Origin of the sequence: Flavobacterium sp. (assembly GCF_027490375.1) — a bacterium.
In the GTDB taxonomy this organism is placed as follows: Bacteria; Bacteroidota; Bacteroidia; order Flavobacteriales; family Flavobacteriaceae; genus Flavobacterium.
Map to the genome: position 1 here is coordinate 1 of NZ_JAIXYH010000083.1, position 57671 is coordinate 57671.

The window sequence follows — 57671 nt, forward strand, 5'->3', positions numbered from 1 at the left end:
AGCCATCTCCGTAATCGCAGCAAATTCCGTCTCCAAATGAATCAGTAATTGTAAATGTATAGCAAGTGTTTGCAGGAACGTTGATAGTCTGGCTAATCAAAGCAGGTAAAGAGTTAGTGTCATTATAATTTCCACCCGATGCAAGGGTTTGTCCTGCTGCATTTACGAACGACCATGCTGTTTCAGAGCCAAATTCATCTCTTTGAATCTTGATGGTAACAGCGGTAGTATTGTAAAATGTTTCAAGGGTAAAACTACTCGACTTATTGTCGTTATTACTGTTTTGGTCGGCAACTTGATTGATGCTGCTGATGTTAAATGTAATAGCGTGTGTACCCGATGTAAAAGTTGTAGTTGGTAACTGGATTTGCGCAGTTTGTGTTGTAGTAAGGTTTCCGTTATAAGTAACGTTAGGTTGCGCAACACCATCTACAGCATATTCGATTACCGCTGAATTTATGGTTTGTGTTCCTTTGTTTTGAAGCGTTAGACTTAATGTAGGTGTAGATGTACACGTATCTGTCGGAGCATTGAAGTTCAAGGATCCATCGATTTCAAAGCCTTGTGGCGCTTGACAAACAGTTGAGGTTCGCAAGCTTGAACGACGGGGAGAGTTTTCAAGTACTACGAGCATGCGCTCTTTTTGGTCTTGTGTGAAGATATTCATGCAACCATCGTCGGTATAATCCATGTAGTTTTCGATCATGTCGTTTCCGGGAGCATTTGGACAGGAATTTTTACCCGTTGGGCAGCCGCTTGTTGCTGTTGAAGCAGCCGGGGTATCAGGGCAATAATCTTTTAGCGAATCGGTTGCGTTGACGGTACAACTTGAAGTATCTCCCCAAATATGACGCAAGCCAAAACAGTGGCCAATTTCGTGGGTTGTAGTTCTTCCGTTAAAGAATTCACTGTCATAAGTTCCGTCTGGATAAATGGCTTGAGATCCAAAATATTGATAACCGATCACAACGCCATCGGTATCGGCTTCACCACCAATGGTATCTAATCCACCTAAGGTTGAATTGTCGGGAAATTGTGCGTAACCCAAAACTCCAAATAAGTCGCCACCAAAACGACAAACCCAAATGTTGAAATACAAATCAGGATTCCACTGTGTTTGAGGTTTCATAGTTGTTTCAATGGCGGTTTCACCCCATGAAGCCGTTCCCAAATTAACTCGGTGAATACCTGTTGTTTCGTTTCCATCCGGATCGGTTTGAGCTAAACAGAATTCAATCTCAGTATCAGCGCCAACCGCGTTCGTGTTGTATCCTGGTGTGTTTAGCATTCTTCTAAAATCCTGATTTAGAACTTGAATTTGAGAAAGTACTTGCTCGTCGGTAATGTTTTCGCCCGTTCCGTAAGCATCGCCGTTATGAATCACATGTACTACAACCGGAATGGTGTAAACAGTATTCGTGCTCTGAGCAGAGCGGTTTCCTGTAGCTTGACGTTCGCGAATTTTTGCGCTCATCCAGTTTTCAAAGGCTTCCTCGGTGGCGCGAGTGCTGTGTTTTTGCTGTAACGATGTTTCGTATTCGGTTGATGCGCAACGAATTTTTCCAGTTGCGGTAGGTGTGTTGGTCGGATTAATGTCGACACCAAAAAGTTTATTGGTCGCTTTTGGCGTTTGTGCCCATGCTCCAACGGTAACTAGGGCGAAAAAGTAGAGTAGTTTTTTCATGATGTGATATTTTGGAGGTTGGGAGGCACTCCTTGACTTTGAATTAGGCGGCGAAACTATACTTTTTGTAAATATGTTACAAATTTTAGAGGCGAAATAATTGATTTTATCGGAGTATAATTGTTTTTTCGTTGCGTAATTGACAAGAGATTTCCTTAAAATTTTAGAATTTGTTTAGTTTTTGAAATATCTGTTCAATAAAGAAAAACAGCTAGTCATTCTAATTCAATAACTAAAATCAGAAAGCAGATCCGTAGCGAAGTGAATAAGGTCATTCATCGTTACGGATCAGCTATTTTCGATTTCTAACTGAAATTAGGATCGATCTGAGTAGCTAATTTTTACTAGCTTTTTATGTATTGCGAAAAAATCGAGTTAATTTCCGCCGTGGTCGATTGTGGTTTTAATTCAAATAAAGGCATAAACATCGGCTGCTTGTTTACGGTTTTCTCAATGTGTAAATCTTTCTTGCGATTGTAAACTTCATTCCATTTCTTGTTGATTTGTGCCCATAATTGTTTGTTGGCTTTCCACCAGTTTTGTGCAGCTAGACATTTACTGTCGTCCACTTTTTTGTAGAAATCAAGTCCTTTTTCGCGCGCTAATAAAACATCGGTTCCTTTTTCGTCGCGAATTAATTTTTCATTGTCTTGTTCGTGTAACCAACCGTAGTTCGTAATCTCGTGAACATTTGTTCGTTTAAGTACGTTGTAATCGGTACGAATGGTGAATTCTCGGCGCGGCAGCGGAGCATCTGTGGTGTTTTTCCAATACGACTTCCCGTCGATATGCACCCAAGTGGCCGTGCCGGAGTAACGCGGACTGTCATCGACCTGATACACATTTTGCGTCCACTTTCCAGCGACATCCGATTTTTTCAATTGACTAAATTTCCATGTATTGTCTTTGAAAAACTGATACGAATCTGTGTTTTCAAACAACCAATCCTGGCGCCAATGTTTCACAATCGTAGTGTCGCTCACAATAAGCAAATGCTGCATAACCACTTTCCCTGGTTTGTCTTCAAGTAACTCAACCCACTCTAAGCCATAGTCGTATTTTGTTTTTGAAGGCTTGTACAACGAGTCTTTACTGTAACTGAATGTTTCCGCAAAATTGAATGTCACTTCGTAACAGCCACACATTTTCTTAATCGCAGCTTGGTCTTTTTCTTTTTTCGACTGTCCGAAACCAACAGCAAATACAAGTACTAGAATCGCAGTAATCAGATTTTGTTTTCTCATAAGGTGTAGAATTAATTTTTGCCAAAAATACTATTTCTATTTAGAATAAATAAAAATAAAGATATATTTGCTGAAAATTATTTAGAACGAATCTAGACAATGAAGTATTTTGGATTGTTTTTGTTTTGGACAGCAGCCAGTGTTTTCGCGCAAAGCGACACCACAGCCGTACCCATGGAAGAGGTAATTGTAACCGGACAATTCTCGCCGCGAAGCATCCGAAAGTCGGTTTTCAATGTCAAAACAATTAGTCGCGAACAAATCGATGCGCTGGCAGCAGTTACCCTCGCCGATGTGCTCAATCAGTATTTAAATATCACCGTGACGCCTTCCAACACTAGCGGTCGTTCAACAGTGTCGTTATTTGGTTTAGACGGACAGTATTTTAAAATTCTCGTCGATAATGTTCCGCTGGTTTCGGAGAATGGTCTGGGCAATAACATCGATCTAACGCAAATCAATCTCGATTTAATTGAGCGTATCGAAATTGTTGAAGGCTCCATGGGCGTCACGCATGGTGCAAATGCTGTGAGCGGAATTCTCAATCTAATCACTAAAAAATCAATTAAATCCGGAACAACAGCCGAACTCAGTTTACAGGAAGAAACTGTTGGCAAAGAATATGCGTGGATGCACAGAGGCCGACGCGTACAGCGATTCGCACTTAATCACACTTTTAACGATCGGTGGTCGGCTGCTGCGGCGCTCAATCGAAATATCTTCACTGGTTTTTTGAATCGTTTTCAAGGAAAAAACTATACAACTAACGATGGTTTACGCGGCTACGAATGGTTGCCAAAAGCCCAATACAACGCAAATTCGTATCTGAATTATTCGTTTAATCAACTGAAATTAACGTACAAACTAGATTATCTATGGGAATCGCTCGATGTGTATAATCGCGTTGTATTTGCAGTGAACAATCCGCCGTTTGAACCTACCTTGTTTTCAGCCGACAGTCGGTATAAAACACAGAGGCAATCCCATGTTTTTCAGATAGATAGCAAGATTTCTCAAACGTATCCGCTTGCCGTATCGTTTTCATACCAAAATCAACGACGCGACCGCACAAATTATCAATACAATCACAATACCGACAGCGAACAGTCGGCCAATACACGCAAAGATCAAGGATCCGATTTGTGGTACAGCTCCGGAACGCTCAGCAAGATTCGTACAGGAAAGCGTATCGAGCATCAATTCGGTTACGAAGCCGTTCGAAATCTCGGATTTTCGCTCGTAAGTGCCGAAAACAATTTGGAACAAGTTGTGGAAAAATCAATTTCAAACGCCGATTTGTTCTGGTCTGCCGAATCCGATCTTACTCCAAAACTCCAAATCCGAACCGGTTTTCGCTATTCGTTTCAAGATCGTTTCGACAATCAAATAGCCACTTCGGCACAATTTAAAGTGCGTTTACATTCGCGTAGTGAGCTGCGTTTCGGCTACGGACGATCGTACCGAACACCAAATTTCGAAGAACTCTATTCTCAAATAATCTTCTCCGGACATTTTTTCGTCGGCAATCAAAATCTGCTTCCAGAAACCAGTCATGCAGCCGATTTGGGATATCAAACGCGTTACAAACTCGGAAATGTATCCATCCAATCGGGTATTCAAACGCAATTCCTCTTTGTGAACGATCGCATTAGTATGGCGTTGGTAGAAACCGCGCCGATGGTGAAGTCGCAGTACATCAACATCAGCAAATATCAGATGCAGAATTTCTCCATTACAAATTCCATACAATGGCAAGATGTACAAATGCTAGCCGGACTTTCCCTCATCGGTATTTCCCAAGAATTGCAAAACGGCGAGGCAATTTCGTCGGATAAATTTCTGTATTCTCTGCTTGCTAATTTTTCGGCGACGTATCAATTCAAGAAAATCAACAGCACGTTTGCCGTTTTTTATAAGTACACCGGACGCCAGCAGCAATTTCAAGCCACAACGAACGAGGCCGGCGAAGCAACCTATGATCTGGCAACGCTATCCGATTTTGGTTGGTTGGACGCCACATTTACCAAAAATTTTAAGTCGGGGCTTTCCATTGGCTTCGGCGCTCGAAACCTGCTTGATGTAGGCAGTATCAATCAGTCGAATCCGAATGCGGGCGGTGTTCACAGTTCCGGCAACGGCGTGCTGCTAGGTTACGGAAGATCTTATTTTTTAAAATTATCCTATCTCTTTAATATATAATTATTTGATTATGAAACATGTATTTAGTTTTCTAACACTTTTTCTACTGCTTTTTACCTCTTGTGATAAAGACAGTGATACGGCCAATCAAAACACCGTAGGTTTTGCAAATGCGCAACTTAACTTGGTGGAAAGCAGCACCGATATTGTACTGAATTTTGAAACGGCCGCAGCCAAATCGGGCGTACTCGAACTAACTTTTACGGGTACAAACGCCGTTTTAGGCACCGATTTTAATTTATCGATCGCGCCAACAGCAGCAAATAAGCTCGAAATTCCCTACGAAAAGGAGGCAACAACCGTCAGTTTTCAAATCACGCGACTAACGCAGGCTATTGAAGGTCAGGCAAAATCGGTTGCATTTCAGTTGACGGGAAGTTCCGATGTAAACCTTACTGTGGCTCCTGAAGCGGCTTCGCTAGTGGCTAATTTCAACGAAGTTCCCGTAACGCAACTTACCAAAGCACCGGCTGTTGGCGGACCCAACGTTCCGAACATCGTATATGTAGATTTAAGTTCAGGTGCCGACTTGCAAGTGCCGCGCGCTTCATTTGATCTTGGGTTTTACAGCGGATCGGAGTTTCGCGTCGTCTTAAACGGTGCATTGAAAATGGCAGCGAAACAATTGGCAGTAAACGATATAACGATTCCACAGGAGATTGACGCGTCGGTGGCAGTAGGCGAGGGTGGTGGAACCGGAGTTGTAAATGGAAATCCGGCGTATGTTGACGATCCGAGCGGAAATTTAGCCCAAACCGCTATCGCTGAGGTCGCTGCAAACGATGCCGACAACAAAGTATATCTCATTAACCGCGGTTTTGATGTAGCAACGGCTGCGCCAGGTGTGGGTAGTGTGAATGCGTACGGAAATTCGCGCGGCTGGTTAAAAATTCGTGTGCTTAGAAACGCAAACGGATACAAAATTCAATATGCAGCGCCAGAAGCAACAACATTTAGCGAAATTTTGGTGGCTAAAAACTCCGCATATCATTTTACATACGTGAATTTAACTACAGGAAATACGGTGGTTGCACAGCCAGAAAAAAACAAATGGGATTTACAGTTTACGCCGTTTACCAACTTCACCAATTTTGGAACCGGAACGGTATCGTATGCGTTTCAAGATTTTATTGTGAGCAATGCCTTGGGCGGAACACGCATTTATCAAGTATTGAACAGCGAAGGCGTGTTGTACGCGAATTACAGTTTAGCGAATGTAAACACAGCGAATTTTGAGACAACAGCAGCAGCCGACCCGCGTGCTATTGGATCCTCGTGGAGAAACGGCGGCGGACCTACAAGTTTGCCAAGCGCGCGAGACGACCGTTTTTATATTCTTAAAGACACGGCCGGTAACATTTATAAACTGCGTTTTATTTCGTTAGTGAATGCACAAGGCGAGCGTGGAAATCCGAGTTTCGAATATCAAAAATTAAACTAACTTAACTTAAACGCAACTATATGAAACGCTATTTATTTATTGCTTTGAATCTGATTTTAGGAGGCATGATGTTTTACGGCGGCATCAAGAAATTTGAAAAACCAACGCCGCCGCCGACAGAAATTATCGACACGGTAAAATCGGGAGAGGAAGTGGCGCCAACGGTTGAAATACTGAAGATTAAAAACTACATTTTTGGCATGCGCCAGTCTGGGTTTTTCTGGGAGTTCTTGGGCATAGCCGAATTATTGGCCGGAATTTTACTGATTTCGCAAGTGTTTGCACGCGTTGGTGCTTTTGTTGCGCTGCCGTTAACGATTAACATCTTTTTATTTCACAACTTTTTAGAACCAGATGAACTGGGAGAATTATTGCAAACACTTGGTTTATTGCTGATTAATCTGATTTTAATCGCCGAAAGTTACCGCATCTGGAAACCCTTGTTGTGGAATCCGCGTATATATAAAAGTCATTAAATTGGTTTGTTTGTTTTGTTTGTCGAAAGAGATCGGGTTGCGTCCGGTCTCTTTTGTTTTCTAGCAATAGCGTTTGCGAGCTATTTTCACTACCTTTAAAATAAAAAACATGTCAGCTAAAACATTGGTTTTGGGTGCCAGTACCAATCCGGATCGGTATGCGTATTTGGCGGTTCAGCAGTTGCGAAAGAACAATATAGAGGTGGTTGCGGTAGGTCAGAAGCCCGGACTTGTTGACGACGTTCCGATACACACCACCGCCGAAGTTTTCGACGATATTGATACGGTAACCTTATATTTGAATCCCGAGCGCCAAAAAGCGTATTACGACTACATTTTGAGTTTGCACCCGCGTCGTGTTATTTTCAATCCCGGCACCGAAAATCCGGAGTTTTACAACATTTTATCCGAATCCCAGATCAGCAGCGAGGTAGCTTGTACATTGGTATTGCTGAGCACGAGGCAGTTTTAGGTTTTCAGTGATTAGCTGTCAGCTGTTAGCTTTTAGCTGTTAGCTTTTAGCATTCAGCGGTTAGCTGTCAGCTGTTAGCTGTCAGCTTTTAGCTTTTAGCATTCAGCGATTAGCTTTTAGCTTTTAGCTTTCGGCTGTTTGTTGTTCGCTGTAAGCTGTTCGCTGTAAGCTGTCTGCTGTAAGCTGTTCGCTGTTTATTGTTCGCTGTTTGTTGTTTGCTGTAAGCTGTCTGCTATTCGCTATTCGCTGTTCGCTGTTCGCTGTTTGCTATAAGCTGTTTGCTGTTTGCTGTCTGCTGTCTGCTGTCTGCTGTCTGCTATTCGCTGTTCGCTGTTTGCTATAAGCTGTTTGCTATAAGCTGTTTGCTATAAGCTGTTTGCTGTAAGCGGGTTCGGGCAGGAAAAACGAAACGTTAAGTGGTGAACGTTGCTATCGCGATTCCTATCGGGTCTAACTTCTAAAAAAAATTGGCCTTCGACAAGCTCAGGCACCGACGATACGTGGGTTAGGAAGGAAAAATGATACGTTAAATGGTGAAATCATCGATGTCTAGCCTCTAGCCTCTAGCTTCTAACTTCTAGCTTCTAACTTCTAACTTCTAATATCTCCCTAAAGCAGCTATTCCCGTCTTCCGCTATAGTCCTCAAAAAATACGCAGTTTTCACGCGCACTGCGGCGGGCTTCTGGCGTCGCCGCCACAGTTGCGGTTCAAACAAGCGTCTTTTTCTCCGGGCTGCCGCTGCAACCGGGGCTGAGAAATACGTTATCAGCGTTTAGTGGAAATGTGTATATTCGTGGGCGAGAGTTAACAAAACTAGCGCTTCACTTTATACAGTAAATTTATATAGATTTTTCAGCTAAATATCTGTAAATAAGGACGTTTATATTCTCGAAAAGCATTGCAAAAACTAATACTTAAAAATTTCATTTAAAAAAAGATCAATAAAACGGAGCTAGCGGCATTGATAAACAACGCACAAGAAAATGAATTTACAGCTTATTAAAACCGACTTACTTCCTGACTTTCTAAAAGCCATTCCCAAAGATTTGCAGCAAAAATTTGACAATTTAAAAGATGCTGAAATTTCGACGAATACTTTCAGTTTTTATACCTCAGTTGCTTCGGTTTTTTCAAGTAAAATAGAAGGCGAAAACATTGAATTGGATAGTTACATCAAACACAAAAAATTTGGTATTGAGTTCTTACCCGACTACACCAAAAAAATAGACGACTTATACAGCGCTTACACTTTCGCAAAAATGAACGAACTGAACAAAGCGCATATCAGCGAAGCACACAAACTTTTGAGCCAGCATCTTGTAGCCAAACACCAACAAGGTAAATTGCGAAGACAGCAAATGTACGTAAGCACACCCGATGGTAGAATTGAGTACGTAGCCGCATCGCCATTTGATTTGGCAACTGAAATGGAAAAATTATATACGGATATAGCTTTCCTTTTAAAACAAGAACTCACTTTAGCAGAAGTATTTTTTTATGCAGCGATGATTCATTTAGTTTTTGTGAAAATTCACCCGTGGAATGACGGCAACGGAAGAAGTTGTCGTTTGTTAGAAAAATGGTTTTTAGGACAAAGACTTGGCGAAAAAGCCTGGTTTGTTGCAAGCGAACAACATTATTACGAGCAGCACCAAACGTATTACAACAACCTACGACTTTTAGGTTTAGAATACGAACAGTTAGACTACTCAAAAGCACTTCCTTTTTTACTAATGTTGCCTAACAGTTTAAAATAAATACAACGGCAGAACAGGATTTTATAAAACTCGATAGCTCGCATTTACTTCGTCTGTTCTGCTTGAGCCTCGGGTGCAATTCGTGCTCTGCTGCGCAATCGTTCCCCATTTTACGCCCGTTCTTCACGTACACTCATTTCCCAATAATCACGAATGTTCTTGCGCACTTTCCGCCGCTCAGCTAAGGGCTTGCTTTTTTGTTTACCGCTGATAAAGAAAGTTGCGAAAAATCCTACTAACGTTTGGTGGGAAAAGTGTATAATCGTAAGAGGCAAACGTCGAAACGAGTGTTCAATTTAATATTTTCAAAATACGCAAAACTTATTCAGTTCAAAGCGTTAGTAATCAATGGTTTATTTTTTTAGGAATTTAGGGAGGTGCGGGAGTTTTGCTAATTGTTGAGTTGACGGTAAGGGTTCCCCTAATTTCAAATCAAAAATTCAAGACTGTTGCAATATTTACTCAATGCAAATTTTAGTCTTTTGCGATCAATATGTTGATTTTTTAGCATTTTTAGTGATTTTGCAATCAACGGGACATCTCTGCAAGTGAAACAGATTGTTTACATTTGTGTTGATGTCGAACGAACTTAAGACAAAACTATATGATGTCCTTTCAGGAAAGAGCGAAGTTAGGAATGGAGAAGCTATCCAAGCAATCGCCAATTACCTTAGAAAAAGCCAAGAAACAAGCACAGCTATTAAAGGAACAAAGCTCTTCAAAGAACAAGAAAAGCAGAAGTTAGAACACTACATTAATCTCAACGATCTTTGGATTGAAGATATTGATTTCACAAAGTATGTTAGCGAAGGAGCAGAACAGAAGGTCTATTTAAAAGATTCTATTTCTGTGTTAAAACTCAATGACTCCATTTATTATGAATGCTGGTTAGATTATTTCTACAACTTACTTCTACATAATTTCTTTTTTGAAGACACAGCATATAAGTTAATCGGATTCACAAAAGAAAAGAGTCAACTATTTGCAGTTGTAGAACAAAAATTCGTTGAAATAACTCAGGCAACGGATTTAAAACTTGTGAAAGAATTTCTGCTTGCCAATGGTTTTGAAACAATCAAAAACAATGATTATGTAAACAATAATATAGGCATTATCATCGAAGATCTGCATGATGAAAATGTTCTTACTAAAGACGGTTTGCTCTACTTCATTGATACGGTCTTTTTTATTAAAGATTTTTTCTGGAAACAATAAAAAAACCACCGCTAACCACCATTCCTGTTGCACAGCTTTACCTCAATTCGCAATTTCTCAACCTAATTTTAAAAACCATATCGCGGAGACTTCCTTTGTCTGTTCTGCTGGAGCCTCTGGAGTAATCTGTGCTCTGCCTAGTAATCGTTCCATAACATCGCTCTGGCTCTGGCTTGCTTTTTGTTTACCGTTGAGGTAGAAAGTTGCGAAAAAGATTACTAGCGTTTGCTGGGAAAAGTGTAAATCCGTTTTAACGATTAGGAGAAATGAGTTTATGATTTGCATAAGCAAATACTAGTAAAAAGCTTCGCTATTAAATTGATAACGAGCTCTATTTTGGTATACATTTTCGTTTTTTAGCAGCAACTTTCAAGCGTTGTTTATTTAGTTTAGATAGCTATGAAAAGTAGATTTATATTAGTATTTGACAATTTTGCAGCAGCATCAAAAAAAAGACCAGTAAAAATTCAAGCAGTTTATATGTTGAAAAGTACGATAGATATATTTTGTAAGCTATTTTTGAGGACACTTTTCAAAATAACATGAATAGGATATAGAAAGTGTTAGAAGAAAAAGGATACAAACAAATTTGGCTGGCATACTAGCGAAGTAAAAGTTGTAGAATCGTGGTAAATGGTCATGTTCAAAATCGACAAAAGCCAAAACTTGAAGTGCTTTTTGAAATTGCTAGAATATTAGGTGTTAAACCACAAGAGTTAATAAAAGAGAAAAAATGACAAGTACTTCACAGCAACAGGAATTAAGGAACAAGATTTGGAAAATAGCAAATGAAGTTCGAGGCTCTGTAGATGGCTGGGACTTTAAACAGTTCGTATTAGGAACGCTGTTCTATCGATTCATTAGTGAAAACTTCACCAATTACATTGAAGGTGGCGATGAAAGCATTGACTATTCAAAACTTTCTGATGACGTAATCACACCCGAAATAAAAGACGATGCGATAAAAACAAAAGGTTACTTCATTTATCCAAGTCAACTTTTTGTGAATGTAGCTAAAACAGCCAATACAAACCCGAATTTAAATACAGACTTAAAAGCGATCTTTGATGCCATTGAAAGTTCTGCGAACGGTTATCCTTCTGAACAAGACATAAAAGGATTATTCGCCGATTTTGATACTACAAGTACAAGATTGGGAAATACAGTAGAGGGTAAAAATTCGCGTCTGGCGGCGGTTTTAAAGGGAGTGGAAGAACTCAATTTCGGTAATTTTGAAGAAAGTCAAATTGATCTTTTTGGAGATGCCTACGAATATCTCATAAATAACTATGCAGCTAACGCTGGTAAGTCTGGAGGAGAATTTTTTACGCCACAGCATGTATCAAAATTGATTGCACAGTTAGCAATGCATAAGCAAGAAAAAGTTAACAAAATTTATGATCCTGCAGCAGGTTCTGGGTCTTTGTTATTACAAGCTAAAAAGCATTTCGACAATCATATTATCGAAGACGGCTTTTATGGGCAGGAAGTGAACCACACAACTTACAACCTTGCTCGTATGAATATGTTTTTACACAACATAAACTACGACAAGTTTAACATTGCTTTGGGCAACACCTTGACGGATCCGCACTTTGGAGATGAAAAACCATTTGATGCAATCGTTTCTAATCCTCCTTACTCTATTAATTGGATAGGCGATGGCGACCCCACGCTAATTAATGACGACCGTTTTGCACCTGCTGGTGTGTTGGCTCCAAAATCAAAAGCAGACTTTGCTTTTGTACTTCATGCCCTAAGTTATCTATCCAGTAAAGGAAGAGCAGCAATTGTTTGTTTCCCTGGTATCTTTTACCGCAGCGGTGCAGAGCAGAAAATCAGAAAGTATTTAGTGGATAACAACTTTGTAGAAACCATTATCTCTCTTGCTCCGAACCTTTTCTATGGAACTCCTATTGCGGTAACAATTCTTGTGCTTTCAAAACACAAAACCGAAAATAAAACTCAGTTTATAGATGCCAGTGGCGAAGATTTCTTTAAAAAAGTAACCAACAACAATGTGTTAACTGATAAACACATTGAAACGATAATGGAACTGTTCGACAACAAAGAAGATGTTGAGTATGTGGCGAAGACTATCGACAACTCCAAAATAGCACAAAACGATTATAACCTTTCGGTAAGTTCATACATAGAAGCAAAAGACAAACGGGAACAGGTTGATATTAAAAAGCTGAATGCTGAGATTTCAGTAACAGTAGAAAAGATAAATTCACTCCGTTCAGATATTGATAAAATTATAAAAGAAATAGAGGCATGAGTTATTTAGATAAGTTATTACAAAACGTTGAAGTGGAGTGGATAGCCTTAGGCGAGGTAGCTGATTACGAACAGCCTACTAAGTATTTAGTAAAATCAGATAACTATAGAGATAATTACCCAACCCCGGTTTTAACTGCCGGTAAAACTTTTATTTTAGGATATACTGCTGAAACCGAAGGAATTTATCAAGCATCTGAAACGCCTGTTATAATTTTCGATGATTTTACAACAGCTAATAAATGGGTTGATTTTGATTTTAAAGCGAAATCATCAGCAATGAAAATGATTACTTCAAAAGATGAATCTAAAGCGTTATTAAAATACATTTATTATTGGCTAAATACATTACCCAGTGGATTAGTTGAAGGTGACCACAAACGACAATGGATTAGCAATTATGCAATCAAAGAAATCCCCATCCCACCTCTCGAAGTTCAAAAAGAAATTGTTCGTATTCTGGATAAGTTCACGGAGCTTACAGCGGAGCTTACAGCGGAGCTTACAGCGGAGCTTACAGCTCGTAAAAAGCAGTATGAATATTATCGCAATAAGCTATTGAATTTCAATGGCTTAAATATTGAAGGGGGGGGGTATAAGTGGTTAAGAATCAAAGAGATAGGGATTATGATAAGAGGTAACGGATTACAGAAAAAAGACTTTACTGAAAGTGGTGTTGGCTGTATTCACTATGGTCAGATTTACACCTACTATGGCATGTTTACGGATAAAACAAAATCGTTTGTTTCTAAAGAAGCAGCAAAGAAATTCCGAAAAGCACAAAGAGGCGACCTTATCATTGCAACCACAAGCGAGAATATAGATGATGTGTGCAAAACAGTTGTATGGCTTGGGCAGGAAGAAATTTGTGTAAGTGGTGAAACTTATATTTTCAAACACAATCAAAATCCGAAGTATTTGGCTTATTACTTACAAACGCCAATGTTTTATGATTATAAAAAGCAGCACGTAACTGGTACAAAGGTTATTCGTGTTCACGGCAGTAAATTGGAGAATTTCCAAATCCCTATTCCTTCACCTGCAGAGCAAGAACGCATTGTTACCATCCTTGACAAATTCGATATACTTACTACTTCAATCAGCGAAGGTTTGCCAAAAGAAATTGAATTGCGGAAAAAGCAGTATGAGTATTACCGTGACTTATTACTAACCTTTCCAAAAAATAATATAGAATCATAAAATGGGACAGACGTTAATACAAATTTCTGAAACACTTAGAGATGCTGCTGATAAAGCTCAGTTAATCTATGCTTTTAATGGCGTTGGTAAAACAAGGTTATCACGAGAGTTCAGATTGTTGGTTGCTCCAAAGGATACAGAAGATGAAGATGAAACAGGAATAAAAGTCCTCTATTACAACGCATTTACTGAAGACCTTTTTTATTGGGACAATGATTTGGACGCCGATGTAAATAGAAAACTACTTATTCGCCCTAACGGATTTACAAATATGGTTCTTGAGTTCTTAAAAGACCAAGGACTTGACGGAAACATCATTTCAAATTTTCAGCATTTCACAAACGATAAAGTAACGCCACGTTTTAATGAAGAATACACAACCAAAGATGAGAATGACAGAGTCCTCACTGTAAAGGCATACTCTGAAATTACTTTCTCAGTTGAAGGTGGTAATCAGGAAAGCATACCGAATATAAAAATTTCAAAAGCAGAAGAAAGCAATTTTATTTGGTGTGTTTTTTATAGTTTGCTTGAACAAGTTGTTGAGCAATTAAATAATCCCGAACCTGAGAACCGTTCAACAGACAAGTTCAATGATTTAAAATATGTTTTTATTGACGACCCCGTAAGTTCATTAGACGACAATCATTTGATTGAACTGGCAGTTAACTTGGCACTAATCATTAAGAAATCTATTGGATTAAAATTTATCATTTCAACACATAGCCCGCTTTTCTACAATGTTCTTTATAATGAATTAGGATTAAAGGCAGGGTACATTCTTAATAAACTCAATGACGGAACATTTGACCTAAAGGAAAAGAAAGGTGATTCAAATAAAAGTTTTTCATACCACCTTTTTCTAAAGCAAACCATTCAAGAAGCTATAGACAGTAATGCAATTCAAAAGTATCACTTTACACTTCTCAGAAATCTCTATGAAAAGACCGCAAATTTCTTAGGTTACCCAAGATGGTCAGAATTATTACCCGATGATAAGCAAACATATTACAACCGTGTAATTCAGTTTACAAGTCATTCTACCTTATCAAATGAGGTAGTCGCAGAACCAACAGAACCCGAAAAACAAACGGTAGCTTTATTGTTAAAGCATCTGACAGACAATTTTAATTATTGGAAAGAAGTATAAAATGACAACATATAACACTATAGCAGAATCAAATAACTTTATTGTACTAAATAACTATACTAAAAGTTCGGTCATCAGTGAGCCGCCAATAGTCTATCAAACAGAAGCAGCACTAGAGACTGAATTTATTCAAGATTTAGTAAATCAAGGTTACGAAAGAATTCGCGGATTGAATTCAACAGCTGATATGTTAGCCAATATTAAGCATCAGCTTCAAGATCTAAATGATGTATTGTTTTCAGATTCCGAATGGTTGCGCTTTGTAGATGAATACCTTGATAAACCAAGTGATAACTTAATAGAAAAGACAAGAAAAATTCATGAAAATTATATCTATGATTTTGTTTTTGATGATGGACGTATCAAGAATATATATCTGCTTGACAAAAAGAATATTACACGAAATAAAATCCAAGTAATTTCACAATTTGAACAGAAAGGAATACACGCCAATCGTTATGATGTAACTATATTGGTAAATGGATTACCCTTGGTACAAGTTGAATTAAAAAAACGAGGCGTGGCTATTCGTGAAGCATTTAATCAAGTTCATAGATATTCAAAGGAAAGTTTTAACAGTAAAAACTCGTTGTTTAAGTACATTCAGATTTTTGTCATTTCAAACGGTACCGACAGCCGGTATTTTGCCAATACTGTTGAGCGTGATAAAAATAGTTTTGACTTTACCATGAATTGGGCAAAAGCTGACAATAATTTGATCAAAGACCTTAAAGATTTTACGGCTACTTTTTTCCAAAAGAAGACACTTTTGGAAGTTCTATTAAAATATTCCGTTTTTGATACAAGCGACAATTTACTTGTTATGAGACCTTATCAAATTGCAGCAACGGAAAGGATGTTGTGGAAAATAAAAAGTTCATTTGAAACAAAGAGATGGTCAACTACGGAAAGCGGTGGTTATATTTGGCACACCACAGGTTCAGGAAAAACATTAACCAGTTTTAAAGCTGCGAGATTAGCCACACAACTAGACTTTATCGATAAAGTATTCTTTGTGGTTGACCGTAAAGACCTAGATTTTCAGACTATGAAAGAGTATCAACGTTTTTCACCTGATAGTGTTAATGGCTCTGATAGTACGGCAGGATTAAAAAGAAATATCGAAAAAAACGACAATAAAATTATTGTAACGACTATACAGAAGCTAAACAATCTGATGAAAACGGAGGGTGATTTGGAAATTTACCATAAACAAGTCGTTTTTATTTTTGATGAAGCACACCGTTCACAATTTGGGGAAGCACAAAGAAATCTAAAAAAGAAGTTTAAAAAGTTTTATCAATTTGGTTTTACAGGCACACCTATTTTCCCGCAAAATGCTTTAGGTGCAGAAACAACTGCCAATGTATTTGGACGGGAGTTGCATTCTTATGTAATTACTGATGCTATCAGGGATGAAAAAGTTCTGAAATTCAAAGTTGATTATAATGATGTTCGACCTCAGTTTAAAAGCATAGAAACTGAAATAGACGAAAAAAAATTAAGTGCAGCAGAAAACAAAAAAGCTCTTCTTCATCCGGAACGCATCAAAGAAATATCGCAATACATTTTAAACAATTTCAGAATAAAAACACACCGTAATCAAGGAAGCAACAAAGGTTTTAATGCCATGTTTGCAGTGAGCAGTGTTGATGCTGCGAAATGTTATTATGAAGAATTAAACAACCTGCAAAAAGATAGTGACAAGCCTCTAAAAATTGCGACAATCTTCTCTTTTGCAGCAAACGAAGAGCAAAGTGCCATAGGTGAAATAGTTGATGAGACTTTCGAGCCTTCAGCTATGGATGTTACTGCTAAAGAGTTTTTAACCAAAGTTATCAATGATTATAACGCCATGTTCAGAACCAGTTATGGTCTTGACAGCAAAGAGTTTCAGAATTATTACCGCGACCTTGCCAAACGTGTTAAGAGTAAAGAGATTGATTTAATAATTGTTGTTGGAATGTTCCTAACAGGCTTTGATGCGCCAACATTGAACACATTGTTTGTTGACAAAAATTTGCGTTATCATGGATTGATTCAAGCCTTTTCACGGACAAATAGAATTTATGATGCTACAAAGACCTTTGGCAACATTGTAACATTCCGCGATTTAGAAAAAGCAACCATTGATGCAATTACGCTTTTTGGCGACAGCAATACTAAAAATGTGGTTCTTGAAAAGAGCTACAAAGAATATCTGGAAGGTTTTACAGACATTGTTACAGGTGAAGCTCGAAGAGGTTATGTTGAAGTGGTAAAAGAACTGAATGAGAAATTTCCGCATCCTGATGAAATTGTAAGGGAGAGAGACAAAAAGGAATTTGCTAAACTTTTCGGAGAGTATTTAAGAGTTGAGAATATTCTTCAAAATTATGATGAATTCACTCACTTGAAAGCTTTTCAAGTCCTAGACCAAAACGATCCTTTAGCTCTTGAAGAGTTCAAAAAAGAATATTTTGTCACAGATCAAGAGATTGCATCAATGAAAGAAATTGCTTTGCTAAGTGAAAGAACAGTCCAGGATTACCGTTCCACATATAATGACATACGAGATTGGTTGCGCCGAGAAAAAAACAGTAAGGAAACAGCAGAATCTACAATTGATTGGGATGATGTAGTATTCGAAATCGATTTATTAAAATCGCAAGAAATAAATCTTGATTATATCCTTGAATTAATTTTTGAGCATAATAAGAAGATAAAAGACAAGGAAGCTCTTATTATGGAAATACGAAGAGTTATTCGTGCAAGCGTTGGAAACAGAGCAAAGGAAAGTTTGGTTGTTGATTTCATCAATGAGACTGACCTTGATAAACTGCAGGATAAAGCGAATGTAATTGATTCATTCTTCCAATATGCCCAAAGCAAACAAAAAGAAGAAGCTTTAGAACTAATCAATGAAGAAGGACTTAATATTGAAGAAGCGAAGCGTTATATAACTACTTCTTTAAAAAGGGAGTATGCCAGTGAAAATGGAACGGAACTCAACGCAATTTTACCTAAAATGAGTCCTTTAAATCCGCAGTATCTGACAAAAAAGCAAATTGTTTTTAATAGGCTAGTTGCGTTCGTTGAAAAATTTAAAGGAGTTGGGGGGCAATTTTGATGCTCTGATGAATGTAGGCATGGACATAGCTAATTAGTAGCTTGCAAGTATTTAATGCTCGCACCTCCCCTCTGTACTGGATAGCGCGGATTTTCTTTGTCTGTTCGGCCGGAACTTCAGATGTAGTCCGTACTCCAACGAGCTCAGGACTATAAGACATCGAAAAAATTCTACATATTACTTCTGTTACGTTTTCCGAACATTTTTTTAATTTTAGGATAAACTTTTAAAACATTGTAATATGTCCAATTTAACAAACAATCGATTGAGCGTTACTGCAACCGCAGCGCAGCTTACCGCTGTTAAAAACGCATTACAAACTATTAATAGCAACTTGCCTTTTTTGGTGGGTTTAACATCGGAAGAGCGGGCGAGTTTGCCAACGATCGATGTTAACAACAAAACCTTTACCGAAGATGCGATTAACGCAGGTATCAATAATGCGAGTTTATTGCCCGGCTATGTTTCGGTTGCTAACATGCAAAGCGATATGACGCTGTTTTCGCAACTCGACGAGATCATTCAGCTTACCCAACAGCTGCTCGAAAAACTCGAAGACACCCAAATGCTTGCCGGCAGCGAGGCCTACACCTCGGCACTCACACTCTACAAACTCTTTGGCTCAGCCGCCGATGCAGGCGTTCCGGGCACCGATGCCATATACAACCAACTCCGCACACGCTTTGCCGGGCAAGGAGGTAGGCTGGCACCCGCTACAAATCCAAACGCCTAACAGCTAAGGCAGCAACTTTAACCGTAAAACCGCTCCGAGTACGAAGCGGTTTTTTTTATGCTCTTTTTTAACTGCGGGAGCATACGGCAAAGCACGGCTGCTGTATCATTTGGTAACAGTACGTAATAAACTTTGTGGACTACTAAGTTAGGTTAGCTTTTAAACAAATATAACAGGTTGGATCATTTAGTTTATAGGTTTAAAATAGTATTAAACATATATGTTTACCATGCAAATAGGGTAAACAACTATGTAAGCTAATATAACTAATATGCAAACATTGTAAACAACCAAAAATGAAGGGTAGATCATTAATATAAGTAGGTAAACAACCAGTATAACTAGGTAGGCTACTAAGTTTATTAGGCTATAATACCTTATTTTTTAGTTTTTGAATTTGTAGATAAATCGGCAGTATTTTATATTTGACACTAAAACAGTTAGTTATGACAACCAGAATGAATAAATACCTCCAGCGTAAGGACAGCGATGCGCCGCATTTGGGAAACTTCATCCAATGGCACATCGAACAGAATCATGTTAAAAAAACCAACGTTTCCGAAGCCTTGCAGGTACTTCCGAGTACGGTGAACCAGTATTTCCGACAAAGTTCCTTTCAATTCACCATTCTTTGGCGCATATCGCAAGCGGTACAGCACAACTTTTTGATGGAACTTGGCGAGAAATGGCTCAAGATTCCGTACCAAACCCAAAAAGAAACCGACCTCCAAAACCAACTCGACCAAAAAAACACCGAAATCGAACTGCTCAAAGCCCAATTACAAATTTTCAGAGAAATCCACGGGGTGAAGTAGGGCAGGAGAGCTCGGGGTATGTAGCCCGGTTGCTGCTTTAACGCTGCTGGGTGGTGGGGTTGCTTTTTTGTTTGCTAGTGAGAAAGAAAGTTGCAAAAATGACTACTAACGTTTGGTGGGAAAAGTGTATATTCGTGGGAGGCAACAGGCGAGAAGGGTGTTCAATTTAATAGATCAAGGATATGCAAACCTGTTTTTAGTGCAAAGTACAGTGAATAAATGGTTTGTCGTTGTTTTTGAAAATTGAAGGTGCTGTGTGGCTTTTGCTAAGTGGCGAGTTGATGGTAATGTTAGGTCGATCCTCTATAAACTACAAAACTTACAATGCTTTTTTAACATTAGGTAAATAGCTATAAAGACAATGAACTTAAATTCGCTGACTTAAGAAATAGAGAAATGCAACAGCTTTTAGACTTATTATTGCAATACAGTCCATTGACAATACAACAAGTTGAACTCATACGCTCAAAAACTGAAATAAGAAAATTAAAAGCAGGAGCTTATTTTTCGGAAGCAGGAAAAACAGCAGATGAAGTTGGTTTTGTTGCGGAAGGTATCTTTAGAATTTGTTATTACAGCAAAGACGGAAATGAAGTAACTCGTTATTTCATTGACGAGAATAATTTTCTGGTTGATCTCAATAGCTACACTTATCAAATTCCTTCAAGCGAATATATACAGGCTATTACAGACGTTGAATTAGTTGTTTTCAAACGGAAAGACCTTACAGATATAGCTAATACTATTGTTGGCTGGGACAAAATAACAAACCAAATAACAACCAAAGCATTTTTAGATAAAGTAAACCGCATAAGCCCTATGCTTGCTGAAGATGCAACTACTCGATACAAAAACTTTCTTGACCAGTTTCCTAAACTAGCTTTAAGAATACCTCTTTCCTACTTAGCTTCTTATCTTGGTATTACTCAACAATCTTTGAGTAGAATTAGAAAAAATTTAAGCTGATTACACTTTTTACCATTTGGTAAATCCTTCGCAAAAATCATTGTGCAATTTTGTATCAATAAAATAAACAAAATTTACAATGACAACATTTTGGATAACATTACTTACGACTATATTATTTGTTGGTGTAGCAAATGGACAGAGTAGGAAAAAATATCCACAGACCGAAGCGACAATAATAATTAATACAACTGTTAATACAGCCTTTAACTATATTGTACCCATTGACTTGTCTCACATTTTTAAAAAATACAAACGATTTCCTGCTATCATTAAGACAGATGAAAAGGAACTATGGATAAAACCAGGATTAACTCGTACTGTCTATTTTGAAGATGGAACAACTGCCAAAGAAAGTTTGCTTACAGTCGTTGAAGGTGATTCATTTTCATACCAAATAGTAGGCTTTACATCACAATTAAGATTTCTTGCGAAAAAAGTTGAAGGAAGTTGGAAATTTACAGAATTAGAAAATCGACAAACCAAAATTGAATGGACGTATAGAATTATTCCTAAAAATTTTGTAGCTCGTTTTATCATTAAATCATTCATCCTTAAAGACATCAACGGTTTATTAAATAATGCCTTGTTCATCATTAAAAAAGATTTGGAAAATGGTAAATAAAGCAATACTAATTACAGGGGCTTCTTCTGGAATGGGCGAAGCAACTGCTATTCTATTAGCAAAATCGGGATATACTGTTTTCGCAGGAATAAGAAGCCAATTAGCTATTAATAAGTTAAATGAACTATGTTTAGACAAACTTTACCCAATAATTTTAGATGTAACCAAAATTGAGCACATAAACAATACTTTTGAGTTCGTGAAAAAAACCGTTGGTGAAAATGGCATATATGCAATTATCAATAATGCGGGTAATAACTATTCAGTTCCAACAGAATATTTTGATGAACAAAAAGCACGCTTTCTAGTAGAGACACATTTTTGGGGAATGGCTAATTTAACTAAAATCTTTTTGCCTTTATTAAGGCTTTATAGCAGCAAAAATAAAAATCAAGCAAGAATTATTAATGTTGGCTCTGTTGGCAGTATCTCAGCATTTCCATTTATCCAATTTTATAATGCCGCCAAGTTTGCAATTTTAGGATTTACGGAATCATTGCGTTTTGAATTAGCACCTTACGGAATAAAAGCAATTGTTATAGTTCCGGGTTCTGTAAAAACATCAATTTGGAGAAGAACAGATGAAGCGGTTCAAGATAGTCTTTTAAAATTAGGCAATGAAGGAAAGGAACTTTATCAGTACAATTTGTTTCAGTCGAGCAAACTCGCTGCTTCAATGGAAAAAAGAGGTGTTGCAGTAGAAAAAGCTGCAAAAGTTTTCAGGAAAGCATTAGAATCTTCTAATCCATCGTTTAAATACTTTATTGGTAATGATGCCAATGTTGTTAACTTCATGGTAAAATATTTACCCGACAGTTTAAGACAATCTTTCCTAAAAATGAAACTTAGATTCAAATCAATTCAAATAAATAAATGGAAAAGCGAATAATCTTGATAACTGGTGCCACAAGTGGTGTTGGTAAAGCCACTGCAATTGAATTAGCAAAACCAGAAAATCAATTATTTCTTATAGCAAGAAACAAACAAAAAGGAGAAGACCTTAAAAAAGAAATTTTAAGTAGTAACCTTGGGGCAAATATTGAAATGCTTTACGCTGACCTTTCTTTGCAAAATGAGATTAAAAATCTTGTAAATAATTTCAAAAAGAAACACAATAAATTAGACGTTCTCATCAATTGTGCTGGTTTGGTTTCAAGTGAAAGGGTTGAAACTAAAGAAGGAATTGAGCAAACTTTGGCTGTCAATTATCTTTCGCATTATTTGCTTTCCCATCTTCTTTTAGAAGAACTAAAAAGCTCAAAACAGGGTAGAATTATAAATGTGGCTTCACTCATTCCGCCTATTGCAAAAATTAATTTTAAGGATGTAAACAACAAGAAAAATTATAGCGGTGTAAGGGCATATTTACAGTCAAAGGTGGCTGATGTAATGTTTACTTACGACTTAGCGGAACAATTAAAAAGTACAAGTGTAACTGTAAATGCTGTTCATCCTGGTGTCGTAAAAACAAACTTGGGAGTAGAAACTTCAAAAGGTCTTTTACAGGGTTTTGTTAGATTTTGTATGTCATTTATTGCAATTACACCCGAAAAATCCGCCGAAAGAGTTTTGTATTTGATTAATTCCAATGACTTATCAAAAATAACTGGTAAGTATTTTAAAGGCGGACAAATTCCTGTAAAGACAAATTCATTTTCGTACAATCTTGATAACCGAAATAAACTATCTGAATTAACTAAATCACTGATCGGAGAACAGTGATATACTCACTAAATAACGACAAACGCACATACAGTTTTCGCGTCCTCCGCTGCTCAAATTCCCCCAACTTCAAGCCCACTTTTCCCTTCCACTAATTCTCTAATAATCACGAATATTTTGTGCACTTTGCCCGCGCGACTGATTGCAGCGGCAGCCCGCAGTGAGGAGGGCGATTCCGATAGCTATCGGAATGAGGACTACAGCGGAAAGCAGGACGGCAAAAGCCTACCTTATTTCCACAAAATACTTTTGCCGGCGCGCCCAAATAAAAAAGAGGATTTAGTTTACCTCACTTTTTCTTGGTTTACTTACCGCAAGTAAGCCCAAAAGTGTGAGCAAGCCGTTAACGATTATGAGTTCTTCGGCAAATTCGTAGGCGCCAAATAAACGCGCACTGTTTGCCGAAATTACATACGTAGCCACAACCGCTAAAACGCAAACTACCGGCGTGAGCTTATCGGTTACCACACGGTTTTTTACGAAAAGTCCGAAGCTGTAAAGTCCTAATAACGGGCCGTAAGTAAAGGCCGCGATTTTGAAAATAAGGCTCACTACCGAATCGTCGTTATAGCTGTAAATGAATAAGATAACGACAAACATGAGCAATGAAAATCCGATGTGTACGCCGTGTCGGGTAGCCACATTGTTTTTTCCGGCAGCCGTTTTATCCATGTTTAAAAAGTCGATGCAAAATGAGGTGGTAAGTGCTGTTAAAGCCGAATCGGTTGTGGCAAAGGTGGCGGCGGTGAGTCCGAGTAAAAACACAATTGCCGGAACTATACTCAAATGGTTAAAAGCAATTTCGGGGAAAAGTAGGTCGGTGCGCGGTTTTCCAGAAGCTAAATCGACCGGTATGCTCACGCCATTTTTCTCGGCATACAGGTATAAAAGTGCGCCAACACTAAGGAAAAACAAGTTGATACAAACGAAAATCGCCGTAAAGGTGAACATGTTTTTTTGTGCTTCGCCGATGTTCTTACACGATAAATTCTTTTGCATTAAATCTTGATCGAGCCCAACCATGGCAAGTGTTACAAAGATTCCGCCGATAATTTGCTTGAGGAAGAACGTTGATTTGAGCCAATCTTCAAAAAAGAAGATTTTAGAATAGCTGCTGTTTTTAACGGTTTCGAAGGCTTCGGTTGCCGACAAGTTTAAACTTTGACAAATAAAAATGATTGTTAAAATAACAGAGGAAACCAAGAATACGGTTTGCAACGTGTCGGTTAGGATAATGGTTTTTAAACCTCCGCGGTAGGTGTAGGCAAAAATGAGCAAAAGCGAACCCAATACGGTTGCGGCAAACGGAATTCCAAAGGCATCGAACACATAGCGTTGCAAGACCAAAACCACCAAATACAGGCGCGCTGCCGAACCAATTGTACGACTGATGAGAAAAAATAAAGCTGCTGTTTTGTAAGAAACCGTTCCGAGCTGTTGTTCGATGTAACTGTAAATTGAAACCACGCGCAAACGATAGTACAAGGGCAGCAACAGTTTTGCGATGATGATAAAACCGATGGCGTTTCCTAAAACAAATTGAAAATATTTGAATTGAATATCGGGGTTTCCTACTTGGCCCGGAACGCTGATAAAGGTAACACCAGAAAGCGCGGTGCCAATCATTCCGAAAGCTACCAAATACCATTTTGAGTTGCGGTTGGCGGTAAAGAAACTGTCGTTGCTTTGGTCGTTTTTGCTCACAAAGTACGAAATGGCAAATAGGAGTCCGAAGTAAACGGTTATTAGAAGTAAAATGGTGGTTGGTGTCATGACTTTCTCTAAAATAGTTACAAGTATCGGTTTTTTTGTGGAAATACGGGCTGCTAAAAATGTAGTTTATTGGCTTATTTTTGCGCTATGGAATTTTCTTCGAAGTTGTTGGAGCAGGCCGTTAACGAAATGGCGGGTTTACCTGGAATTGGCAAACGTACCGCACTGCGGCTGGTGTTGCATTTATTGCGCAGACCCGAAGAAGAAACCACTGCTCTTACCGCAGCATTGCAGCGTTTGCGCACGGAAGTTAAGTTGTGCGAAAGTTGTCATAACATTTCCGATCAGCTGTTGTGTGAGATTTGTGCAAACCCGAAGCGCAACCACGAATTGATTTGCGTTGTAGAAGACATACGCGACGTAATGGCGATTGAAAATACGGGTCAGTTTCAAGGAATTTACCACGTTTTAGGTGGGAAAATTTCTCCGATGGATGGTGTGGGGCCGAGCCAGCTTAAAATTTCGACTTTAGTGGAAAAAGTGCGATCAGGAGCGGTATCTGAGCTCATTTTTGCCTTGAGTGCCACGATGGAAGGCGATACTACGAATTTCTACATTTACAATCAGGTTAAAAATTTCAATTTGAAAACCTCGACGATCGCTCGTGGGATTTCGGTAGGCGACCAGCTCGAATTTGCCGATGAGGTAACCTTAGGGCGCAGTATTTTACACCGCGTGCCGTTTGAAGATAGTTTGCGCAGCTAATTTTCGAGAAGAAAACCTATTTTGAATTTTATTCGTATCCTACGTAAAAGCTTCGGAGGGAATAATTTTTAATCTGTCTTATTCCTTTTATATTTGTTCGCTAAAGACTCATTCATGCGCATTTTCATAGTTTTTGTTCTGATGTTGTGTTTGCAATCGTGTATTTCTGTAAAGGATATGGTTTATCTGCAGAAGACCGACAATTCGATTGTAAACCCTGTTAATCAAATTAACGACAAGGCTTATAGGCTGCAGAGCAACGACATATTGATGATTAACATCAAGGCGGTAAATCCGGAATTGGTTGCTATTTTTCAACAAAACGATGGTAGTTCGGGCGTTGCCACGCAAAGTGAACAAGGCGTTTACTTTAATGGTTTTCCGGTAGATCAGCAGGGAAATATCCGGATACCCATAGTGGGAAATGTGAATGTTATTGGTTTGACTTTAGACGAAGCGCGTTTAAAGATTGAAAAAGAATTATTAGACAAGTATTTCACCGAGCGAGCGAATATCTTCGTGACTGTAAAGTTAGCGGGTTTACGAATTACCGTGAATGGCGAAGTGGGTTCGCCGGGAACTGTGGTGCTTTTTCAGGAAAAGGCAAATATTTTAGAAGCTTTAGCTAATGCAGGAGATATTGCTACTACCGGTGATCGCAAAAATGTTATCGTTATGCGCCAGTATCCTACAGGTATGGAGTTGCATACGATCGATTTAACAGACATCAATGCGCTGCAATCGCCGTATTTTTATTTGCAGCCTAACGATTATATTTATGTAAAGCCCTTACCTCAGAAATCGTGGGGAACTGGAAAAACAGGTATAGAATCCTTAACATCGATTTTTACTGTCTTAACGTTGTTAACAACGGTATTTATTTTAGCGCGAAATTAAAATGATAGATCAGTCCGATTTTAACTCCTCTGAATCGCAAATCAGTTTCGATTTTAAGGGATTCCTTATTAAAACGCTCAGCTACTGGAAGTGGTTTTTGCTTAGCTGGGCGATTGCTTTTACGTGGGCTTACCAAGTCAATATCCGAAAGGAGAAAATCTATGCGGTCGACACTACTATTTCTGTGAAAGAAGAAAGTAATCCTTTTTTTACGGCCAACACCAGTTTGGTTTTTAACTGGGGAGGAACTAGCGATCAGGTGCAAACCATTATTTCATTATTAAAATCGCGTTCGCACAACGAATTGGTTGTAGATGAGTTGGAATTCTACATTCAATACCTCGAGCAGGGTAAATACAATAAAATTGACGTATACGGCAGTGCACCTTTTAAAGTGAACATCGATAAAGACAAACCGCAATTAGCCGATAGAGAAATCAAGATTAAGTTTGTTGATGCTAGTTCATACGTACTAACAATACCGTTTGAAGCCAATACGGCAGGAGCATATTTGTACAGCAACAAATCTCGAACAGATGTGGCGGTGCCTCAAGGAACTTTTGTAAGGCGCTATCGCGTGGGCAGCAAAGTAGTTTTGCCCTTTTTGTCTTGGACGCTCGATATTACCGACATGTCTGGAAAGCAGGTAGGAAAGGAGTACTTTGTAAGCTTTTCGAATTTTGATGGCGTTGTGGGAAGCTATCAAGGCATTAGTGCCGAGCCGGATGCTAAAGGAGGATCAATTTTAAAATTGAGTTTGCAAGGTCACAATAAAGCGCGAATGGTAGATTATTTAAATACGACTGTTCGGATTTTAAAGGAAACACAATTAGCTGCAAAAAATCAGTTTGCAACGAATACCATTAACTTTATTGATAGTACGATGCGTGCTATGGAAGAATCGTTGCGCAAAACAACCGATGAATTAAAGAGTTTTAGTCGAGATAAAAACGTAAGCGCTTTAGAACAAGGCGGAGAAGCAATCAGCACCAAACTCACCGAATTGGATGGTGAGAAAGATCGCATTCAGCGAAAAATCGCTTATTTGAATAATTTGGCTTCTTATCTAAAAAAGAGCGTCGATTATTCGAAACTACCTTCGCCATCGGTTGTAGGCATTGAAGACCCGAATATCTTAGTAAATGTTTCGAAGCTAATAACGCTATCGACGCGGCGAGCTCAAATGCAGTTTTCCGTAAAGAGCGAGAAGTTATACAGCGATTTTGACGTGGAAATCTCGGCAATTAAAAGTGTTTTGTTAGAGAATATTATGACGGCGCGTTCGGGTTTAAATTACGATTTGAATTTGGTAAATGCGAAGTTAAATGCAGCCGAATCCGAACTAAAGCAAATACCAGAAGACAAGCAAGATTACCTAAAAATTCAGCGCAAGTTTGATTTAGGGAATGAAATTTACACCACTTTTTTGCAAAAACGAACCGAAGCCAATATTGTTAAAGCGGCAAACGTCTCGGATATTCGATTCATAGATAATGCTAAAGATGTTGGAGGCGGTTTGATTGGTCCAAAAACCAGCGTAAACTACATTCTTGCACTGTTTTTAGGTTTTATCATTCCGCTTCTTGGAGTTTTCGGATTGTTTTTCGTGAATAATTCCATTCAGAACACTGATGATGTAGCTAAACTTACGTCGATTCCCTTAATTGGTGTCATCGGAAAAAAGAAAACAGAGAGTAATTTGAGCGTATTTGAACGGCCGAAGTCGGCATTGTCGGAATCGTTCCGTGCGATACGTTCATCCTTACAATTCCTTTACAAGCGTCAGAATTTAGCAGGAGCAAAAACGCTGATGATAACTTCTTCCATAAGTGGAGAGGGAAAAACGTTTTGCTCGATAAATATTGCTACTGTTTTCGCATTGAGTGAGAAGAAAACTCTAATTGTTGGTTTGGATTTACGCAAACCTAAACTCTTTAACGATTTTAAAGTTTCGAACGACGTTGGTGCTGTTGATTACCTCGTTGGCTTAAAGTCTTTAGATGAGGTGATTCAAAAAACAAGTATTGCGCACTTGGATGTAATTCCGTCGGGGCCCAATCCGCCAAATCCGGCAGAATTAATCATGAGCGATGCGATGACCACGATGCTTGTGGAGTTGAAGTCGCGTTACGACTATATAATTTTGGATACACCTCCTGTTGGTTTAGTGTCTGATGCTTTAGAACTTTCGCCTTTAGCTGATGTTACCCTGTATGTAGTGCGCCAGAATTTCACAAAAAAAGACATGATTACGTTGCTTAACAACCGTCAGAAACGCGGAGAATTGTCGAATGTAAGTATCGTTCTCAACGGATTTGAAAGCAAAGCCAAGTACGGCTATGGTTACGGCTATAACTACGGTTATGGTTATGGTTACGGAAATTACTCGAGTGGTTACCATGAAGATGATAAGCCGGAAGGTGTTTTTGCTTGGATTCAGAACGTCATAAAGCTAATAAAATCAAAAATCAAGAAATAAGTTAAAACCTTCTTAATTTTAATAGATTATATTTGCGCTGAAAAAAAATTAAAATCCGAAATTTATGTCTACTAACCTACCAAAAATTTTGGTTACGGGTGGAGCTGGTTTTATAGGCTCCAATTTATGCGAATATTTTTTGTCTAAAGGATATTCTGTGGTTTGCCTCGATAATTTGGCAACGGGACACAAAAAAAATCTTGATGGATTTATAGAAAATCCAAATTTTGAATTTATCGAAGGCGACATAAGAAACCTCGAAGAGTGCCGAAAAGCAGTTTTAGGTTGCGAATTTGTATTGCATCAAGCCGCTCTTGGCTCGGTTCCGCGTTCAATAAACGATCCAATTACAAGTAATGATGTTAATGTAGGTGGCTTTGTAAACATGCTAGTTGCTTCGCGCGACGCCGGTGTTAAGCGATTTGTTTACGCGGCGAGCTCGTCGACTTACGGTGATTCGGAAGCGCTACCTAAAGTTGAAGATAAAATAGGTAAGCCGCTTTCTCCGTATGCAATAACTAAGTATGTAAATGAGCTTTATGCCGATATTTTTAGTAGAACTTATGGAATTGAAACCGTTGGTTTGCGGTATTTCAATGTGTTTGGTCGCCGACAAGATCCGAATGGAGCTTATGCTGCGGTGATTCCAAAGTTTGTTATGCAGTTTATGAAGCACGAAAGTCCAGTAATTAACGGCGATGGTAATTTTAGTCGCGATTTTACTTACGTAGACAATGTGGTTCAGATGAATGAATTAGCTATAACTACAAATAACCCTGAGGCTGTAAACACGGTGTATAACACAGCTTTTGGCGATAGAACAACACTCAACGATTTAGTACGTTACCTCAAGGAGGCTTTAGCAAAAAAAGACGTTAAAATAGGAAACGTTGAAGTGATTCATGGACCAAATCGGGCGGGTGATATACCTCATTCCCTCGCTAGTATCGATAAAGCAAAACAATTATTAAACTACAACCCCAAGTATTCGCTGCAACAAGGACTTGAGATCGCCGTGGATTGGTATTGGGAAAACTTAAAGTAATATGAAAATAGCAGTAATCGGATTGGGCTATGTGGGTTTACCATTAGCCAGACTTTTTGCCACGAAGTACAACGTCGTAGGATTCGACATCAATAAAGCTCGAATAGCAGAGTTAAACTCGGGAGTAGATAAAACTTTAGAAGTGGAGTCGGATTTGCTAAAGGCGGTATTAGTACCAAAGAGCCACCAAGGTCAAGGTCTTTATTGTTCGGCAGATTTAGACGATATAAAAGATTGCACCATTTTCGTAGTTACAGTTCCAACGCCCGTTGATAAAAACAATCGTCCAGACTTAACGCCGCTTTATAAATCATCTGAAACAGTAGGTAAAGTTCTGAAAAAAGGCGATATCGTAATTTACGAATCGACCGTTTATCCAGGAGTTACCGAAGACGAATGTGTTCCGGTTTTGGAACGCGTAAGTGGATTGAAATTTAATTCCGATTTTTACGCGGGTTACAGTCCGGAGCGCATAAATCCAGGTGATAAAGAGCACACGGTTGAGAAAATTCTAAAAGTTACCGCTGGCTCTACGCCAGAAGTAGGAACTATAGTCGATAATCTATACAAAAGTGTTATTGTAGCTGGAACACATTTAGCACCGACAATCAAAGTTGCCGAAGCTGCGAAAGTTATCGAGAATTCGCAACGAGATATCAATATTGCTTTTGTGAATGAATTGTCTAAGATTTTTAACTTAATGGGTATTAATACTCATGATGTTTTGGCTGCCGCTGGAACAAAATGGAACTTCCTTCCTTTTAAGCCAGGTTTGGTAGGTGGTCACTGTATCGGTGTAGATCCATACTATCTGGCTCAAAAAGCACAAGAGCTAGGATATCACCCTGAGATCATACTTGCTGGTCGTCGTTTAAACGATAGTATGGGCGAGTACGTAGCTTCTCAAGCAGTTAAGCTTATGATAAAGAATGGGATTACCGTCAATTTAGCAAAAGTGCTGATGTTGGGAGTAACCTTCAAAGAAAACTGCCCAGATGTTAGAAATACAAAAATCGTTGACGTTATCGCTGCCTTGGAAGATTACGGAATCACGGTCGACATATACGATCCGTGGGCATCGCCAGCTGAAGTAGCGCATGAGTATAATTATTCAGTTACCAACGAATTACCAAAAGGGAAATATGATGCCGTGATTTTAGGTGTTGCCCATAAAGAATTTGCTAATCTCGACCTTGAGTTATTTAAAACAGAAAAGGGCATCATTTACGATGTTAAAGGAATTCTAGGCGCTAAAGCCGACGGTTGTTTGTAATATGACTAAAATTAAAAATATCTGTTGTATCGGTGCTGGCTACGTTGGCGGTCCTACTATGGCTGTCATCGCTGCTAAATGTCCGGATATAACAGTTACGGTTGTTGATATGAATCCTGATCGAATCCAAGCTTGGAACGATCCGGACTTGTCGAAACTTCCAGTATATGAACCCGGGTTAGCTGAAATAGTTGGTGTTGCTCGAGGCAGAAATCTGTTTTTCTCTACAAGTGTAGATCAAGCCATTGATCAGGCAGAAATGATTTTCATTTCGGTAAATACACCTACAAAAACATATGGTTCTGGAAAAGGTCAGGCTGCCGATTTGAAATATATCGAGCTTTGTGCACGACAGATTGCCTCAGTTAGCAAAACAAACAAAATAGTTGTCGAGAAGTCGACGCTTCCGGTACGAACTGCCGAGGCCATAAAGAGTATTCTCGACAATACGGGAAATGGAGCGAAATTTCAAGTTTTGTCTAATCCTGAATTTCTTGCTGAAGGAACGGCGGTTACCGATTTATTGCAACCCGATCGTGTTTTGATAGGAGGAGAACAAACGCTTGAAGGAAATGCTGCTATTCAGTCATTAGTAAAGATCTATTCAAGTTGGGTGCCTGAAGATAAGATCCTCACTACCAATTTGTGGTCTTCCGAGCTTTCAAAGTTAACAGCTAATGCATTCCTAGCTCAAAGAGTTTCTTCGATAAACTCCATATCTGAGTTGTGTGAAAAAACAGGCGCTGATGTGGCCGAGGTAGCTCGCGCCATCGGTATGGATTCCCGTATCGGACCAAAATTTTTAAATGCTTCGGTCGGATTCGGTGGATCTTGTTTCCAAAAAGATATTCTAAATTTAGTCTACATCGCTCGTTCATACGGATTAACAGAAGTAGCCGATTACTGGGAACAAGTAATCATAATGAACGACCACCAAAAAAGTCGGTTTGCTCAAAAAATTGTTCGTGAATTGTACAATACCATCTCTGGTAAAAAAATTGTTTTTCTGGGATGGGCCTTTAAAAAGGACACAAATGATACTCGAGAATCGGCAGCTATTTATGTAGCAAATTTATTGCTTCAAGAACAAGCCGAGTTAGCCATATACGATCCGCAAGTATCGAAAAAACAGATTGTATCGGATTTGACTTTGTACACGGATCTAAGTGCAGAAGTAATTCAGAAGCGTGTTGAGGTTCATTCGAACACTGATACTCTATTTGATGCGGCACATGCCATCGCTGTTTTAACAGAATGGGACGAATTTAAATCGTACGAATGGAATAAAATTTATAAACAAGTGACCAAACCTGCATTTGTTTTTGACGGCAGAAATATCCTTCCAAAACAAGAATTAATCAATTTTGGTTTTAAATATTATGGAATTGGAAGCTAAGAAAAGGAACATACTAATTACCGGAGGATGCGGCTTTATCGGTTCGCATGTGGTTCGATTATTCGTGACGAAATATCCCAATTACAACATTTATAACCTAGATGCATTAACCTACGCGGGTAATCCGGCAAACTTAGCGGATATCGAAACAGCACCAAATTACAAACTAGTAGTTGCAGATATCCGAGATGCGGCAGTTTTGGAAGACTTATTTGCCGAGTTTAATTTCGATTCGGTAATCCACTTGGCAGCCGAATCGCACGTAGACCGGTCAATTACGGATCCACTGGCTTTCGTTACAACAAACGTTGTAGGTACAGTAAATCTTTTGCATACAGCGAAAAAACATTGGATTTCCGATTTTAAGGATAAGTTATTTTATCACATCAGTACTGATGAGGTTTATGGTACTTTAGGAGAAGAAGGTTTTTTTACGGAAGAAACTGCTTACGACCCAAACTCACCATATTCGGCGTCGAAGGCCAGCTCAGACCATTTTGTAAGAGCTTACGGAGAAACGTACAAGCTGCCGTTTGTAATTTCAAACTGTTCCAACAATTACGGACCAAATCAATTTCCTGAAAAGCTAATTCCACTTTTCATCCAAAATTGTCTCGACAAAAAAAGTTTACCTGTTTACGGCGACGGCAATTATACTCGTGATTGGCTTTTTGTTATAGATCATGCTGCAGCCATCGATACAATTTTTCATAAAGGGAAAGTAGGAGAAACCTATAATATAGGCGGATTTAATGAATGGAAAAACATTGATTTAGTACGCGTATTGTGCCAACAAATAGATCAAAAATTGGGCAATCCTGAAGGTACATCAGCAGAATTAATCGCTTTTGTTACAGATCGTCCCGGACATGATTTTCGTTACGCCATCGATGCTTCCAAAATAAACAAAGAATTAGGGTGGAAGCCGTCGGTAACATTTGAAGAAGGATTAAGCAAAACAATAGACTGGTATTTACAAAATAAAGAATGGTTAGAGCAGCTAAGCGCTAAGAACTGATAGATAATATCGAATCAAAATGCAAAAAATAAAAGCTATACTGGCAAAAAACTTTGAGAGCTTCGCCTATTTCTACCGCTACTTGAGGTATAGAATTTTTATTTCGATTACTCTAAGTATCGTTGTTGGTTTTCTTGATGGTTTGGGCTTGTCGATGTTTTTACCTTTATTTCAGGTGCTTGATCCAAGTGCTCCAAAAACCGAAAATGCCCTAACAGGCCCTGTGGCTTTTCTTCCTAAGTTATTAGATTATTTTTCGATTAATTTCGATATCTACTCTGTCTTAGTAATTCTTTGTGTATTCTTTTGTTTAAAAGGTGTGGCGCAATACATAAGAACTTCATACCAAGTAGTTTTACAACAAAGCTTCATCAAACAAATCAGATTAACATTAATTGCCTGCTTAAATAAGATCGGTTATAAGTATTTTGTTGGATCCGATGTTGGAAGAATTCAGAATACATTAAGCGCTGAGGTTGATAGAGTTGCAAGAGCTTATCAAACCTATTTCACCGCATTGCAGTTTAGTGTTTTTGTTTTAGTATACATGGGATTTGCATTTTTTGTAGATTTTAAGTTTGCCTTAGTAGTATCTGTTGGAGGATTACTAACAAACCTGATATACAAAAAGCTATATGCAAAAACCAAGGGCGCAAGTAGAGAGCTAACGCTGAGTAATCATTTGTTTCAAAGTCTAATCATTCAACGTGTAGCCAATTTCAAGTATTTAAAAGCAACAGGTTCCGACGAACGGTTTTCCAAGAAATTGATCAATACAACAATTGACATAGAAAAGGATAATCGCAAAATTGGAATTCTCTCAAGTATTTTAACGGCTACTCGAGAACCATTGTTGATTTTTGTGGTTGTGCTGGTTATTTTTATACAGGTAGCTGTTTTAAAAGGCGGGTTGTCTACGATTATTGTAAGCTTGATTTTTTTCTATAAAGCATTAAATGCCTTGATGTTTGTTCAAACACAAACGAATTTATTTCTTGCTGTATCGGGTTCATTGAATAATATGAGTGAATTCACAGACGAGCTCCAGTCCAATGAAGAAAAAGATGGTACAATAGTTACAACAGGAATTAATACGGGAATTCGATTTGAAAATGTATCATTTGCATACAATAACGAACGAATCATTTTAGGAAATATAAATCTAACTTTCCCTAAAAATCAAACCATCGCTTTAGTAGGAGAAAGCGGAAGTGGTAAAACAACGCTGGTAAATTTGCTTGTAGGATTAATTCAGCCCACTTCAGGAAAAATCCTTTTGGACGAACTTTCGCTTTCTGAAATTAACAAACACGCCTTTCAACAAAAAGTTGGTTACATAACACAAGACCCCGTAATTTTTAACGATACTATTTTCAATAACGTCACATTTTGGGATCCGCCAACAGAACAAAATAAAGAACGATTTTATAGAGCACTTGAACAATCTTCAGCAGCCGATTTCGTAGCGTCTTTGCCTGGAAAAGAAAATGAAATGCTCGGAAATGCAGGTATCAATCTCAGTGGCGGACAAAAACAGCGATTAAGCATTGCTAGAGAACTGTATAAAGATATCAATTTGTTGGTTTTAGATGAAGCTACATCGGCTCTCGACTCTGAAACAGAACAAAATATACAAAAAAATATTGATGCATTGAAAGGTAAATATACCGTAGTAATCATTGCACATCGCTTGTCAACAGTTCGTTCAGCAGATATCGTGTGCTTTCTAAAGAATGGAAAAATTGAAGCAACAGGCAGTTTTGAAGAGCTAACAAATACCAACGCTGATTTTCAGCGAATGGTTAAAATGCAGGAAATATAATGTCACAGCTTCGTAAACATCTAAAATTTACTTGGCGCAACAAATGGCGATATTTCAGAGCCAGCCAAAAGTTAGCCTTTTTAGGCAAGAACGTACACATTGACAAGTCTGTCGAATTTATGCGCTTTCCTCATAATATCTCCATTGGCGACGATGTGGTTATTAAAGAAGGTGCCCGAATTTGCAGCTGTAACCAATCTGCAATGATCAAAATTGGAAACCGAACCACTATCGGTTATCATAATTTCATATTCTCTTCCGAGAACATTGAAATTGGAGCAGATTGTTTGATAGCGCCATTTGTTTACATAGTAGATAGTAATCACAGTGCAGCGCGCGATCTACTGATTAATCAGCAGCCTAATGTTACCGCACCCATACAAATTGGCAATGGTGTCTGGATTGCAAGTAATGTTACAATTTTAAAAGGGGTAACAATAGGAGATGGCGCTGTGATCGCAGCAAATTCAGTAGTAAATAAAGATGTTCCTCCTTTTGAAATATGGGCAGGAACACCGGCTAAAAAAATAAGTACTCGTGAATAAATTTGGTGCAATCGTACTTTCGAGATATAACTCGTCTCGCTTGCCGGGTAAGGCTTTAATGACCATACACGGGAAAGAGGTGTTGCAAATTATTATAGAACGTTTATCAATAGTGATACCACTTGAGCGTATAGTTATTGCAACTTCTTCCGAGGCAAGTGATGATCCGATTGCAGAATTTGCAAAAGTTCGTGGTTATAATTGTTTTCGCGGAAGCTTGGACAATGTTGCACTACGTTTTTACGAAGCAGCGAAGCACTACAATTTTGAATATGCCGCCCGCATTAATGGTGATAATGTTTTTGTCGACACACTTGTTCTGAAATCGATGATTAAGCAAATTTCTCACAGCTACGATTTCATTACAAACGTTCATAAACGAACCTATCCGAAGGGGATGAGTATTGAAATTGTGAAGTTAAGTTCGTACAGAAATGCGCTAAGTGAAATTTCAACAGATAAAAAGTACTTCGAACATGTAACTTCGTACTGGTATGAACACCTTCCCGAGAACGTTTTTTTTCAGTACAATACGGAATTACCAGAAGCTGCAGGTTTGCAATTCGCATTAGACACACCGGAAGATTTTGAAAACATAAGTAGCATCTTCGATGCGTTTACAGAATCGCACATCAAGTATAATCTTGAGAGAATTTTACCTTTATATACTCAAAAATGAAACAATTAGAGCCTCGAAATAATGTTTTTGTTTTAGCGACAGAGTATCAGATTATGTTGGCATTATCGGTGATAGAAGAATTTTTTTCCGATGGTAGTTATAACAATCAGTTGGTACTGTGCGACCACCGAGGTGGAGGGGTAAATATTGCAATGCTTCCACCAAATGTTAACGCGATTCGATTAGGTTTTTCGGATCAGAATTTTAAGGAAAGAGTAAAGAACGAGATTTTTAATAAACCACTTGTCAATTTATTTACCTCGCACGCATACAGGCCTTTCGAGACTTATGTTCTTTCTCAAGTTAAAAAAGAAACAACTATACATCAAATCCAGGACGGTGCTTTGTTTTATCACAAACAAGAAGTATCATTATGGAAAGGTAGAATAAAAGAAACTTTTAATATCTACTATAAACTTTATAAGAGAGGGATTATTTTAAGAGATTTTATTTGGTTTGGTCGACACATGCACCGAAGTGGTTACATAAAAAAATTGTGGATGACTCATCCCGATTTATTTATCGATAAAGCCTGTGGAAAGACCATTCAAAAAATTAATCTTTTTCCTACCTCTAATAGCGTACGAGTTGCAAATAATTGCTTTGTAAGTGGCGATAATAGGGATTTCACAAAATTAGAAAATTGTTTGATTTACCTTGCTCCAATCATTTTAAATGAAAAATTGTTCGCTTCTGAGATTGAAGAGATTGCAAAGATTTTACATGTTCTAAAAAAAGAAAAGGTGCTCATTAAAATACACCCAGCATATCCGCAACCCGAGCGCCGAAAAATGATGGAAGCTGCCTTTGGTGATGTAGTGGTACAAAATTATGTTCCAGCTGAATTATACATCGCCAATTCGGTGAACTCATGTGTTGTTTCGACTGCTTCGACTGCGCTTTTTTATGAGCAATCTCATTGTCCGAGATTTGCCTTAAAGCATTATTATCAGCGAATTGGATTGTATGCCAAATGGAAAAATGTAAATTTACCAAAAGCGGTAAAACTCATTGACGAGATTGAAGATTTTACAAAATAAAAATTATGGGAAATTTTATCGGAAAATACGGGCCGCTTTTGATAGCAGAAATAGGAGGTAATCATGAAGGTGATTTTGAATACGCCAAACGATTGGCCAAACTAGCTATAGACAGTGGTGTTGATTATGTCAAATTTCAAGTTTATACCGGCGACACCTTAGTTTCTCAAGTTGAAAGTCCAGATAGAAATAAGCACTTTAAGAAATTTGAGCTGTCGCAAGAACAACATATAGAGCTGGCAGAAATGGTTTTGGCGGCAGGGGTCAAATATACCTCGTCTGTATGGGATTTAGATGCCATGGTTTGGCTCGACAAGTATATTTCTTTATATAAAATAGGTAGTGGCGATCTAACCGCTTACCCAGTTTTAAGAAAAACGGCGGAACTAGGCAAGCCTATAATAATCTCAACCGGATTGTCAACCGAAGCAGAAGTGCTAGAGGCTGTTTCTTTTATTCAAAGTGTGAATGACATTTACAGAGATCCAAACTACTTGGCGGTACTTCAATGTACAAGTATGTATCCGATACCCAACGCAGATGCTAACTTAAGCGTAATGTCTCGATTGAAAGAACTTACAGGTCTTACCATAGGCTACTCGGATCATACCGAAGGTTCAAAAGCTTTGATGTATAGTGTTGCTATGGGAGCTGAAGTTTTAGAATTCCACTTTACCGATTCTAGAGAAGGAAAGGTGTTTAGAGACCACAAAGTTTCTTTGACAAATCCAGAAATCAAGGAGTTAATTGCCGAAATTCAAGAAATTAATAGCTTGAAGGGCTCATGCACTAAACAGCCTGTAGCTATTGAAATCGAAAACGGACACGTACAGAGCTTCAGACGAGCCGTTTATCCCGCTAGAGATATTGAGGCAGGAGAAATATTTACTACAGAGAATTTAACAGTACTCCGTCCGAACGCGGGTATAGATGCTAGAGATTATGAAAAGCTGCTCGGAAAATCTAGTGCTACTTCACTTAAAAAACATCAAAAATTAGATTGGAATCTGATCTCTTAATACGGGCAAAAGTAAATCAGGAAAGGTCTAACAAAGGCTTGAAACTGATTTTTCTAATCTGGCCATTTTTAGCCGGCTGTGTAGCTGTGCGAAATTTCGGCTTGAAAAGTAGCCGGAAAATTTTACTCTTTGTTTTTACGTATTTTGGATACACCATTAATTTTGCAAGAGAATCAATGGACGGATTTGCTCATAAAGAGAAATTCGAGCTCTTTGCAAAATTAGATTCGAGTAGCTTTTTTGCTTTAATTCAAACCATTTTACTACGAAAATCTAATTCGGGCGAACTCGACCTTTATTCGGTTGTGGTAAACTTTTTAGTATCCCGCTTTACGGATTCCTACCAGGTCATGTTTATGGTTCATTCCTTTGTCTTTTCTTACTTTATGTTGAAAGTAATTGAAGTCATTTTTGATGATGTTGAAGGAATCAAATCGTTTAACGTTAAAGTTTTTTTTATTCTCTTGTGGTTCTTGATTCCAATCAATAACGTTCAAGCCATCCGTTTTCCAATTGCATCCTGGATTTATATCTATGGCGTTATCATGTATTTAAAATCAGAGAATAAACGATTTTTACTCTTTTGCTTCTTGTCATGTCTTGTTCATTTTAGCTTCGCTTTAGCAACAGTAATTGTTTTAGCTTACAGTTTTTTAGGGAATCGCAATCTTGTGTACTTATCTTTCTTAGCACTTTCTTTTATCTTGCCAAATTTATTCTACAGTTTTTTGAGTAATTTCGATAGTTCCCAGTTAGGTGAAGGAGTAGAAGATAAAATTCAAGGTTATTCTAGAGAAGATTATATCAAAATGAGAAATCAGAATCTAGAAAATCGAAATTGGTATTCCAGATTAAGAATACCATTTCTTCAATATGGATTTTATGCCGCGCTGGTCTACAACGTCTTTTTTAAAAGATACAGCGTGAAGTCGGATAAGTTTCAAGACAATCTGGTTTCTTTTATGATTTTATTTTTGGCCTTTATCCAATTCGGATTCGCATTCGACTCGCTAGGCAGGAGGTTTCTTATTATATGGTTTGTATTTGCTGCGATTTATTTTATAAGAAGTTATAGTATAAACGAGAGTAAAGAATTAAAGTTGCCTACAGCAATTTTACTGTTTCCAGTAACTCTCTGGGTAATTGTACAATTTCGAGTATCTCTAGATGTAAGCACCTGGATGTTTTACCTTGGAAATCCCATTGTTGCAACGTTTGTTAAACTTGAAACTATTTTAAATTAAAAGGTATGCTTCCAAATAAAAATCCCTTAATCACGGTTTATGTTACTAATTACAATTACGGACGTTTTATTGTTGCCTGTATTGAGAGTTTGTTACACCAAACCTGTCAGGATTTTGAAGTTATAATCATTGACGATGGATCAACTGATAATTCTAAAGAAATCATTGAATCTTACAGACATGTTGAGAAAGTCTCCATCATCTACCAACAGAATAAAGGTCTGAACATTACCAATAATATCGCCATGCGCGCCGCTCAAGGAAAATACATAATGCGCTTAGATGCCGACGATTTTCTGGAGCCCAACGCACTGGAACTCATGTCGTCGAAATTGGAACAAGATGATAAATTAGGATTAGTTTTTCCTGACTATTATTACGTGGATCGAGATGGAAATAGAATAGGAGAAGAAAAGCGACACAATTTCGATGAGAATGTGTCACTTTACGATCAACCAGCCCATGGCGCTTGCACGATGATCCGATTGGAATATTTACGCAAGCTGGGCGGTTACAACGAATCGTTTACCTGCCAAGATGGCTACGATTTGTGGATAAAATTCATTACACATTATCCTGTTTCTAATATTCGAATTCCACTCTTTTCCTATCGTCAGCATGGAAATAATCTGACTTCTAACGAATTGAGAATCCTTTCAACTAGACAAAAAATCAAGGATTTACATATTGAAACTTTTGGTGTGGAATTACCAACAACAATAGCAATTATTCCCCTCCGCCGTACTTTAATTGCAGGTGTAGATTGGTTGCTTTTTTCAATAAATAAAGATGAAACTGTTTTAAGTAGGCTTTTACAAACAGTCGCCGCATCCAAAAAAGTAGAAAAGTTTATCGTAACAACATCCGATATTGAATTGATACAATATTGTAGAAAGTTCGAAACGGTTTTTTCAAATTTACTTGTGGTGGAGCGGCCTTCAGCTTTTGAAGAATTACACGAAACACTTTCTAAAACGATACACCTAGTTTTAAACCAGCAAGAAATTATCGATTTAAATCCGACAGCTATCTTAACAATAGCAGCCGACTTTCCCTTTCTAACTACTGAAATTATTGATGATGCAATAAATACATTGTCGATTTTTCAAGCTGATTCGCTTTTAAGTGTTCGTCCAGATAATAGAATGTACTACCAACACACGGGTCACGGAATGCAACCGCTTTTAGATCAGTATAAATTTACAAAACTAGAACGTGAAGCACTTTATTCGGGTATGGGAGGAATTGTAGCCGCGACCGTTGATAGCTTTAAAAAGAGCGATCGAATGGTTGCAGGTAAAGTCGGACATATCGTTGTCGATCAAAAAGCAGCTCTTGGCGTTTTTTCTCCTTTTGACCTAGAAGTTTTTAAAGCCTTAATTCAGTAATTATGTGTGGAATTTACGCAACAAATAAAATAATAAGTAAAGAAGACGCACTCGAAAAATTAGAGACTATTCGATTTCGAGGTCCAGATAACTTATCTGTTGAGAAGTCTAAAGAAGTGACTTTTGGGCATTTAAGATTATCAATTATTGATACCGACGAAAGATCTAATCAGCCCTTCAACTACGAAAATTATACAATTGTTTTTAATGGTGAAATCTATAATTTCGAAGATATTCGAAAAGAACTACTAGAACTAGGATATACTTTTAAAACTTCATCAGACACTGAAGTTCTGATAATTGGATATGCACATTGGGGGCATTTAGTACTACAAAAACTCAACGGAATGTTTGCTTTTGTTGTTTATGATTCCAACAAGAATGAACTTTTTGGCGCACGAGATCGATTGGGAGTCAAGCCTTTTTTCTATTCGTGGGACGGGCAGTTCTTTGAAATCTGTAGCCAATTGAGACCAATGCTCACCCAAGATAGCAAGATTTCAAATAGTGCCGTGTCGGCTTACTTACAAGCAGGATACGTTCCCACCCCAATGTCGATTATAGAAGGTATCAAAAAGCTGGAAGCCGGCTCATATTTTATCCTAAACTTAAATTCTAAAAAGTTCGAGATTGAAAAATACTGGGATTTAACAAAGGTTCAAGAAAGAAATATTTCGTACGATCAGGCACTCAATGAACTTGAAACCCTCTTGGAAGATGCTGTTCGTATTAGGCTACGTTCAGACGTTCCCATCGGAACATTTCTCTCTGGCGGTATAGATTCTGCCCTTGTTACTGCCCTCGCATCGAAAATTTCAGACGACCCCATTTCAACTTTTACAATCGGATTTACAGATGGCAAGTTTGATGAAAGTAAAGTAGCTGAACAATACGCAGCTATTCTTAAAACCAATCATACCACCACGATCATTTCCCCAGACAGTGTTTTTGATCAAATCGAAAAACTGATTTATGTCTACGATGAGCCTTTTAACGACAGCTCTGCCATACCTAGTTTATTACTTAATAAAGTAACCAAACAATACGTAACCGTTGCTTTGTCGGGCGATGGAGGAGATGAGAGCTTTTTAGGCTATCGACATTTTGATCTAGTAAATCGATTCCAAAAAATAAGCGTTATTCCTAGTTTTATCCGTAGAATCATTGCAAGTATTTTACCTTGGCACAAGATATTTAAAACACGACCCGAAACCATGCGCTTTGTAATCGGGGCAAACACTACTAATGCACTTGCTGAAGGCATTTTCCTAGGCTACGAATCACTTCAGAAGAAAAACGATAACAGCTGGCTTGATCATTACAGAAAGTACTTTTTACTCGCTAAAAATCCATTCCAACGAGTAGCCGATTTTGGCATTAAACTTTGGTTAGAAAATGATAGTAATGTAAAAGTAGATCGCGCAAGTATGGCATATTCAGTTGAAGTTAGAAGCCCATTCTTAGATTACCGCGTAATCGAATTTGCACGAAAACTTCCCGTTAGTTACCGCTACTCAAAACAAGTGAAGAAAAAGATGTTGCGAGATCTATTGAAAAAACACATTCCAGAAGAAGTTTTTAATCAACCCAAAAAGGGTTTCTCAATGCCTATCGGCAAATTTCTCAGAGGTCCTTTCAAAGATGAAATTTATAGTACACTTACCGATGAATACTTAAATTCTGTCCACAACCTAAACGTGTCAAGATTTAAATGGGAGTTAGAACAGCACATGAAGGGAACTTACGACTTCTCTTATAATATTTGGAAACTTTATTTGTTGGCGAGGTGGCAAAAACAATTTAACCTTAATTTTTAGTGAAAGACCTATTAAAATCATACTACTTTAACCTACAGGGCTGGAAAACATCTAGGAAAATTCTAGTGATTGAATCAGACGATTGGGGAGCTGAACGTTTAGCAAGCAAACAGATTTCCGAGGAGCTAATTCGAAACAAATGGGTATCTAACACCAATTATAATTGCCTAGACACGCTCGAATCAGCTCAGGACTACTACGCGATGATAGAGGTTCTTAGCTCAGTGAAGGATGTTCATTCTAATCATGCTGTTTTAACGGCTAATTATGTTGTTTCGAATCCCGACTACGATAAGATTGCAAGAAACAAATCCACTACATATTACTATTTGCCATTTACTGAATGTTACGAAAAAGTAAAAGGCTCAGAAAATACGCAAACAGCTATGCAGCAAGCAATAGATAATAAGCTGTTTGTCCCTCAATTTCACGGACGCGAACATTTGCAAACATACCTTTGGATTAAGAATTTAGGACAATCCAAAGTCCTACAAGCAGGTTTCGAAAGAAATTTCTTTTCCTTTAGTAGGGGCGAAGCCGGACCTTTGAGTTATTTGTCGGCTTTTGACTATGAAACTGAAGAACAACGTGTTGATCTACTTCAACGAATTCAGGATGGTTGTAGGTTGTTCCAAAGTACATTTGGCTTTTTCCCTGAAACGATTATTGCTCCAGAAAACACGTATAACTCAAGCTTGTTGTTTGATTTTGAGAAGATGGGATTCAAAGGGATTCAAGGTTCGAGAATGCAAAAGCAAACTCAAATCTCCAATCAAAATTTACCAAATCTACCGCGTAAACTGGGTGCGTATTCACAACAAAATCTTGTTAGCTTGGTTCGGAATGTAACTTTTGAACCCTCTGCTAGTAACAAAGATTTTGTTTCTAAAGCGTTGGGAGAAATTGCAGTTGCATTTATGTTTAATAAGCCTGCTGTCATTTGCTCACACCGAGTTAATTACGTGGGTGGCATCTCCGAAATAAATAGAAATAACAGTTTGACTCAACTTCGTGAATTATTAAAGCAAGTTGTTAAGAAGTGGCCAACTGTTGAGTTCATGAGCTCCGCACAATTATCTCGTTGTATTGAAGAGAATTAGGTAAAGATGAACGCGATTAATATAACAATAAACACGTGTTCTATTAACAAATAACAGCGGCTTTAAGTAGAAGGCCGATAGGAAATTAATAGTTTTACGATTATTTAGGATCATGGAGAAAATTTTCGTCACCGGTGCAGCCGGTTTCATAGGATACCACCTTTGCAAGACACTTCTCGATAGAGGTTTTCATGTGGTTGGATTGGATAATTGTAACGATTATTATACACCGAAATTGAAATACAGTCGACTTGAGGAGCTAGGTATTTTAAATGCCGAGCACGTAAAGTTCGATCAAGCGCAACCTTCTACCAAATTCCCTGAATTCGAATTTTACAAAAGTGATATTACCAATCAAAAGATACTTTACGACATATTCGAAAAATATCGGTTTAAAAAAGTTATTCACCTTGCTGCGCAAGCTGGTGTTCGGTATTCAATCGATAATCCATCCGCATATTATCAGTCAAATATCATCGGTTTTGGGAACATATTAGAAGTTTCAGCCCGATTTGGAGTTGAAAAGTTAATTTATGCTTCTAGCTCTTCAATCTACGGAAATCAGAAAAAGGTACCTTTTGCAGAATCAGATGCCGTTGATAAGCCCATAAGCGTTTATGCGGCAACAAAGAAAAGCAATGAGTTAATGGCCCATGTATACTCGAATTTGTACAGAATGGAAACCATAGGACTTCGTTTTTTTACAGTTTATGGCCCTTGGGGCAGACCCGACATGGCTCCTTATCTCTTTACGGATGCCATACTCCACAATAAGCCGATACAGGTTTTTAATAACGGAGATCTAAAGCGCGATTTTACTTACATCGATGATATTGTGTCGGGAATAATTTCTGTAAGCTTATCTAATTATAAATCAGGAAATTACGAAATTTTAAATATTGGAAACAATCAACCCGAACAGTTACTCGATTTTATTTCCTATTTAGAAAGCGCTATTGGGAAAAAAGCAATAAAAGATTTTCTTCCCATGCAGCCTGGCGATGTTTATCAAACTTTTGCCGACCTGAGTGAAATTGAATTGAAATACGGTTACAAGCCCGTAACTCGACTGAAAGAAGGCATTCCTAAATTTGTAGATTGGTTTGTTTCATACTATAATCCAGCAAAATGATGAAAAAAAAGAAATGTGTTTTTCTAGTGTCATCGCTTGATGCTGGTGGTGCTGAAACGTATTTGTTACGGTTTCTCGCTTTCTCGGAATCTACAATCGATCCCATTGTTATTACAAAGGCGGGTAAAAAAGGAGCGCTATTGTCAGAATATGAAAAATACACTTCAAAAATCCTAACAGTTAATTCTGGCTATTTAAGTCTTATCGCTTGGTTTGAGCTATTTAAAATAATTAAGAAGGAAAAGCCCTCTTCTATATGCGACTTTACCGGCAATTTCGCGGGAATTCCATTGTTGATCGGAAGGCTCTTAAAAGTCCCCACTAGAATTGCTTTTTATAGAAGATCAAGCAATGCATTTAAGGAAACAGTGTTCAATCTTGCGTACAATTCGCTTATGAATAGATTGGTATTATATTCAGCTACTCGAATTTTAGCAAATTCTTGTGCAGGTCTAAGTTTTTTCTTTAAAGAAAAGCAGAATGATTCACGAATGCAAGTAATTCGAAATGGTATTGATATTGAACTATTCAAAGCTCGGGCTACGAAAGAAGAACTCAGAGCACATTTTCAAATTCGAAGTGATTGTTTTGTTATAGGCCATACTGGAAGACTTAACAGTGCAAAAAACCATGAAACACTTATTGCAGTAGCCGCAGAGTTGAAAAAAGCAGGTTTCGATTTTCAGCTTGTGTTGTGTGGAAAAGATACAGATAAGCTTCTAGATAATTTACCTGATTCACTCACTAAATCTGATGTTATTAGTCTAGGATATCAAACCGTTATCCCAGACGTCTTAAAAACTTTCGATTTTTACTTTTTTCCTTCTGTGACCGAAGGCATGCCCAACGCTTTAATGGAAGCTATGGTCTCCGGACTTCCTTTTGTAGCTTCAAATATCGCTTCAATTAAAGAGATTGTTCCTGTCCAAAATCACAGTCAACTTTTTGAACCAACTGACGTACAGGCTTTTTCTACTTTTTTTAAGGGTATTTTCCTAAACAATGACAGTATTCAAAGTATGAGCTGTGAAAGCTTTGCTAAAGAGCAATATAATAACGAATTGCAGTTTTCTGCTTTTCTTAGAGAAATTTAGATGGACTTAATTTTTGCAACGAACGCCCGTTTTACAAAAACTCCCGATGGTAAGATATATGGGTATCATACCGCGCTAAATCGCAAAACTTTCGAACACTACCTTTTGAAGTTCGATAATATAAAGATCATCGCAAGAGTTGAAAGGCACAAGGATGAAGTTCTAGATGATTCTATTCGTGTTGATTCGGATCGAATTTCAATTCTTGAAGTACCATATTTCATTGGTCCTTCGCAGTACTTGAAAAAAGCCAAAGCGGTGCGATCTGCGATTCGGAGTTTTATATCAAATGACGACGCGCTAATCTGCAGAGTGCCAGGAACTCTTGGTAGAATTGCAGCTTACGAAGCTATGAAGATAAAGAGAAAATATGGTGTGGAAGTCGCGGCTGATCCGTATGATGTTTTTGCACCGGGTTCTTTCAAGCATCCATTACGACGATTTTTGAGAATCATCGGAACATACCAGCTTAGAAAAGTCGTTAAGAATGCTTCAGCTGCTATATATGTTACGAAATACCAATTACAAAAACGGTATCCTGTTTCTTCAGGAATATTTCAAACGTATGCTTCCAATGTAATTTTAAAGTCAGAGTTTTTGGCTCATGCGCCTAAAAGTTTTACGAAAAAGACAATCTATGACTTAATTAGTGTAGGTAGTTTAGATCAGCTGTACAAGGCTCCTGATGTGCTTATTCAGGCTGTAGAGATCATCAATAACAAAGGATTGGATTTTAAAGTCCGCTTAACTTTTTTAGGAAGTGGAAAATACAGAAATTCACTTATTAGTGCTAAAAACTCCGGTTCTTCATCAGACCTTATAGATTTTCCTGGTGCCGTTAAACCCTTTTCTAAAGTAGTTGAGTATTTGGATAATGCTGACTTGTTCTTACTTGTTTCAAGAACCGAAGGCTTACCACGAGCTCTTGTAGAGGGAATGGGAAGGGGCTTGCCTGCAATTGGTACTCTAATTGGTGGGATACCCGAATTACTAGAAGAGCGGGTGTTGGTGCCCATAAATAATCCAACAGAAGTTGCAAACAAGGTTATCTCTATTCTTCAAAGCCCAGATTTATACAATAAACTGGCCGAAAGAAATTTGGAGTTTTCAAAGGATTTTGTTTGGGATAAACTAAATGAACGGCGATTTAGATTCTACGACGAGGTTATAAATTTTAAATCAAATTAGTATGAAAGAGATTATTATAATACCAGGATGTACAGACTTAAATAGAGGCGACCAAGCCCTAGTGTGGGAAACTGCAGAATTGATTAAAGCTGTAAATTCAGATACCAATTTTACTGTTTTGGAAAGCGGAACAAATCCAGAAGATATAGAATTGCAATCGCGACAAACGAAAAAACTAGGATACACTATTTTACCTAAGATTTTACGTCATCCTTCGCGAATTTCTAATACTAAAACCAAAAAGTCGATAAAATATACTAAAGTCGATTACGTGCTTTGGGGTTTTCAATCGGTTGTTGATTTAGTGTATACTTCAGCCTTATTAAGCCAATTTTCAGTAATTAATAATTTCGGCAAACTATTTCTTTCTGCTTCCCAAAAAGAGTCGCTCAAGCGGTTTCAAGAAGCCGAGTTAATAGCGGTAAAAGGCGGAGGTTTTATTCACGCCTACGGACGTGCAAGCGATTTTTATACCATGTACTTTTCGCTCTATCACATCCTGCTTGCACACCGTTATAAAAAAAATGTAATCGTATTTCCAAATTCGATAGGTCCTGTAAAAGGGTACTTTACCCGAAAGCTGGTGAAATTCGTTTTAGGCAATTGTAAATTAGTAACCGTTCGCGAGCAAGTGTCGTTGAATTATGTACAAGAGAATTTAAAAATTAAAGCTAAGCTTTATCCTGATTTGGGATTTTATTTAAAAAATACAGCTACAGATGGAAGAAAGTACTTGCTTGACAAACAGGTGCCATTGGATTCCAAAAGAACGGTCGGAATAACTCTTCGTCCGTATAGGTTCCCAAATTCTCAAGATCCTGAGCAGAGGTACAATGAGTATATTGCAGAAATACAGGAGTTTGTAAAGCTAGCAATAGAAAATAATTATCACCCTATTTTTTTCGCACACACCTTAGGTCCGGGCAGCCACGAGGATGACCGTCTAGCAATTGCTGATGTGAGAAAAAGACTAGATCAAAATTTACTTCAAAATACCAGCTACATAGAAGATTTTGATTTGAATTGTGTCAATGTAATGGATTTATACTCACAACTAGATTTTATGGTAGGTACCCGTTTTCATTCGGTCATATTTGCCTTAAATGTAAATGTGCCAAGTATTGCAATAGCCTACGGAGGAAACAAGAGTTTTGGAATCATGAACGATATGAAACTTCCAGAATTTGTATACCCAATAGAAAAATTCTCTGGAAAAACACTTTATAGTTTAATGGAAAGTGGGATCGAAAACAAACAAATTTATCTCAATAAAATCAAAGATTATAGAGTTTATTTAGATGCGATATATAGCGAGTTTATTGAGGATGTAAGAAGAATACAGGAGTAAAATGAAAAAAATCTTATACACTGCAACAACACATATTCATTTACTTAACTTTCATTTACCCTATTTACGATGGTTTAAAGAGCAAGGTTACGAAGTTCATGTTGCTTGCAACGGAACGGAACAAATGCCCTTTGCAGACGTTGTTCATGTCGTGCCATTCGGTCGGATGCCCTTCGATAAAGGAAATCAGCAGGCCTATAAACAACTTAAGCAGATCATTGATTCTACACATTACGATCTTATTCACTGCCATACACCAATGGGCGGAATCGTAACAAGACTTGCCGCAAGACGAGCTCGAAAACGAGGAACAAAAGTATTTTACACCGCACACGGATTTCATTTTTACAAAGGAGCTTCGTTGAAAAATTGGCTGGTGTTCTTCCCAATCGAGTGGCTGTTTGCGAGCTTTACCGACGCAATTATTACCATTAATAACGAAGATTTTCGCGTATTAAGCAAGTTTAGCTTTCCCGTAAAGGGAAAATTTAAAACGGATGGCATAGGTATCAATCCAGATAGAATCGATTTATCTCCCTATAACAAAGAAGATGTAAAGCAAGAATTAGGGATACCCGAAAATCATCAGGTTGTCTTGTATATAGCAGAGTTTATTCCCCGAAAAAATCATCGCTTCATCTTTGATAACATCAAAGAAATACTAGCTAAAAATCCAAATCTTACATTTGTTTTCACAGGTGGACAAGCCAAATTAGGTAGCGTTATGAGTGATTTCTCACAGCAAAACGGCTTTCAATCGAACGTGAAAATTATGGGTTATCAAACAGAAATTGCCAAATTTATAGCTGTTGCCGATTTTGGAATCTCAAGCAGTTTTGCCGAGGGCTTGCCCATTGGAATTGCCGAGCAAATGTCGGTCGGATTGCCGGTTGTCATCTCCAATATTCGAGGACATAATGAATTGGTCGAAGATTCTGTCAATGGTTTTATCTTTAATTTAACCGATAATGTTAAATTTGTTAACAGTTTAGTGGCGATTTCCCAAGACGAAACACTTCGTAACCGTTTAGGCGAAGCTGGAAAGAAATCGGTAAAAAAGTTCTTTATTGAAAAAGCACTCGAAGCCACAACCGAAATTTATCGAAAGTATCTTGACGTGAACTAAGCATGGAAGCAAAATGACTGTATTTATGAAGTGTAGTATAAAATTCACAGTTGATAACGACTTCGTAAATCTTTTGTATATGATTTTGATTTTTCAAGTAAATCCGCATAAATTTTTCGAAAATCGGATATAATGACCGTAAAAGACAATAGCTATGATGACTTTAGTGAAGAATTATCTTAAAAATATTCCGGGTTACAAGACAAATCGGAAACTACTTGCTTTTGCTGTAGATGATTATGGAAATTTACGTGTTAGAGATCGAGAAACACAGAAAAAACTAAGCGAATTTGGAATGCCTTCTACCTCAGTATTCGATAGGTTAGATTCTTTAGAAACGGAAAATGATTTGGCTGCTTTATTCGATGTGCTTAGCAAATTTAGAGATAAAAACGATAACCCAGCTTGTTTCTCAGCTTATGCGCTTTGCTGTAATCCCAATTACGAGGAAATGGCTAATCAAAATTTCACCTCATACATTTCTGAATTGTTGACTGATACTTTTAAAAAAGTTCCCCAAGGTTCTCAAGCATGGGAAGCATGGCAGTACGGTATGAAATCAAAAATGCTTGTTCCAGCATTCCACGGACGAGAACATTTAAACGTTCGACTCGTCTCTGATGCTTTGAAAAGTAATGATTCTAGAATTCGGTTTGCATTTGCAAACGGTACTTTTTCTAACATCGAAAGCAAGAATTTTCCATCTTATTACGCCGCGTTCGATCAAGTCGACTCTTCAGATACCGCACTCCATAAAGAAATAATAGTTGACGGACTCCAAAAGTTTGAACAGGTTTTTGGATTTAGGGCGATTAACTTCAATGCACCTGGCGGTCGGGAATCACATGATTTGCATCAAACATTATTGGATAATGGTATACAATTTATTGATAGTGGCTTCGAAAAAATTATTACCCTTCCAAAAGGCAAAGTGCAAAAACAGTATATGTGGATGGGAAAAAATACGAAAGATAACTTGAAAGTAATTTTACGAAACGCCGTATTTGAGCCCGCTTCAAATGTTAATGCAATTGCAGACGCTTTCAAACAAATTCAAATAGCGTTTAAACTTAAGAATCCAGTAGTGGTTAGTTCGCACAGAGTGAATTTTTCCGGCGGAATCGAAGAAAATAACCGAAAAAAAAGTCTAGCTGACTTGCAAACTTTGCTGAATTTAGTGCAAACTGAATATCCAGACGTAGAATTTGTAAGTACAGCAGAGCTAGGTAATATAATGAAAGGAAAAGATTATGTATAGAAAGTACTTTAAAAGACCAATGGACTGTTTTTTTGCACTTGCAGCCCTGATACTTTTATCGCCGGTGGTGGTAATTAGTGCGTTTATTCTTCTCTTTCAAAACAAGGGAAAAGTGTTTTTCTTACAACCACGCCCTGGTCGAAATCAAAAATCGTTTAACATCATTAAATTTAAGTCGATGACCGACGCTCGGGATGCTAGCGGCAATTTACTTCCTGATAACGAAAGAATTACACGATTTGGTTCCTTTATCAGGAAAACATCAATCGACGAACTGCCTCAACTATTTAATATCGTTTTTGGCGATATGAGTTTCGTGGGACCACGTCCATTACTTTTTAAGTACATCCCGCTTTATAATGAACGACAAATTCGCCGACATGAAGAACGCCCGGGTATTACGGGTTTAGCGCAGATAATGGGCAGAAATTCAATTAGTTGGACGCAAAAGTTCGAATATGACATTCAATACATAGAAAATATCACACTTTGGGGAGATATGAAAATTTTCTTTACAACCATGAGTCATGTTGTTAAACGAAAAGACGTGAACCAAAGCGACAGTCGGCCAATGGAACCTTTTAACGGAAGTAATTAATGGGAGTATCAAAAAACTTTTCGAATCTGCGAGCAGCTGCTTTTTGGGCTAAAGATCTATTAGCAGGATCACGCGTAAAATTTCATTACAATGAAATAGAAAGCAGTTTTGCCAATAACCATCGTAATCAGGAAAGTAAACTTAAAACACTACTCAAACACGCCGCGGAAACAACCTCATTTTATGCAAATTTTAAATCGGCAACTTTGAGTGATTTTCCGCTGGTAAATAAACTCCAACTTCGCAACAACGCGGCCGATTTTATTTCCAGCGCATTCGATCAAAGCAAATTAGTAAAACAGGTTACCAGCGGCAGTACCGGAACACCGCTAGCTATATATTCAGATGCTGAAAAAAGACTCAGGAATAATGCCGATACACTGTTTTTTGCGAATAAAGCAGGATATAAATTAGGCGAACGGCTTGTGAATCTAAAAATTTGGAGTACCGCAAATCAAAAGTCAAGCCGATTAATGAAAATGCAAAACCTCATACCTATTGATGTATTGCGGCTCGACGACAAACTACTGGAAGCGTTTTGTAAAACACTAGTAGCAAACAAGCAGCCTACACATCTGGTGGGCTATGCATCGGCTTTAGAGCTACTTGCTAAATACATAGACAAAAAGAACTATTCAAATAACGATCTCCAGATTAGAAGTGTAATTGGAATTTCTGAAGGAATGACCGCAGTAACCAAAGATATCTTCCAAAAACAACTTGGCATTTGTGCTTTATCCCGTTACTCAAACATCGAAAATGGTATTATTGCTCAACAACAAACCAATGGAAAGCCAACGTTTGAGATTAACAGCGCAAGTTTTATTGTGGAAATTTTTAAGATGGATGAGGATGTTTTAGCACACCCCGGCGAATTAGGACGCATAGTTATAACAGATTTATACAACTATGCCATGCCTTTAATTCGTTATGATACAGGTGATATCGGAGCGCTTAATCCAAATAACCACTTCGAATTGGAAACGATTGAAGGACGTAAATTGGATCTCATTTACGATGCCAAAGGGAATCTGATTTCGTCGTATATCGTTTACAAGAATATGTTTCAATACACCGAAATTTTGCAATATCAGTTCGTACAAACTGGAGCGAAAGAGTATACTTTTAAAATAAACACAGAGCAACCATTTGCTAGGGAACAACAGTTGAGAGCCGAATTTTTGAAATATTTGGGAGATGAAGCAAATTTTTCTATCGAATATGTAGACGAAATTCCTCTCTTAGCTTCCGGAAAACGAAAAAAAATAGTAAACACTTACCACAACAAGCAATCATGAAAAGAATCTTAATTACTGGAGTCGGCGGACCAACACCGAGGAGTTTTGCCATATCACTCAAGAAATATAGTAAATTCTCCGATGTTAAACTTTTTGCAACCGATGTTAATCCGCTTGCTATTGGACTTTATCAGAGAGATTTGTTTGAAAAGTCTTTTGTGGTGCCCTTGGCAAAAGCATCAAACTATTGGAACGAGATTGAAAAAATCGTAAATGAAAATCAGATTGATTTTGCGGTAATTTTACCTGAAGCCGAGGTAATGGAATGGTGTAATAAAGAACGCAATTCGAAATTGCCTTGTCCGGCTTTTTTACCATCTGTAGAAATGGCGGAATTACTCATAGATAAATCGCGAATGACGGAAGTATTAAATGACTCAGGCCTGGTTCCGAAGTCGGTTACCTTCGACCGAAATATCTCCGATTTTTCCGAAATTTTCACCGTTTTAAAAGGGAACTTCTGGGTGCGCAGTTCAAGCGGTACAAGTGGTTTAGGTTCACTTAAAGTAGAAGATGAAGAAGCACTCCGAAACTGGATTCAGATTAATCCTAACGTGCAAACTTTCTTGGCGTCTGAGTTTTTATCCGGAAGAAATTTAGCATGTAAATTACTTTACGAAAATGGCAAACTTTTGCGCGCTGCCTGTGCCGAACGTGTAAATTACATTATGGCAAAAGTAGCTCCTTCAGGAATTACAGGCAATACTTCATTTGGAAGGTTACTGAACGAACCTGAACTAGTTGATGTAGCAACTAAGGCTATGGACTTGTTGTTTGAAGCTACAAATTCGGCCAAACACGGTTTTTTTACCGTTGATTTTAAGGAAGATGGTGATGGCAGACCTTACATAACCGAAGTTAACGTTCGACACGTAGCTTTTACGCAGTGCTTTGCAGCCGGAGGAGCTAATTTTGCTGAGGCTACTATTAGCTTACTAACTTCAGATCAGGAGTTCGATAAATCGTTCAAGATGTACGAGTTTGAAAAGGATTTGATTTTTCTCCGCGATGTAGATAATCTTCCCATAATAATGAAAGAAACCGATTTATACACTAAATCCTAAATCATGTTGTTTAATTCCCTTTCCTACGCGCTGTTCTTGCCGATAGTTTTTTGGCTGTACTGGTTTGTTACCAATAAGAGCTTGAAGTGGCAAAATATCATGTTGTTGACGGCAAGTTACTTTTTTTACGGTTGCTGGGATTGGCGATTCGTGTTTTTGCTGGCTTTCAGCACCTTACTAGATTACTATTCCGGCTTGGTCATCGGAAATGCAACCTCACAAACGAAGAAAAAGTTCTGGTTGATTCTGAGCGTAGGAATAAACTTGGGTTTTTTGGCCGTTTTTAAGTATTATAACTTCTTTATTTCTTCCTTTGCAGAATTACTAGGAACTTTCGGCTTTAAAGCCCATTTCGCGACCTTGCAAGTAATCTTGCCAGTAGGTATTTCATTCTATACATTCCACGGACTTTCCTACGTTTTCGATATTTATAACAATCGAATTAAACCTACTACAAATCTGGTAAATTACACCTTATTTGTGAGCTTTTTCCCCTTACTCGTTGCCGGACCTATCGAGCGTGCTACGCACTTGCTGCCACAAATTGAAAAGACGAGGGCTTTTAATCGAACTAAAGCAGTCGACGGCTTAAGACAAATTTTATGGGGACTGTTTAAAAAGATTGTTATCGCCGATAACTGCGCCACTTACGCAAATATGATATTTAATAATTCAGAGGACTACAGCGGTGGCGGACTTTTTCTAGGAGCTCTCTTTTTTACTTTTCAAATATATGGTGATTTCTCTGGATATTCCGATATAGCACTTGGTTCAGCTAGATTAATGGGATTTGAACTACTTAAGAATTTTAACTATCCCTACTTTTCTCGTGACATGGCGGAATTTTGGAGAAGGTGGCACATCTCATTGTCGTCTTGGTTCAAAGATTATGTTTATATACCACTTGGAGGAAGCGCAGGTGGAAATTGGATGCGCTGTCGAAATACCTTTATAATATTTTTGGTAAGTGGTTTTTGGCACGGTGCTAATTGGACATTTATAATTTGGGGATTGCTAAATGCTCTCTTCATAATGCCTTCTATTTTATTGAGATCTAATCGATCAAATATGGATATTATAGCAAAAGGTCGAATTTTTCCAGATCCAATAGACTTTGCTAAAATGTTGCTCACTTTCGTTCTCGCTGTCTTTGCTTGGATCTTTTTCCGGGCAGCATCGGTAACTGAAGCTGTAGATTTTACTATGCGTATTTTTGATTTTGGAGCCGCAAGTAAAGCAGTTGATGCCCCCATTTACTTGTATTTATTGATTTCATTTTTTATGATTATTGAATGGATTGGACGGGAAAACGACTTTGCTATTCAGAAACTAGGACTTAAATGGACTGCTGCTCCTAGATGGCTGTTTTACTACAGCTTGTTGTTTCTAATTTACCTTTTCTTTGGGAAAGACGAACAATTTATTTACTTCCAATTTTAAGAAATGAAAGAGTTTATCATAAAAACAATAAAGTTTGGAATAGTACCTGCAATCTTCTATGTGCTGTTTTGCTTATTTGCCGTACCCAAGCTACTCGAGGCTAAAATGGGGCCAAATATTCAACAGCAGCTGCAGTTTTCTTTTCAAAAGGCAAAAGAGCGCGAGTATCAACAGCTAGTACTGGGAAATTCACGCATGTTTTGCGGCGTTAATCCAGACCTGTTTTCAACAAAGACTTTTAATTTCTCACACAACAACGATTCGTATAATCAACTGTACTACAAGCTTTTATATGTTGAAAAACAAGGTAAAAAAGTTAATTCGGTAGTTCTAGGAGTCGATTATTTTCAATTCGGGATTTTTTCAGATACACGTAATTACGTATATGGCGATTTCTTGGGCACCGATTATCTTAAAGATTATAAGCCAAAAAATTACAAAATCTGGTACTATGTCGATTTACTTCATCCCAGCAAAATCAGAAAATTGATTTTTGACGATAAAGAAAAACACGGTCTGAAAGAAAACGGACAGTACATCCGTTTAGGAACGCCAGAAAAAGAAGGTTTTGAAAAGCGGGAATTTAAAATCGATGAAAGACAATTGATGTATTTCAATAAAATCTTGCAATACTGCAAAGAAAAATCAATAACCGTTTACCTGGCAATGCCTCCTTTACGTGATGTTGAATATAAGCTTTACACTAAAAATGAGCTAGAACAATTTGATGAAATTATTCAAAATGCAGTGGACAATAAAACGGTGTTTTTCTTTGATTTTTCTCGTTCGCCCGACTACAATGTAAATGATTTTATCGACTTCACGCACCTTAATCAGATCGCAGCAGACCGATTCTCAAAAGCTGTCAATGAACTGATTAATCAAACCAAAAACAAATGATTTTTGAAGTTGTATTAGAGACGCTAGACGAACTAAAGGCTGTGGAATCCTTTCCCGTAAAGCGGGTAGAACTTTGTGCTGCTCTTGAAGTAGGCGGACTTACCCCTAGCTTACGGCTCGCAGAAACAGTGATCCAAAATTCGTCGAAAGAAATTCACGTAATGCTACGGATTCGGGCAGGCGATTTCGACTATTCCGATCGCGAAATCGATGTGATGATTAAAGACTTGGAAGATTTTGCGAGGGTGGGAGCAAAGGGGGTTGTGTTTGGATTTCTTTCTGATAATAATGTCAATATCACTGCTTCAAGAAAACTGATCGAGAGAGCGAATTTTTTCGGATTAGAAACCACCTTTCACAGGGCCCTTGATGGTTGTACGGACTATCTAGTTGGTTTGGACGATGTAATAGAACTAGGATGTACCCGAATTTTAACCTCCGGCGGTTTTGCAAATGTTAGTGAAGGAAAGGAAGCCTTGGTTAAATTGGAAAATTCTGTAGGTTCTCGTATTCAGGTAATGCCTGGAGGTGGTGTTACTCCTGAGTTGGCAAGGTATTTCTATGAGAATAACCTAAATCACCTTCATTTTAATATAAAAAAGCCAATTGAGGTTGAAAACCATACTGCATTTGGAAACAAGTACACTATTGATGTTGAAAAACTTACTGAAATCTGCAGATTAAAATAGCAATTGATACTTCTAAGTTCCATATCAATTCTTCTAGTAATCGCCATTTTAGGCTTAGTTTTCCATTATAAAAAAAAGAGAAAGTCAAGTTTTTTTTGTTTCGGATTTCTCGCCTTTTACTTTTTAATAGTTGCCGTATCGCCCATTCCACAACTATTAATTCATAGTATTGAGAAACCTTTTTACAATTCAGATATAGACTTTGCC

Annotated in this window: 48 protein-coding genes (1 of these 48 running past the window's edge); 45 read left to right on the forward strand and 3 right to left on the reverse strand. The window is 38.0% G+C overall.

Annotation, left to right across the window (positions count from 1 at the left end; all coding sequences use genetic code 11):
- Both Q0064_RS12535 and Q0064_RS12540 read right to left on the reverse strand, forming a co-directional pair.
- Nucleotides 1–1684 (reverse strand): zinc metalloprotease (locus Q0064_RS12535; protein ID WP_298148559.1); only part of this gene is annotated, 1684 nt, incomplete at its 3' end.
- Nucleotides 1685–2028: 344 nt separating this feature from the next.
- Nucleotides 2029–2928, reverse strand: a complete 900-nt coding sequence (locus Q0064_RS12540; protein WP_298148560.1) for a DUF6607 family protein — start codon at nucleotides 2926–2928, stop codon at nucleotides 2029–2031.
- Between the two features lie 99 nt (nucleotides 2929–3027).
- On the opposite strand from Q0064_RS12540, the gene Q0064_RS12545 reads away from it, so the two are divergent.
- From Q0064_RS12545 to Q0064_RS12625, 16 genes are all read left to right on the forward strand, one after another.
- Complete coding sequence (locus Q0064_RS12545; protein ID WP_298148561.1) at nucleotides 3028–5127, forward strand: TonB-dependent receptor plug domain-containing protein; 2100 nt, start codon at nucleotides 3028–3030, stop codon at nucleotides 5125–5127.
- Nucleotides 5128–5137: 10 nt separating this feature from the next.
- Complete coding sequence (locus Q0064_RS12550; RefSeq protein WP_298148562.1) at nucleotides 5138–6568, forward strand: HmuY family protein; 1431 nt, start codon at nucleotides 5138–5140, stop codon at nucleotides 6566–6568.
- A 20-nt stretch (nucleotides 6569–6588) separates the two neighbouring features.
- Nucleotides 6589–7044 carry a DoxX family protein gene (locus Q0064_RS12555; RefSeq protein ID WP_298148563.1) on the forward strand — a complete coding sequence of 152 codons (456 nt, stop codon included), beginning with the start codon at nucleotides 6589–6591 and terminating at the stop codon, nucleotides 7042–7044.
- 109 nt (nucleotides 7045–7153) lie between these two features.
- Entirely contained in the window at nucleotides 7154–7516 is a 363-nt protein-coding gene (locus Q0064_RS12560) for a CoA-binding protein (RefSeq protein ID WP_298148564.1), read from the forward strand.
- Between the two features lie 984 nt (nucleotides 7517–8500).
- On the forward strand, nucleotides 8501–9274 hold the full coding sequence (locus Q0064_RS12565; protein ID WP_298148565.1) for a Fic family protein: 774 nt from the start codon (nucleotides 8501–8503) through the stop codon (nucleotides 9272–9274).
- 576 nt (nucleotides 9275–9850) lie between these two features.
- Nucleotides 9851–10489, forward strand: coding sequence for a hypothetical protein (locus Q0064_RS12570; RefSeq protein WP_298148566.1), 639 nt, complete (start codon nucleotides 9851–9853; stop codon nucleotides 10487–10489).
- A 733-nt stretch (nucleotides 10490–11222) separates the two neighbouring features.
- Nucleotides 11223–12770, forward strand: coding sequence for a type I restriction-modification system subunit M (locus Q0064_RS12580; protein ID WP_298148567.1), 1548 nt, complete (start codon nucleotides 11223–11225; stop codon nucleotides 12768–12770).
- Complete coding sequence (locus Q0064_RS12585; RefSeq protein ID WP_298148568.1) at nucleotides 12767–13969, forward strand: restriction endonuclease subunit S; 1203 nt, start codon at nucleotides 12767–12769, stop codon at nucleotides 13967–13969. Before Q0064_RS12580 ends, Q0064_RS12585 begins: the two co-directional genes overlap by 4 nt.
- Nucleotide 13970: 1 nt before the next feature.
- A complete protein-coding gene (locus Q0064_RS12590; protein WP_298148569.1) occupies nucleotides 13971–15119 on the forward strand; it encodes an anticodon nuclease in 1149 nt (382 codons plus the stop codon).
- Nucleotide 15120: 1 nt separating this feature from the next.
- A complete protein-coding gene (locus tag Q0064_RS12595; RefSeq protein WP_298148570.1) occupies nucleotides 15121–18228 on the forward strand; it encodes a type I restriction endonuclease subunit R in 3108 nt (1035 codons plus the stop codon).
- Nucleotides 18229–18469: 241 nt separating this feature from the next.
- Entirely contained in the window at nucleotides 18470–18961 is a 492-nt protein-coding gene (locus tag Q0064_RS12600) for a hypothetical protein (protein ID WP_298148571.1), read from the forward strand.
- 446 nt (nucleotides 18962–19407) lie between these two features.
- Nucleotides 19408–19776: a hypothetical protein gene (locus Q0064_RS12605; protein ID WP_298148572.1), complete on the forward strand. Its 369-nt coding sequence runs from the start codon at nucleotides 19408–19410 to the stop codon at nucleotides 19774–19776.
- A gap of 396 nt (nucleotides 19777–20172) precedes the next feature.
- Nucleotides 20173–20742 carry a Crp/Fnr family transcriptional regulator gene (locus Q0064_RS12610; RefSeq protein WP_298148573.1) on the forward strand — a complete coding sequence of 190 codons (570 nt, stop codon included), beginning with the start codon at nucleotides 20173–20175 and terminating at the stop codon, nucleotides 20740–20742.
- A gap of 79 nt (nucleotides 20743–20821) precedes the next feature.
- A complete protein-coding gene (locus Q0064_RS12615; protein WP_298148574.1) occupies nucleotides 20822–21367 on the forward strand; it encodes a hypothetical protein in 546 nt (181 codons plus the stop codon).
- Complete coding sequence (locus Q0064_RS12620; protein WP_298148575.1) at nucleotides 21357–22256, forward strand: SDR family NAD(P)-dependent oxidoreductase; 900 nt, start codon at nucleotides 21357–21359, stop codon at nucleotides 22254–22256. Before Q0064_RS12615 ends, Q0064_RS12620 begins: the two co-directional genes overlap by 11 nt.
- Nucleotides 22241–23089 (forward strand): SDR family NAD(P)-dependent oxidoreductase, encoded by an 849-nt coding sequence (locus Q0064_RS12625; protein ID WP_298148576.1) that lies wholly within the window; start codon nucleotides 22241–22243, stop codon nucleotides 23087–23089. Before Q0064_RS12620 ends, Q0064_RS12625 begins: the two co-directional genes overlap by 16 nt.
- A gap of 279 nt (nucleotides 23090–23368) precedes the next feature.
- Here Q0064_RS12625 and Q0064_RS12630 read toward each other — a convergent pair whose 3' ends face one another.
- A complete protein-coding gene (locus Q0064_RS12630; RefSeq protein ID WP_298148577.1) occupies nucleotides 23369–24862 on the reverse strand; it encodes a sodium:solute symporter in 1494 nt (497 codons plus the stop codon).
- A gap of 87 nt (nucleotides 24863–24949) precedes the next feature.
- Between Q0064_RS12630 and recR the strand changes: the two genes are divergently transcribed.
- The 29 genes from recR to Q0064_RS12775 all read left to right on the forward strand — a co-directional run.
- On the forward strand, nucleotides 24950–25567 hold the full coding sequence (recR, locus tag Q0064_RS12635) for a recombination mediator RecR (protein ID WP_298148578.1): 618 nt from the start codon (nucleotides 24950–24952) through the stop codon (nucleotides 25565–25567).
- A gap of 114 nt (nucleotides 25568–25681) precedes the next feature.
- Entirely contained in the window at nucleotides 25682–26464 is a 783-nt protein-coding gene (locus Q0064_RS12640; RefSeq protein ID WP_298148579.1) for a polysaccharide biosynthesis/export family protein, read from the forward strand.
- A gap of 1 nt (nucleotide 26465) precedes the next feature.
- On the forward strand, nucleotides 26466–28943 hold the full coding sequence (locus tag Q0064_RS12645; protein WP_298148580.1) for a tyrosine-protein kinase domain-containing protein: 2478 nt from the start codon (nucleotides 26466–26468) through the stop codon (nucleotides 28941–28943).
- Between the two features lie 64 nt (nucleotides 28944–29007).
- Nucleotides 29008–29988 (forward strand): SDR family oxidoreductase, encoded by a 981-nt coding sequence (locus Q0064_RS12650; protein ID WP_298148581.1) that lies wholly within the window; start codon nucleotides 29008–29010, stop codon nucleotides 29986–29988.
- A gap of 1 nt (nucleotide 29989) precedes the next feature.
- Nucleotides 29990–31261, forward strand: coding sequence for a nucleotide sugar dehydrogenase (locus tag Q0064_RS12655; RefSeq protein ID WP_298148582.1), 1272 nt, complete (start codon nucleotides 29990–29992; stop codon nucleotides 31259–31261).
- Between the two features lies 1 nt (nucleotide 31262).
- On the forward strand, nucleotides 31263–32657 hold the full coding sequence (locus tag Q0064_RS12660; protein WP_298148583.1) for a nucleotide sugar dehydrogenase: 1395 nt from the start codon (nucleotides 31263–31265) through the stop codon (nucleotides 32655–32657).
- Nucleotides 32647–33675, forward strand: a complete 1029-nt coding sequence (gene rfbB, locus Q0064_RS12665; protein ID WP_298148584.1) for a dTDP-glucose 4,6-dehydratase — start codon at nucleotides 32647–32649, stop codon at nucleotides 33673–33675. The genes Q0064_RS12660 and rfbB overlap by 11 nt, the downstream gene beginning before the upstream one ends.
- A 19-nt stretch (nucleotides 33676–33694) precedes the next feature.
- Nucleotides 33695–35497 carry an ABC transporter ATP-binding protein gene (locus Q0064_RS12670; RefSeq protein WP_298148585.1) on the forward strand — a complete coding sequence of 601 codons (1803 nt, stop codon included), beginning with the start codon at nucleotides 33695–33697 and terminating at the stop codon, nucleotides 35495–35497.
- Entirely contained in the window at nucleotides 35497–36042 is a 546-nt protein-coding gene (locus tag Q0064_RS12675) for an acyltransferase (RefSeq protein ID WP_298148586.1), read from the forward strand. Before Q0064_RS12670 ends, Q0064_RS12675 begins: the two co-directional genes overlap by 1 nt.
- Nucleotides 36035–36721, forward strand: a complete 687-nt coding sequence (locus tag Q0064_RS12680; protein WP_298148587.1) for a hypothetical protein — start codon at nucleotides 36035–36037, stop codon at nucleotides 36719–36721. The genes Q0064_RS12675 and Q0064_RS12680 overlap by 8 nt, the downstream gene beginning before the upstream one ends.
- Nucleotides 36718–37761, forward strand: coding sequence for a polysialyltransferase family glycosyltransferase (locus tag Q0064_RS12685; protein ID WP_298148588.1), 1044 nt, complete (start codon nucleotides 36718–36720; stop codon nucleotides 37759–37761). The genes Q0064_RS12680 and Q0064_RS12685 overlap by 4 nt, the downstream gene beginning before the upstream one ends.
- A gap of 5 nt (nucleotides 37762–37766) precedes the next feature.
- Complete coding sequence (locus tag Q0064_RS12690) at nucleotides 37767–38780, forward strand: N-acetylneuraminate synthase family protein (RefSeq protein WP_298148589.1); 1014 nt, start codon at nucleotides 37767–37769, stop codon at nucleotides 38778–38780.
- Nucleotides 38781–38866: 86 nt separating this feature from the next.
- Nucleotides 38867–40024: an EpsG family protein gene (locus Q0064_RS12695; RefSeq protein WP_298148615.1), complete on the forward strand. Its 1158-nt coding sequence runs from the start codon at nucleotides 38867–38869 to the stop codon at nucleotides 40022–40024.
- Nucleotides 40025–40029: 5 nt separating this feature from the next.
- Nucleotides 40030–41412, forward strand: a complete 1383-nt coding sequence (locus Q0064_RS12700; protein WP_298148590.1) for a glycosyltransferase — start codon at nucleotides 40030–40032, stop codon at nucleotides 41410–41412.
- Between the two features lie 2 nt (nucleotides 41413–41414).
- On the forward strand, nucleotides 41415–43229 hold the full coding sequence (gene asnB / locus Q0064_RS12705; protein WP_298148591.1) for an asparagine synthase (glutamine-hydrolyzing): 1815 nt from the start codon (nucleotides 41415–41417) through the stop codon (nucleotides 43227–43229).
- Nucleotides 43229–44329: a hypothetical protein gene (locus tag Q0064_RS12710; protein WP_298148592.1), complete on the forward strand. Its 1101-nt coding sequence runs from the start codon at nucleotides 43229–43231 to the stop codon at nucleotides 44327–44329. Before asnB ends, Q0064_RS12710 begins: the two co-directional genes overlap by 1 nt.
- A gap of 112 nt (nucleotides 44330–44441) precedes the next feature.
- Nucleotides 44442–45461, forward strand: coding sequence for an NAD-dependent epimerase/dehydratase family protein (locus Q0064_RS12715; RefSeq protein WP_298148593.1), 1020 nt, complete (start codon nucleotides 44442–44444; stop codon nucleotides 45459–45461).
- Nucleotides 45461–46555, forward strand: a complete 1095-nt coding sequence (locus tag Q0064_RS12720; protein ID WP_298148594.1) for a glycosyltransferase — start codon at nucleotides 45461–45463, stop codon at nucleotides 46553–46555. Before Q0064_RS12715 ends, Q0064_RS12720 begins: the two co-directional genes overlap by 1 nt.
- Entirely contained in the window at nucleotides 46556–47743 is a 1188-nt protein-coding gene (locus tag Q0064_RS12725) for a glycosyltransferase family 4 protein (protein ID WP_298148595.1), read from the forward strand. It abuts the gene before it with no gap.
- 1 nt (nucleotide 47744) lies between these two features.
- Nucleotides 47745–49091, forward strand: a complete 1347-nt coding sequence (locus tag Q0064_RS12730) for a polysaccharide pyruvyl transferase family protein (protein ID WP_298148596.1) — start codon at nucleotides 47745–47747, stop codon at nucleotides 49089–49091.
- A gap of 1 nt (nucleotide 49092) precedes the next feature.
- Nucleotides 49093–50217 (forward strand): glycosyltransferase, encoded by a 1125-nt coding sequence (locus Q0064_RS12735; RefSeq protein ID WP_298148597.1) that lies wholly within the window; start codon nucleotides 49093–49095, stop codon nucleotides 50215–50217.
- 154 nt (nucleotides 50218–50371) lie between these two features.
- Nucleotides 50372–51475: a hypothetical protein gene (locus Q0064_RS12740; protein ID WP_298148598.1), complete on the forward strand. Its 1104-nt coding sequence runs from the start codon at nucleotides 50372–50374 to the stop codon at nucleotides 51473–51475.
- 19 nt (nucleotides 51476–51494) lie between these two features.
- Complete coding sequence (locus Q0064_RS12745) at nucleotides 51495–52073, forward strand: sugar transferase (RefSeq protein ID WP_366095270.1); 579 nt, start codon at nucleotides 51495–51497, stop codon at nucleotides 52071–52073.
- Nucleotides 52073–53371: a CoF synthetase gene (locus Q0064_RS12750; protein WP_298148600.1), complete on the forward strand. Its 1299-nt coding sequence runs from the start codon at nucleotides 52073–52075 to the stop codon at nucleotides 53369–53371. The genes Q0064_RS12745 and Q0064_RS12750 overlap by 1 nt, the downstream gene beginning before the upstream one ends.
- Entirely contained in the window at nucleotides 53368–54435 is a 1068-nt protein-coding gene (locus Q0064_RS12755) for a hypothetical protein (protein WP_298148601.1), read from the forward strand. Before Q0064_RS12750 ends, Q0064_RS12755 begins: the two co-directional genes overlap by 4 nt.
- 3 nt (nucleotides 54436–54438) lie before the next feature.
- On the forward strand, nucleotides 54439–55875 hold the full coding sequence (locus tag Q0064_RS12760; RefSeq protein ID WP_298148602.1) for an MBOAT family O-acyltransferase: 1437 nt from the start codon (nucleotides 54439–54441) through the stop codon (nucleotides 55873–55875).
- 3 nt (nucleotides 55876–55878) lie between these two features.
- Nucleotides 55879–56775, forward strand: a complete 897-nt coding sequence (locus Q0064_RS12765; protein WP_298148603.1) for a DUF1574 family protein — start codon at nucleotides 55879–55881, stop codon at nucleotides 56773–56775.
- Nucleotides 56772–57464: a copper homeostasis protein CutC gene (locus Q0064_RS12770; RefSeq protein ID WP_298148604.1), complete on the forward strand. Its 693-nt coding sequence runs from the start codon at nucleotides 56772–56774 to the stop codon at nucleotides 57462–57464. The genes Q0064_RS12765 and Q0064_RS12770 overlap by 4 nt, the downstream gene beginning before the upstream one ends.
- A gap of 3 nt (nucleotides 57465–57467) precedes the next feature.
- Nucleotides 57468–57671, forward strand: the beginning of a protein-coding gene (locus tag Q0064_RS12775; RefSeq protein WP_298148605.1) for a YdcF family protein. The gene runs 531 nt beyond the window's last position; only the first 204 of its 735 coding nucleotides appear in the window; its start codon is at nucleotides 57468–57470; the stop codon falls past the right edge of the window.

What these genes read in the sequence shown, in the direction of transcription:
- Q0064_RS12760 (WP_298148602.1), top strand. Translation starts at nt 54,439, where the DNA reads ATGTTGTTTAATTCCCTTTCCTACGCGCTGTTCTTGCCGATAGTTTTT.
- Q0064_RS12595 (WP_298148570.1), top strand. Translation starts at nt 15,121, where the DNA reads ATGACAACATATAACACTATAGCAGAATCAAATAACTTTATTGTACTA.
- Q0064_RS12730 (WP_298148596.1), top strand. Translation starts at nt 47,745, where the DNA reads ATGAAAGAGATTATTATAATACCAGGATGTACAGACTTAAATAGAGGC.
- Q0064_RS12540 (WP_298148560.1), bottom strand. Translation starts at nt 2,928, where the DNA reads ATGAGAAAACAAAATCTGATTACTGCGATTCTAGTACTTGTATTTGCT.
- Q0064_RS12660 (WP_298148583.1), top strand. Translation starts at nt 31,263, where the DNA reads ATGACTAAAATTAAAAATATCTGTTGTATCGGTGCTGGCTACGTTGGC.
- Q0064_RS12555 (WP_298148563.1), top strand. Translation starts at nt 6,589, where the DNA reads ATGAAACGCTATTTATTTATTGCTTTGAATCTGATTTTAGGAGGCATG.
- Q0064_RS12715 (WP_298148593.1), top strand. Translation starts at nt 44,442, where the DNA reads ATGGAGAAAATTTTCGTCACCGGTGCAGCCGGTTTCATAGGATACCAC.
- asnB (WP_298148591.1), top strand. Translation starts at nt 41,415, where the DNA reads ATGTGTGGAATTTACGCAACAAATAAAATAATAAGTAAAGAAGACGCA.
- Q0064_RS12615 (WP_298148574.1), top strand. Translation starts at nt 20,822, where the DNA reads ATGACAACATTTTGGATAACATTACTTACGACTATATTATTTGTTGGT.
- Q0064_RS12675 (WP_298148586.1), top strand. Translation starts at nt 35,497, where the DNA reads ATGTCACAGCTTCGTAAACATCTAAAATTTACTTGGCGCAACAAATGG.
- Q0064_RS12725 (WP_298148595.1), top strand. Translation starts at nt 46,556, where the DNA reads ATGGACTTAATTTTTGCAACGAACGCCCGTTTTACAAAAACTCCCGAT.
- Q0064_RS12565 (WP_298148565.1), top strand. Translation starts at nt 8,501, where the DNA reads ATGAATTTACAGCTTATTAAAACCGACTTACTTCCTGACTTTCTAAAA.
- Q0064_RS12720 (WP_298148594.1), top strand. Translation starts at nt 45,461, where the DNA reads ATGAAAAAAAAGAAATGTGTTTTTCTAGTGTCATCGCTTGATGCTGGT.
- Q0064_RS12640 (WP_298148579.1), top strand. Translation starts at nt 25,682, where the DNA reads ATGCGCATTTTCATAGTTTTTGTTCTGATGTTGTGTTTGCAATCGTGT.
- Q0064_RS12750 (WP_298148600.1), top strand. Translation starts at nt 52,073, where the DNA reads ATGGGAGTATCAAAAAACTTTTCGAATCTGCGAGCAGCTGCTTTTTGG.
- Q0064_RS12690 (WP_298148589.1), top strand. Translation starts at nt 37,767, where the DNA reads ATGGGAAATTTTATCGGAAAATACGGGCCGCTTTTGATAGCAGAAATA.
- Q0064_RS12755 (WP_298148601.1), top strand. Translation starts at nt 53,368, where the DNA reads ATGAAAAGAATCTTAATTACTGGAGTCGGCGGACCAACACCGAGGAGT.
- Q0064_RS12645 (WP_298148580.1), top strand. Translation starts at nt 26,466, where the DNA reads ATGATAGATCAGTCCGATTTTAACTCCTCTGAATCGCAAATCAGTTTC.
- Q0064_RS12770 (WP_298148604.1), top strand. Translation starts at nt 56,772, where the DNA reads ATGATTTTTGAAGTTGTATTAGAGACGCTAGACGAACTAAAGGCTGTG.
- Q0064_RS12655 (WP_298148582.1), top strand. Translation starts at nt 29,990, where the DNA reads ATGAAAATAGCAGTAATCGGATTGGGCTATGTGGGTTTACCATTAGCC.
- Q0064_RS12670 (WP_298148585.1), top strand. Translation starts at nt 33,695, where the DNA reads ATGCAAAAAATAAAAGCTATACTGGCAAAAAACTTTGAGAGCTTCGCC.
- Q0064_RS12620 (WP_298148575.1), top strand. Translation starts at nt 21,357, where the DNA reads ATGGTAAATAAAGCAATACTAATTACAGGGGCTTCTTCTGGAATGGGC.
- Q0064_RS12735 (WP_298148597.1), top strand. Translation starts at nt 49,093, where the DNA reads ATGAAAAAAATCTTATACACTGCAACAACACATATTCATTTACTTAAC.
- Q0064_RS12650 (WP_298148581.1), top strand. Translation starts at nt 29,008, where the DNA reads ATGTCTACTAACCTACCAAAAATTTTGGTTACGGGTGGAGCTGGTTTT.
- Q0064_RS12570 (WP_298148566.1), top strand. Translation starts at nt 9,851, where the DNA reads ATGTCGAACGAACTTAAGACAAAACTATATGATGTCCTTTCAGGAAAG.
- Q0064_RS12685 (WP_298148588.1), top strand. Translation starts at nt 36,718, where the DNA reads ATGAAACAATTAGAGCCTCGAAATAATGTTTTTGTTTTAGCGACAGAG.
- Q0064_RS12560 (WP_298148564.1), top strand. Translation starts at nt 7,154, where the DNA reads ATGTCAGCTAAAACATTGGTTTTGGGTGCCAGTACCAATCCGGATCGG.
- Q0064_RS12625 (WP_298148576.1), top strand. Translation starts at nt 22,241, where the DNA reads ATGGAAAAGCGAATAATCTTGATAACTGGTGCCACAAGTGGTGTTGGT.
- Q0064_RS12745 (WP_366095270.1), top strand. Translation starts at nt 51,495, where the DNA reads ATGGACTGTTTTTTTGCACTTGCAGCCCTGATACTTTTATCGCCGGTG.
- Q0064_RS12765 (WP_298148603.1), top strand. Translation starts at nt 55,879, where the DNA reads ATGAAAGAGTTTATCATAAAAACAATAAAGTTTGGAATAGTACCTGCA.
- Q0064_RS12605 (WP_298148572.1), top strand. Translation starts at nt 19,408, where the DNA reads ATGACAACCAGAATGAATAAATACCTCCAGCGTAAGGACAGCGATGCG.
- Q0064_RS12740 (WP_298148598.1), top strand. Translation starts at nt 50,372, where the DNA reads ATGATGACTTTAGTGAAGAATTATCTTAAAAATATTCCGGGTTACAAG.
- Q0064_RS12590 (WP_298148569.1), top strand. Translation starts at nt 13,971, where the DNA reads ATGGGACAGACGTTAATACAAATTTCTGAAACACTTAGAGATGCTGCT.
- Q0064_RS12630 (WP_298148577.1), bottom strand. Translation starts at nt 24,862, where the DNA reads ATGACACCAACCACCATTTTACTTCTAATAACCGTTTACTTCGGACTC.
- Q0064_RS12610 (WP_298148573.1), top strand. Translation starts at nt 20,173, where the DNA reads ATGCAACAGCTTTTAGACTTATTATTGCAATACAGTCCATTGACAATA.
- Q0064_RS12700 (WP_298148590.1), top strand. Translation starts at nt 40,030, where the DNA reads ATGCTTCCAAATAAAAATCCCTTAATCACGGTTTATGTTACTAATTAC.
- Q0064_RS12550 (WP_298148562.1), top strand. Translation starts at nt 5,138, where the DNA reads ATGAAACATGTATTTAGTTTTCTAACACTTTTTCTACTGCTTTTTACC.
- Q0064_RS12600 (WP_298148571.1), top strand. Translation starts at nt 18,470, where the DNA reads ATGTCCAATTTAACAAACAATCGATTGAGCGTTACTGCAACCGCAGCG.
- Q0064_RS12545 (WP_298148561.1), top strand. Translation starts at nt 3,028, where the DNA reads ATGAAGTATTTTGGATTGTTTTTGTTTTGGACAGCAGCCAGTGTTTTC.
- recR (WP_298148578.1), top strand. Translation starts at nt 24,950, where the DNA reads ATGGAATTTTCTTCGAAGTTGTTGGAGCAGGCCGTTAACGAAATGGCG.
- Q0064_RS12585 (WP_298148568.1), top strand. Translation starts at nt 12,767, where the DNA reads ATGAGTTATTTAGATAAGTTATTACAAAACGTTGAAGTGGAGTGGATA.
- Q0064_RS12580 (WP_298148567.1), top strand. Translation starts at nt 11,223, where the DNA reads ATGACAAGTACTTCACAGCAACAGGAATTAAGGAACAAGATTTGGAAA.